This window comes from Rathayibacter sp. AY1A3 (assembly GCF_002930975.1).
Taxonomy (GTDB): Bacteria; Actinomycetota; Actinomycetes; order Actinomycetales; family Microbacteriaceae; genus Rathayibacter.
In genome coordinates this window covers 1-56191 of the sequence record NZ_PSTO01000004.1, presented here as the reverse complement: position 1 = coordinate 56191, position 56191 = coordinate 1, and the positions used below count along the sequence as shown (strand labels likewise).

Genomic DNA, 56191 nt, shown 5'->3' with positions numbered 1-56191 from the left:
CCTCTTCCGCGAGCGCCTCGCCTCGGGCGAGCTGCTGCAGCTGCCCGGCGCGTTCACTCCGCTCTCCGCGCGCCTCATCGAGGCGAAGGGCTTCGACGGGATCTACGTCTCGGGCGCCGTGCTCTCGGCCGAGCTGGGGCTGCCGGACATCGGGCTCACCACGCTCAGCGAGGTGGCCGGCCGCTCGCAGCAGATCGCGCGCCTGACCGACCTGCCCGTCCTCGTCGACGCGGACACCGGCTTCGGCGAGCCGCTGAACGTCGCTCGCACGGTGCAGATGCTCGAGGACGCCGGAGTCGCGGGGCTGCACATCGAGGACCAGGTGAACCCCAAGCGCTGCGGGCACCTCGACGGCAAGGCGGTCGTCGACGAGGCGACCTCGGTGCGGAGGATCGCGGCGGCCGTCGACGCGCGCCGCGACTCCGACCTGGTGATCATGGCCCGCACCGACATCCGCGCCCTCGACGGCCTTCCGGCCGCGATCGACCGCGCCAAGCGCCTCGTCGACGCCGGAGCCGACGCGGTGTTCCCCGAGGCGATGCGCGACCTGTCCGAGTTCGAGGCCGTGCGCGCCGTGATCGACGTGCCGATCCTCGCCAACATGACCGAGTTCGGCAAGAGCGAGCTGTTCACCGCGCAGCAGCTCGCCGACGTCGGCGTGAACGTCGTGATCCACCCGGTCTCGCTGCTCCGGATCGCGATGGGCGCCGCGATGCGGGCACTCGACGCCCTCAAGGCGGAGGGCTCGCTCCGCTCGGAGGTCGCGGGCATGCAGACGCGCGCCGAGCTCTACGAGCTCCTCGACTACGCCTCGTACAGCCGCTTCGACGAGGGCGTCTTCGACTTCTCGCTCGCCGACCACTACGGCGCCTGAGCGCGCCGACCCGCACGAACCGGCGGCGCTCCCCGGCGCCGCCGCCCGCCTCTCGCGAAGGAGCGAAGGATGAGCACGACCGATCAGGACATCCGCAAGGGACTCGTGGGGGTCGTCGTCGACACGACGGCCGTCTCGAAGGTCGACCCGGCGTCGAACTCGCTGCTCTACCGCGGCTACCCCGTGCAGGAGCTCGCGGCGGGGACCTCGTTCGAGGACGTGGCCTGGCTGCTCTGGCACGGCGAGCTCCCCACTGCGGAGGAGGCGGCCGGGCTGGCCGCCGTGGAGCGGGCCCACCGCGCCCTGGCCCCCGAGGTGCGCACCGTGATCGACCTGCTGCCGCTGTCGGCGCACCCGATGGACGTGGTGCGGACGGCGGTGAGCGTCCTGGGCGCGCTCGAGGAGGATCCGGACGCCGACGCTCCCGAGGCCGTGCTGGAGCGCTCCGTGCGGCTCTGGGCGGCACTGCCGGCGATCGTCGCCTACGCTCAGCGCCGCCTGCGCGGCCTCGAGCCGATCGATCCGCGCGACGACCTCGACTACTCCGAGAACTTCCTCTGGACGACCTTCGGCGAGGTGCCGGAGCCGGTCGTCGTCGACGCGTTCCGCGTCTCGCTGGTGCTCTACGCCGAGCACTCCTTCAACGCCTCGACCTTCACGGCCCGCGTCGTGACGTCGACGCTGTCGGACGTCCACTCCGCCGTGACCGCCGCCGTGGGAGCGCTCAAGGGACCGCTCCACGGCGGGGCGAACGAGGCCGTGCTGCACGTGCTCGACGAGGTCGGCACCGGACCGGAGGCGGACCGGCGGTCCCGCGAGTGGCTCGCCGAGGCTCTCGGACAGCGCCGGAAGGTCATGGGGTTCGGCCACCGGGTCTACAAGTCGGGCGACTCGCGGGTGCCGACCATGGACGCCGCTCTCCGGCGGCTCGCCGAGCATGAGGGGGCCGGCGAGATGATGGAGCTGTACGACGCTCTGGCCGCGGCGATGGCCGAGCGGACGGGCATCCTGCCGAACCTCGACTACCCGTCCGGCCCCGCCTACCGGCTGATGGGCTTCGACACCGGGATCTTCACTCCGCTGTTCGTCGCCGCGAGGGTGGTGGGCTGGACGGCCCACGTGATCGAGCAGCGGGGCTCGAACGCGCTCATCCGGCCGCTGTCCGCCTATGACGGGCCGGAGCGCCGCTCGGTCCCGCAGCGCTAGGCGCCGGGAGCGGGGAGAGCCGCCCGGTCCCGCAGCGCCGAGCGCCGGGGGACCGGGCGGCTCACTGTCAGCCCCGGGTGTCGCGCTCCTGGGCGCGGAGCGCACGCTCCACGCCGGCCAGGTTCTCGATCACGAGTCGGCGCAGCGCCGGGACCTCCGGGTTCGCGTCGAGCCAGGCGCGGGTGGCGTCGACGATCTCCTGCGAGGGCGTGGCGGCCGGGTAGAAGCCGACGACCAGGTACTCGGCGATCTTGTAGCTCTTCGACTCCCAGAGGGAGCGGAGGGCGTCGAAGTAGACCGGGACCATCGCGTCGAGCAGGCGCGGGTCGGCGGCGCGCTGGAAGCCCAGGCCCGTCGAGCGGACGATCGTGTTCGGTGCCGAGTCGTCGGCCGTGACGGAGTCCCACGCCGCGCGCTTCGCCTCCGCGGTCGGCAGTGCGGCACGGGCGTGCGCGGCCGACTGCTGGCCGGTCGCCGTGTTGTCCGAGGCGAGCGCCGCGTCGATGTCGTCCGCACCGGCCCGCCCGCCGGCGACGAGAGCGATCAGCAGCTCCCAGCCGAGGTCGGTGTCGATGTCGAGGCCGCCGAGGGCGGTGGAGCCGTCGAGCAGCGCCTGCACGGCCTCGAGGTGCGCCGGGGTGGACGCGATCGCGGCGAAGAACTTCACGAACTGGAACTGCGCGTCGCTGCCCGGCTCGGCGCTCTGCGCGAGCGTCCACAGCTGATCGCCCGCCTCCTCGAGGACCTCGGCCCGGTACTCCGGAGCGACGTACTGGGTGGCGGTGGCGACGAGCTGGTTGAGCACCGTCCGCAGGGTCGTGGACTCGGTCTCGGTCGCGACGTTGCCCAGGACGAGGCGGACGAAGTCGCGCGGCGCCGACTCGGCGTCGCGGGTCGAGTCCCAGACCGAGCCCCAGACCAGCGAGCGGGCCAGGGGGCTGTCGATGCTCGCGAGGTGCTCGACGGCCACGGCGAGCGAGGCGTCGTCGAGGCGGACCTTCGCGTAGGCGAGGTCGTCGTCGTTGAGCAGCACGAGCGCCGGCCGGGTGCGGCCGATCAGCTCGGGCACCTCGGTGCGCTCCCCGTCGACGTCCAGCTCGAGGCGGTCGACGCGGACGAGGCGCTCGCCCTCGAAGTCGTACAGGCCGATCGCCAGGCGGTGCGGGCGGATCGTCGGGTACTCCTCGACCGCGGTCTGCAGGATCGCGAAGGACGCGATCGCTCCGCTCTCGTCGACCGCGATCTCGGGGCGGAGCGTGTTCACGCCGGCCGTCTCGAGCCACTGCGCCGACCACTCGGTGAGGTCGCGCCCGCTGGTGGCCTCGAGCTCGACCAGCAGGTCGCGCAGCTCCGTGTTCGAGAAGGCGTGCTTCACGAAGTACTCGTGGACGCCGGCGAGGAACTCCTTCTCGCCGACCCACGCGACGAGCTGCTTGAGCACCGAGGCGCCCTTGGCGTAGGTGATGCCGTCGAAGTTGACCTGGACGTCCTCGAGGTCGTTGATGGTCGCGACGATCGGGTGGGTCGAGGGCAGCTGGTCCTGGCGGTAGGCCCAGCTCTTCTCCATCGCGGCGAAGGTGGTCCACGCCTCGGTCCACTCCGTCGCCTCCGCGGTGGCGAGGGTGGAGGCGTACTCGGCGAACGACTCGTTGAGCCAGAGGTCGTTCCACCACTTCATCGTGACCAGGTCGCCGAACCACATGTGGGCGAGCTCGTGGAGGATCGTGACGACCCGGCGCTCCTTGATCGCGTCCGTCACCTTCGAGCGGAACACGTAGGTCTCGGTGAAGGTCACCGCTCCCGCGTTCTCCATCGCGCCCGCGTTGAACTCGGGGACGAACAGCTGGTCGTACTTCGCGAACGGGTACGGGACGCCGAACTTCTCCTCGTAGAAGGCGAAGCCCTGCTTCGTCTTCTCGAACACGTAGTCGGCGTCGAGGAAGGGCGCGAGCGAGGCCCGGGCGAAGACCCCCAGCGGGATGGTGCGGCCGTCGGAGGAGACGAGCGAGTCGGTCTCGACCACGTAGGGTCCGGCGACGAGGGCCGTGATGTAGGAGGAGATGCGCGGGGTGGGCTCGAAGCTCCAGGTCGCGATCCCCTCGCCCGCCGGGACCGGCTCGGGAGTGGGCTGGTTCGACACGACCTGCCACTGCGCGGGCGCGGTGACGGTGAAGCGGAACTCGGCCTTGAGGTCCGGCTGCTCGAACACCGCGAAGACGCGGCGGGAGTCGGGCACCTCGAACTGCGAGTACAGGTACACCTCGCCGTCGACGGGGTCGACGAAGCGGTGCAGGCCCTCGCCCGTGTTGGTGTAGAGCGCGTCGGCGACGACCGTGAGCTCGTTGTCCGCGGCCAGGGCGTCGAGGCGGATCCGGACGCCGTCGGCGACGTCGGCGGGGTCGAGCTCCGCGCCGTTGAGGGTGACGGAGTGGACCGTGCCCGTGACGGCGTCGATGAAGCTCGAGGCGCCCTCGGTGGCGGAGAAGCGCACCGTGGTCGTGCTGAGGAAGGTCTCGGCTCCCCGGGTCAGGTCGAGGGCGATGTCGTAGTCGTGGACCTGGATCAGCGAGGCGCGCTCCTGCGCCTCGCTCCGGGTGAGGTTGTCTCCTGGCACGGGGGTGCTCCATCCGTTCGTCTCGGGCGCTGCCGCGGGCGCCGGGGTGCGGGCGCCGCCGATCCACCCTAGAGCTGCCGGGACCCGCCGTGGAGCCCCGTGGCGCCGATCCTGCGGAGCCGCCGGGGAGCGCGGACGCGGCCGCCGCGAGCGGCGTAGCGTGTCCCCATGACCTCTGTGGACTTCTGGTTCGACCCCTCCTGCCCGTGGGCCTGGATGACCTCGCGATTCGTGGACGAGGTGACCCCCGCGCGCGACCTCGACGTGCAGTGGCACATCATGAGCCTCGCCGTCCTCAATGAGGACAAGGACGTGGACGACTCGTACCGCGCCTTCCTCCCGCGCGCGCTGCGCTACACGCGCCTGGTCGCCGCCGTCGCCGAGCGCGAGGGCCGCGAGCACGTGAAGCCGCTCTACGACGCGCTCGGCACCCGGATCCACCCGGGCGGGCGCACCGACGTCGACGCGGTGATCGCCGAGTCGCTGGCCGAGCTCGGCCTGCCCGCGGAGCTCGCCGCCCACGCCGACTCGGACGAGCACGACGAGCCGATGCGCGCCTCCCACTTCGACGGGATCGAGCGGGTCGGCCAGGACGTCGGCACCCCGGTCATCGCGATCGGGGACGTCGCCTTCTTCGGCCCCGTCATCTCGCCGATCCCGAGGGGCGAGCAGGCGCTGACCCTCTGGGACGGCATCGTCGCCGCCGCCTCCTTCGACGGCTTCTTCGAGCTCAAGCGCTCGCGGACCCGCGACCCGCAGTTCGACTGAGCCGACCCGCGGTACTCTGGCTCCCGGCCCGGGCACCGCGGGCCCCAGACGGCTCTTCCGGAGGAGTTCTCTCGTGCGCATCCACATCGCCACGGACCACGCAGGGCTGGACTTCAGCCGTCACCTGATCGAGCACCTCGGCGCCGCCGGTCACGACGTGATCGACCACGGCCCCACGTCCTACGACCCGCTGGACGACTACCCGTCCTTCTGCATCAACGCCGCCGCCGCGGTCGTCCGCGATCAGGAGGCGGGGGTCGAGGCCCTCGGCGTCGTCTTCGGCGGCTCGGGCAACGGCGAGCAGATCGCGGCGAACAAGGTCGCGGGCGTGCGCGCGGCACTCGTGTGGAACCTGAGCACCGCCGTGCTGGCCCGCCAGCACAACGACGCGAACGTCATCTCGATCGGGGCCCGCCAGCACTCCGTCGAGGAGGCCACCGGCTTCATCGACGCGTTCGTCGCCGAGCCCTTCACCTTCGAGGAGCGGCACGTGCGCCGCATCGCGCAGCTCGCCGAGTACGAGGCCACCGGTGACATCGCCGGCCGGGTCGTCGACTCCGCCGCGAAGGAGCGCTGAGTGCCCGAGGGGCACTCCGTCCACCGGATCGCCCTGCAGTTCGAGCGCGACGTCGTCGGGCACCGCGTCGCGACCAGCAGCCCCCAGGGCCGCTTCACCGAGGGAGCCGCGCTCCTCGACGGGCGCGAAGTCCTCGAGTCCACGGCCGTCGGCAAGCACCTGCTGCTGCGCTTCGAGGGCGACCTGACGCTGCACGTCCACCTCGGCCTCTACGGTGCGTGGGACTTCCTCGGGCACGTCTCGCCGCTGTTCCCGGACGGCAAGGCCGGCAGCAGCATCGGCGCTCCCCGGCGCCGCCGCGCCGTGCGCCTCTCCGAGACGGAGCACGAGACCGACTCCGACCTCGACGAGTTCCCGCCGCCGCCCGTGGGCGCGGTGCGCGTGCGCATCATGACGGAGGAGACGGTCGCCGACCTGCGCGGCCCCACCGCCTGCGAGGTGATGGACCCCGCCCAGGTGGAGGCCCTCCTCGCCCGCCTCGGTCCGGATCCGGCCGTCGACGACTCCGACGAGGCGCGCGACCGCTTCGTGAACCGGCTCCGCAGGACGGCGACGCCGGTCGGGCTGGTGCTGATGGACCAGTCCGTGGTCAGCGGCATCGGCAACATCTACCGCGCGGAGCTGCTCTACCGCGCCGGCCTCGACCCGCACACTCCCGGCAAGCAGGTGCCGCTGGAGCTCGCACAGGAGCTGTGGCGGGACTGGGCGGACCTGCTCGAGGACGGCATCCGGACCGGGATGATGATCACGCGCCGCGGCCTGACGAAGACCGAGCGCTCGAAAGCCGTCCGCAGCCGCGCCGAGCGCAACTACGTCTACAAGCGCGAGGGTCTGCCCTGCCGCGTCTGCGGCACGAACGTGCTGCTCGAGGAGATCGGCGCGCGCAAGCTCTACTGGTGCCCGGTGTGCCAGTCGTGAGCGCCGGTGGAGAGACGCCGGCCCGGTCCCGCGCCCGCCGAGCCGTCCGCCCCGCGCTCCGCGAGGCCGCCCGATGACCGGCGGTGTCCTGCTCCGGGGCGCCCGCCTCCTCGGCTCGTCCCGACCCGGTGCCGTGCTCCTGCGCGACGGCCGCGTGGAATCGGTCGGACCGGACGCCGCCGCCGCCCCGGGCGACGAGGTGCGCGACCTCGACGGGCGCTGGGTGCTCCCCGGCCTCTGGGACGAGCACGTCCACTTCTCCCAGTGGGCGATGACGGCCCCGCGCCTGGACGTCTCGTCAGCCGACTCGGCCCGCGGAACGGCGGACGCGGTCCGACGTCGCCTGGCGGAGGAGCCCGGTACCGGCACGCTGATCGGCTTCGGCTTCCGCGACGGCCTCTGGCCGGAGCCGCCGACGACCGCGCTCCTGGACGAGGTCTCTCCGGAGCGGCCCGTCGTGCTGATCAGCGGCGACCTGCACTGCGCCTGGCTGAACTCCGCCGCGTACCGGCGCTACGCCGTCGCTCCCGAGCCCGAGCTGCTGCGCGAGGACGCCTGCTTCGAGCTCGTCACCGCACTCGGAGCCCTCGGCGACGACGAGCTCGACGCGCTCGCCGACGCGGCGGCCCGGCGGGCTGCGGCCCGCGGGGTGGTCGGCGTCGTCGACCTCGAGATGCGCTGGAACGCGGGGGACTGGCCCCGTCGCGTCGACGGCGGAACCCGCTCCCTCCGCGTCGACACCGGCGTCTACCGCGACCACCTCGACCGCGCCCTCGCGGAGGGACTGCGCACGGGCGACGAGCTCGACGGCGGTGACGGCCTGCTGCGGATGGGCCCGCTCAAGGTCCTGATCGACGGCTCCCTCAACACGAGGACCGCCTACTGCGCCCACCCCTACGCCGACCACGACGGCTACGGCGTCCTCACCGTGGAGCCCGCCGAGCTGGACGAGCTGCTCGCCCGCGCGGCCGCCGGGGGCATCCGCTCCACCGTGCACGCGATCGGAGACGCCGCGGCGACGCTGGCTCTGGACGCGCTCGGCCGGGTCGGCGGGGGCCGGATCGAGCACGCTCAGCTGCTCGCGGAGGCCGACCTTCCGCGGTTCGCCGCGCTCGGCGTGGAGGCCGGAGTGCAGCCCGCGCACGCGCTCGACGACCGCGAGGTGGCGGAGCGGTACTGGCCGGGACGCACCGGCCGGGCGTTCCCGCTGCGCTCGCTGCTCGACTCCGGGGCCCGCGTGGTGCTCGGCTCGGACGCTCCGGTCGCTCCGCTCGACCCGTGGGTCGCGATCTCGGCCGCGGTCGCGCGGGCGCTGCCGGGCGACGAGCCCTGGCATCCGGAGCAGCGGGTGAGCGTCGAGGAGGCGATCGTCGCCTCGACCCGGGTGCGCCGGCTCACGCCCGCGGCCGGCGATCCCGCCGATCTGGTGGTGGTCGACCGCGATCCGCTCGCCGCCGATGCAGGAGCCCTCCGATCCATGCCGGTCGCCGCGACCCTCCTGGCGGGCCGATTCACGCACGGCGGCTGACCCGCGCCCGTCGCGACTCCGGCTGCTCCGGATCGCGCGGACGGGCCGGGGAACGACGACGGCCCGCGGGATCCGAGGATCCGCGGGCCGGTCGAGGCGTGGTGCTCAGCTCTCGCTGACGTGGGCGAAGAGGAACCAGCGGTCCTTCTCGAGGCCGCGGCCGATCTCGATCGCGACGTCCTGGCTGCTCGCGTCGATCTCGGCGAGCTCGGCGATCGCCGTGTTGACGGTCGCGATGGCGACGTCCATCTGGCGGATGATCTCGACGATCGCGTTCTCGGAGCGCTGGAAGCCGGGGGTGAGGGGTTCGGACTGCGTCGCCGAGGCGACGGTCTGGATGCGGGCGTCGACCGGGAGGCCGAGGGCGACGACGCGCTCCGCGGCGAGGTCGGCCCACTCGATGGCGCGGCCGACGATCGCGTCGAGCAGCTCGTGGACGCCGATGAAGTTGGCGCCGCGGACGTGCCAGTGCGCCTGCTTGCCGTTGACGGCGAGCGCGGTCATCTCGACGACGACGGGGCTGAGGAACTGGGCGACTCCGGATGCGACATCCGGGTTCGACGAGGTGAGCGACGTGACGGACGTGGTGGACATCGTCTGGTCCTTTCGAGAGGGGGTGACTGATCGTCAACAGTACGCAGATCCCTCGGCGCCGCAAGGAAGCGCAGGCTCGGCTCAGTCCGGTGAAGGACAGGCTCACCTCTGTCGCGGAGGGGCATCACGGGGGCTTCCCCCCGGGTGCCCGGAGCCGTGCCGCCGGTACGCTCGACCGGGTCGCGGCGGCGGCGGGAGCGGACAGGAGGCGCGGATGAGCGGAGCATCGACGGCCCTCGGCGAGGCCTCGCGCGCCTACCTCCGGCTCTGGCGCGGACTGCCCCGGGAGGTGGTCGCGCTGGTGGCCGCGATCCCGGTCGCGCTCCTCGGCGCCTTCTGCGCCGGCGTCGCGCTGGCCGTCGCGCTCGGGCTCGTCGGAGTCCTGATCGGCCTGGTGTTCCTGCCCGCCGCCCTCTACACGGCGCGCTTCTTCTCGCGGGCCGCCGTCGGCCTCGACGTGCTGGCCGGACGGCCCGCCGTCCCCCGGCCGCAGTGGCGGCGACCGCCCTCCGCCGTCACTCCCTCGACCTTCGCCCTCTACGGTCCGGTGATCGACGGGCACTACTGGCTCGCTCTCCTGCACACGCTCGTCGTGGCTCCGGTGCTCGCGCTGCTGTCCGGACTGCTCCTCGCGCTGTGGACCTGGGCGGGCCCGGGCACGGTGGCCGCCGCGCTCACGGGGGCCCCCGGTCCGGCCCGCCTGCTGGCCGAGAGCGGAGCAGCTCTGCTGGGCGCCCCGCAGCCTCCGGCGGGACTGGTCGCCGCGGCGACGGTCGCCACGACCGTCCTCTTCGTCTCGACCCTGCCGTTCGCCACCCGCGGCCTCTCCCTCCTGCACTGGCTGGTCGACCGTCTCCTGCTCGGCCCGTGGGAGTCGGAGGCGCTCCAGCGCGAGGTCGCCGAGCTGAGCGCCTCCCGCGGCGCAGCCGTCGCCGCCGAGGACCGCGCGCTGCGCCGGCTCGAGCGCGACATCCACGACGGCCCGCAGCAGCGCCTGATCCGGGTCCAGATGGACCTGGCCTCGGCCCGCAACCGACTCGCCGCCGACCCGGAGTCCGCCGCCCGCCTGGTCGACGAGGCTCGCGAGCACGTGCGCGCCGCGCTCGACGAGCTGCGCGCCCTCTCCCGCGGAGTGGCGCCGCCGATCCTGCAGGACCGGGGCTTCGAGGCGGCGGTGCACTCGCTCGCCGAGCTCAGCCCGGTGCCGGTCGAGGTCCTCACCGAGCACCCCGTGGCGGACGTCCCGCCCGAGGTCGAGCGCAGCGTCTACTTCGTCGTCGCCGAGCTGCTCGCCAACGCCTCCAAGCACTCCCGTGCCCGATCGGTGCGGGTGCACCTCGACACCCGCGACTCCGGCACTCCGGGGGAGCGCTGGCTCGACGCCTGGGTGGTGGACGACGGAGTCGGCGGGGCGTCGCCGGTCGCCGGTCACGGTCTCGAGGGGGTCGGCGGGCGCGTCCGGGGCCTGCGCGGGATCCTGAGCGTGGAGTCGCCGGTCGGCGGGCCGACCACGGTCGGGGTGCACGTCCCCTACCGCCCGGCCGCCCTATCCTGAGGGCGTGCCCGTGATCCGCGTCGCCATCGCCGAGGACTCGGTCCTCCTGCGCGAGGGCCTGGTCCGCCTCTTCGAGGACGCGGGGTTCGCCTCCGTCGGCGCCTTCGGGGACGCGGACGCCCTGCTCGCCGATCTGGCGCGGGACCCGGCCGGGGTCGACGTCGCCGTGCTCGACGTCCGGATGCCGCCGACCTTCCGCGACGAGGGCGTCCGCGCGGCGCTGGAGATCCGCCGGCGCTACCCGCAGGTGTCGGTTCTGCTGCTCAGCCAGTACGTCGAGGTCACCTACGCGCAGGAGCTGCTCGGCTCCGGCGACGGCGGACTCGGCTACCTCTTGAAGGACCGGGTCGCCTCCGTGGAGGAGCTGCGCGACGCCGTCGAGCGCGTCGCAGCGGGCGGAACCGTCCTCGACCCGCAGGTCGTCGCCTCGCTCCTGCAGCGCAACCGCGACCCGCTCGCCTCGCTGACCCCGCGGGAGCGGGAGGTGCTGGAGCAGATGGCCCAGGGGCGCACGAACGCGGGCATCGCCTCCGCTCTCTTCGTCGGCGTGGGCGCCGTGGAGAAGAACGTGACCGCGATCTTCCAGAAGCTCGGGCTCGAGGACTCGGGCTCCGACCACCGGCGGGTGCTGGCGGTCCTCGCCTTCCTGCGCGCCGGGCGCTGACCACCGGAGAAGAGGAGAACCCGATGCCGTCGAGTCCTGCGGAGGGCGCCCGCGTCCTCGCCCTGACCGGGGGACGCGCCCCGGAGATCGCCGACACCGCGTGGGTCGCTCCGGGCGCCACCGTGATCGGCTCCGTGCGCCTGGGGGAGCGGGCGAGCGTCTGGTACGGCGCCGTCCTGCGCGCCGAGCACGCGCGGATCGAGCTCGGCGCCGGCAGCAACCTCCAGGACGGCGTCGTCGTCCACGTCGACGCCGACTACGACGCGGTCATCGGCGCCGGAGTCTCGGTCGGGCACAACGCCGTGCTGCACGGCTGCACCCTCGAGGACGACGTGCTGGTCGGCATGAGCGCGACCGTCCTGAACGGGGCCGTCATCGGCACCGGCTCGCTGGTCGCCGCAGGCGCCGTCGTCCTCGAGGGGACGGTCGTCCCACCGGGCTCGCTGGTGGCGGGCGTCCCCGGGAGGGTCCGGCGGGAGCTGACGGAGGAGGAGCGCGAGGGCATCCGCCGGAACGCCGCCTCGTACCTCGCCCTGACGGAGGAGCACCGCGGCGCGGTCGGCTGAGCACGCCCGGAACGCCTCGGAACGACGAAGAGCCCCGGACGTCCGGGGCTCTTCGAGAGGAGAGGGGCTGACGAGAATCGAACTCGCATCATCTGTTTGGAAGACAGAGGCTTTACCACTAAGCTACAGCCCCGAATCGCTGGTCTGACGTCCGCGAACCGGTGCGACCGGGTCTCTCGACCGGGCACCAGGACAGCGTAGTACATCGCGCGTGCACCGTGGACACCCCGGTCGTCCTCCGCCGCGCGGTTCCGGTCGCCGCTGCCGCGGTGCAGTACACTTGCGAAGGCCATTTCGGCGTGTCGCGCAAGCGCACGTGCGGGGACGGCTCGACGAGAGTCTCACGCACGGTGCCCAGGCCCGCGCATCCGGGGCGTAGCTCAGCTTGGCTAGAGCGCCCGCTTTGGGAGCGGGAGGTCGCAGGTTCGAATCCTGTCGCCCCGACCACGAGTACTCATCGTGACGACATCGACCCGTGACGACCGTCATCCGGCGCCGACACCAACCAGCACAGGAGATCCCCTCACGTGAAGACCACGGTAGAACAGCTGAGCCCGACCCGCGTGAAGCTCGCGATTTCGGTCACCCCGGACGAGCTCGGCCCCAGCATCACGCACGCCTACGGCCACATCGCCGAGCAGATCAACGTCCCCGGCTTCCGCAAGGGCAAGGTCCCGCCCGCCATCGTCGACCAGCGCGTCGGCAAGGCCGCGGTGCTCGAGCACGCGGTCAACGAGGGCCTCGACGGCTTCTACCGCGAGGCCGTCCGCGAGACCGAGGTCCGCCCCCTGGGCCGCCCGCAGGCCGACATCGTCGCCTGGCCGAGCGACAAGGACTTCACCGGCGACCTCGAGCTCGCCATCGAGGTCGACGTGCGCCCTGAGATCACCGTCCCGGACTACGACGGCATCGAGCTCACCGTCGAGGCGGCCGAGGTCACCGACGCCGACGTCGACGCCGAGCTGGACAAGCTCCGCAGCCGCTTCGGCACCCTGGTCACCGTGGACCGCCCGGCGAAGACCGGCGACTTCGCGCAGATCGACCTGGTCGCCTCCATCGACGGCGTCGAGGTCGACACCGCCAACGCCATCTCCTACGAGCTGGGCTCGGGCGAGCTGATCGAGGGCATCGACGAGGCGCTCGACTCGCTCACCGCGGGCGAGAGCACCACGTTCACCGCTCCGCTGCTCGGCGGCGACCACGCCGGCGAGCAGGCCGAGATCGCCGTCGCGCTCACCGCCGTCAAGGAGCGCGAGCTCCCCGAGGCCGACGACGACTTCGCGCAGATCGCCAGCGAGTTCGACACCATCGCCGAGCTGCGCGAGTCGCTCAAGGAGCAGGCCGCTCAGCAGAAGACCTTCGGCCAGGGCGGCGAGGCCCGCGAGAAGCTCGTCGAGGCGCTGCTCGCCCTCGTCGAGGTCCCCGTGCCCGCCGGTCTCGTCGAGGACGAGGTGCACCGCCACCTCGAGGGCGAGAACCGCCTCGAGGACGACGAGCACCGCGCCGAGGTCAAGGAGGCCAGCGAGAAGACCTTCAAGACGCAGATCCTCCTCGACCACGTCGTCGAGCAGGAGAAGGTCCAGGTCAGCCAGGACGAGCTCACGCAGTACCTCATCCAGGGTGCGGCGCAGTACGGCATGGAGCCGAACGAGTTCATCAAGATCCTGTCCGAGAACAACCAGATCGGCCAGATGGTCGGCGAGGTCGCCCGCAACAAGGCGCTCGCGATCGTCCTCGGCAAGGCGAAGGTCACCGACACCGAGGGCAACGCCGTCGACCTGACCGCGTTCACCGCGGTCCCCGGTGACGACGAGGCCGTCGAGGCCTCCGACGAGGCCGTCGCCTCGGACGAGACCGAGGTCGCGGAGGAGGCTCAGGCCGCCGCCGACGCCGAGGTCCCCGCCGAGCCCGTCGCCGAGGAGCCCGCCGCCGAGGAGGAGCCCGCCCCGGCCCCCAAGAAGAAGCGCGCGCCGGCCAAGAAGAAGGCCGCCGCTCCCGCCGAGGAGACCCCGGCCGCGGAGTAGTCCCCGCGAGCACGTCAGGAGCCGCCCCCCGATCCGTCGGAGGGCGGCTCCTCTCGTTGCGGGGCTCCGGTCCGCCCCGGGCGAACACGGGCGACTCCCGCTCCGCCCCGGGCGAACACGGCCGGATCGGCCTGGCGGCGTCCGATAGATTCGCCTCCGAAGCGACAACTGAAACGGAGCAATACATGGCCGACATGGTTATGCCCAACAGTGTTTTCGACCGCCTGCTCAAGGACCGGATCATCTGGCTCGGTTCCGAGGTGCGCGACGAGAACGCGAACGAGATCGCCGCGAAGCTCCTGCTCCTGGCAGCCGAGGACTCCGAGCGGGACATCTACCTCTACATCAACTCGCCCGGCGGCTCCATCACCGCGGGCATGGCGATCTACGACACGATGCAGTTCGTCCCGAACGACATCGTGACCGTGGGCATCGGGATGGCGGCCTCCATGGGCCAGCTGCTCCTCACCGCCGGAACCCAGGGCAAGCGCTACATCACCCCGAACGCGCGGGTGCTCCTCCACCAGCCGCACGGCGGCTTCGGCGGCACGGCCTCCGACATCCAGACCCAGGCGCAGCTCATCCTCGACATGAAGAAGCGCCTCGCCGAGATCACCGCCAAGGCGACCGGCAAGACCGTCGAGCAGGTCAACGAGGACGGCGACCGCGACCGCTGGTTCAGCGCCGAGGAGGCCCTCGCCTACGGCTTCGTCGACCACATCCGCTCGTCGGCGACCGACGTGGCCGGCGGTGGCGGAACCGCCATCGACGAGTAGTCCAGCGAACGCGCCGAGAGATCAGGAACAGACAATGACCACACCCACCTTCGGCGGAACGGCGTTCGGCTCCGGAGCCGCACCGTCCTCGCGCTACATCCTCCCCACGTTCGAGGAGCGCACGGCCTACGGCTACAAGCGCCAGGACCCGTACGCCAAGCTCTTCGAGGACCGCATCATCTTCCTCGGCGTCCAGGTCGACGACGCCTCCGCGGACGACATCATGGCCCAGCTCCTCGTGCTCGAGAGCCAGGACCCGGACCGCGACATCGTCATGTACATCAACTCGCCCGGTGGATCCTTCACCGCGATGACGGCGATCTACGACACGATGCAGTACATCCGCCCGCACATCCAGACGGTCGTGCTCGGCCAGGCCGCCTCGGCCGCCGCCGTGCTCACCGCCGCGGGAACGCCCGGCAAGCGCCTCGCGCTGCCGAACGCGCGCATCCTCATCCACCAGCCCGCCGTGCAGCAGGGCGGGGGCCAGGCCTCGGACATCGAGATCCAGGCCGCCGAGATCATGCGCATGCGCGAGTGGCTCGAGGAGACGCTGTCGCACCACTCGAACCGCTCGATCGAGCAGGTCAAGAAGGACATCGACCGCGACAAGATCCTCGGCGCGAGCGACGCGCTCGAGTACGGGCTGATCGACCAGGTGCTCACCAGCCGCAAGAGCCTCCCGGCTCTCACGGCGTAGGGCGTCCAGGAGGGGCCGGGTGGCGGAGCGATCCGCCGCCCGGCCCCTCTCTGCGTCCTCCGTCGCCGTAGCAAAGCGCCACACGAGGCGCAAGGCACGGCGAATCCGGCCCGCCTGCCGAGCCCTCGCGGCTCAGCGGCTAGGCTCGGATCAGTGTCAGGGGGCTCGTCCCGCTCGCACCGGCCGGAGCTCCGGGCTCCGTTGCACGACCGACCGACGCACGACAGACGCACGACAAGGAAGTGGGGCATCCCCGTGGCACGTATTGGCGAAAGCGCCGACCTGCTGAAGTGCTCCTTCTGCGGCAAGAGCCAGAAGCAGGTCCAGCAGCTCATCGCGGGACCGGGCGTCTACATCTGCGACGAGTGCGTCGAGCTCTGCAACGAGATCATCGAGGAGCGCCTCTCCGAGTCGAGCGAGGAGACGAGCCACGAGTTCGACCTCCCGAAGCCGAAGGAGATCTTCGGCTTCCTCGAGGAGTACGTGATCGGGCAGGAGCAGGCCAAGAAGGCCCTCGCCGTCGCCGTGTACAACCACTACAAGCGCGTGCGGGCCCGCAACACCATCACCGCCGCCGACGCGATCCACGACGAGGTCGAGATCGCCAAGAGCAACATCCTGCTCATCGGCCCCACGGGCTGCGGGAAGACCTACCTCGCCCAGACCCTCGCGAAGCGCCTCAACGTGCCCTTCGCCGTCGCGGACGCCACGGCCCTCACCGAGGCGGGCTACGTCGGCGAGGACGTCGAGAACATCCTCCTCAAGCTCATCCAGGCCGCCGACTACGACGTCAAGCGTGCCGAGACCGGCATCATCTACATCGACGAGGTCGACAAGATCGCGCGGAAGGCCGAGAACCCCTCGATCACGCGCGACGTCTCGGGCGAGGGAGTGCAGCAGGCACTGCTCAAGATCCTCGAGGGCACCGTCGCCTCCGTGCCCCCGCAGGGCGGGCGGAAGCACCCGCACCAGGAGTTCATCCAGATCGACACGACGAACGTCCTCTTCATCGTCGCCGGCGCCTTCGCCGGGCTCGAGGACATCATCTCGTCGCGGGCGGGCAAGCGAGGCATCGGCTTCGGCGCCCCGCTGCACAACAAGGAAGACGAGATCAACATCTTCAGCGAGGTCCTCCCGGAGGACCTGCACAAGTTCGGGCTGATCCCCGAGTTCATCGGGCGCCTCCCCGTCGTCACGACGGTCACGCAGCTCGACCAGGTCGCGCTCATGCAGATCCTCACCGAGCCGCGCAACGCGCTCGTGAAGCAGTACCAGCGGATGTTCGAGATCGACGGCGTCGAGCTCGAGTTCGACCGGGGCGCTCTCGAGGCCATCGCGGACCTGGCGGTCCTCCGCCAGACCGGGGCCCGCGGACTGCGCGCGATCCTCGAGGAGGTGCTCGGCCCGATCATGTTCGAGGTGCCCTCCTCGGACGAGGTGGCGCGCGTCGTCGTCACCCGCGCCGCGGTGCTCGACAACGCGGCCCCGACGATCGTGCCCCACGCTCCCCGTCGCCAGGAGAAGAGCGCCTAGTCGCTCCCCGCCCCGCTCTGCCAGTTCACCGCGATTGGCCCGGCGGATCGTCGGGCGAGGCGCTCCTGCTTCCCTAACCTGGCGGAGCGCGCCGACGGCGCGTCCGGTCGCCTCGGTGCCGGTCGATCCTCCGGGAGGCTCCGCCATCGTCCAGCCGCTGCTCGCCGGGATCGTCGCCGCCCTGACCGGCTTCTCGAGCTCGTTCGCGATCGTGCTCGCCGGGGTGGTCGCGGTGGGCGCCACCGACGTGCAGGCAGCCTCGGGCCTCCTCGCCGTCTGCGTGCTGCAGGGAGTCCTGTGCATCGCGCTGAGCATCCGCTACCGCGTGCCGATGACCTTCGCCTGGAGCACGCCGGGCGCCGCCCTGCTGGCCGCGACCGCGACGCTCCCCGGCGGCTTCGACCGCGCGGTCGGAGCGTTCCTGGTCGCCTCCGCTCTGCTGGTGGTCACCGGGCTGTGGCCGGCGCTCGGGAGGCTCGTCGCGCGCATCCCGCGGCCGCTCGCGAACGCCATGCTCGCGGGCATCCTGTTCCCGCTCGTCCTGGCGCCGGTGCGCGCGGCGGTCGAGATCCCCGCGCTCGCGCTGCCGGTGATCCTGCTCTGGCTGCTGCTCCTGCGGCTCCTGCCCCGCTGGGCGGTGCCGGCCGCGATCGCCCTGGCGATCGTGCTGCTGATCGTGACGGACGGCGCGGCACTCGCCGGTGCGCCGCTGCTCCCCGTGCCGCAGTTCGTCGCTCCGGTGTTCGAGATCGGAGCGATGGTCGGGATCGGCCTGCCGCTCTACGTGGTCACCATGGCCGGGCAGAACATCCCGGGCATCGCGGTGCTGACGAGCTTCGGCTTCGCGGCCCACTCGCGTCCCGGGATCGTCTCGACCGGTGCTCTCTCCGGGGTCTCGGCGATCTTCGGCGGCGTGCCGATCAACTACGCCGCGCTCAGCGCCGCGCTGACCGCGGGTCCCGAGGCCTCGCCGCGGCCGGAGCAGCGCTGGGTCGCCTCGGTCTCGGCGGGCGCCTCCTACCTCGTGCTCGGCGTGTTCGCCGGAGCGGCCGCCGCGCTGGTGTCCTCCGCGAGCCCGCTGCTGATCGAGGCGGTCGCCGGTCTGGCGCTGCTGGGGGTGTTCGTGTCGGCGGTGCAGGCCGCTGTGGAGGACGCGCGGCTGCGGCTGCCGGCGGCGGCGACGCTCCTGGTCACCGCCTCCGGCACGACCATCGCGGGGATCGGATCGGCGTTCTGGGGCCTGGTCGTGGGACTCGTCCTCCTCGCCTGGCTCGTCCCCCGGCGCCGCTAGAGGAGGCCGCGGCGCGCGAGCAGCGGCTCGGTCCGCGCATCCCGCCCGCGGAACGCGCGGTACGCGTCGAGCGGATCGCGGGAGCCGCCGAGCTCGAGCACCCCGCGGCGGAAGCGCTCGCCCGCCGAGCGGTCGAGGCCGCCGTTCTCCTCGAACCACTCGACCGTGTCCGCGTCGAGGATCTCGCTCCAGATGTAGGAGTAGTAGCCCGCGGAGTAGCCGCCGGAGAAGACGTGCGCGAAGTACGTGCTGCGGTAGCGGGGCGGCACGGCGGGAAGGAGGAGGCCCGCGCCGTCGAGCACGTCGCGCTCGAAGGCGGCCGCGTCGCGCGGCTCGACCGGGGCCGGCAGGGAGTGCCAGGCGAGGTCGAGCAGGGCGGACGCCAGGTACTCGCTCGTCGCGAAGCCCTCGCCCCACAGCGCGGACGCCTCTAGGCGCTCGACGGTCCCCGCGGGCAGGGCCTCTCCGGTCTCGACGTGGCGGGCGTACTCGGCGAGGAGCCCGGGGCGGCGCACCCACGTCTCGTTCACCTGGCTCGGGAACTCGACGAAGTCCCGGAACACCGCGGTTCCGGCGAAGCGCGGGTACCGCGTGCTCGCGAACAGGCCGTGCAGGGCGTGCCCGAACTCGTGGAACAGCGTCTCCACCTCGTCGAGGCTGAGAAGGGCGGGCTCGCCCGGGCCCGGAGCCGACAGGTTCAGGTTGTTCACGACGACGGCGGAGTCACCGAGCAGCGACGTGCGGCTGGAGAGGGAGTTCATCCACGCCCCGCCGCGTTTCGAGTCGCGGGTGAAGGAATCGAGCAGGAACAGGCCCAGCGGCGTCCCGTCCTCCTCGTGCACCTCGAACACGCGGACGTGCTCGCTGTAGCCGGCCAGGTCGCTCCGCTCCGAGAAGCGGACGCCGTAGAGACCGGTGGCGGCGACGAACACGCCGTGCCGGAGCACCCGCTCGAGCTCGAAGAAGGGACGCAGTGCGCTGGAGTCGACGGAGTAGCTCTCCGACCGCACGCGCTCCTCGTAGTAGGCGCGATCCCACGCCTCGATAGTGAAGCGCGGCGCTCCGGCGGCGTCCTGCTCGGCGTCGGCGGAGGCCTGCATCCGCTCGAGTTCGATCCCCGCGTTCCGGGCGGCGGGAGCGGCGAGCTCGCGCAGCAGCGACAGGACGCGCTCCGCCGAGCCCGCGGTCTGGCCCGAGATCACGAACTCGGCATGCGAGGCCGCGCCCAGCAGAGCTGCGCGCTCGGCCCGCAGCGCGACGATCTGCTGCAGGGTCCCGGTGGTGTCGTGCGGCCCGCCCTCCGCACCGCGGCCGACAGAGGCGCGCAGGACGCGCTCGCGGACGCCGCGGTCGCGCAGACGCGCGAGCCAGGGGTGGCCGGAGTAGAGGGGCAGGGTGATCAGCCAGCCGTCGACGCCGCGGTCGGCGGCGGCGCGCGCGGCGGCCGAGACGTCGGACTCGTCGAGCCCGTCGAGGCCGACGATGTCGTCGAGGAGGACCGCCCGGTCGTTCGACTCGGCGAGCAGGTCCTTCTCGAAGCGCGTGGTCAGGGTCGAGAGCTGCTCGTTCAGCTCGCCGAGCCGTGCCTTCCCCGCATCGTCGAGGAGCGCACCGGAGCGCTCGAACCCGGTGATCCTCCGCTCGAGGAGGTAGGCCGTCTCGGCGTCGAGGTCGAGCTCCGTCGACTGCTCGGCGAGAGCGCGGAGACGGGCGAACAGGCGCGGGTCGAGGCTGATCGCATCGCTATGGGCCGAGAGCAGCGGAGCGAGCTCGGCCTCCAGAGCGTCGGTGAGCGGAGTGCGGTCGGAGGCGGCGACGGTGAAGAAGACGGCGCTCACCCGGCGCAGCTCGCGGCCCGCCCGCTCGAGGGCGACGAGGGTGTTCTCGACGGTCGGCGGCTCGGAGGCGCCGGCGATCGCGTCGATCTCGGCGCGGTGCCGGCGGAGGGCCTCGAGGAACGCCGGGCGGTAGGCCTCGGGGTCGACGGCGGCGAAGTCGGGGAGCCCGTGGGGGAGTCCGCTCGGCTCGAGCAGGACGGCGACGGGATCGGGAGCGCTCATCCTGCGAGCCTAGAGCGCGAGCGGGGGGAGAGGGCTCCGACTCAGGATCGCAGGACGCGCGCGCTCACCGGGCTCGACGACCGCGCCGCGAAGGGGCGTCAGCCCCAGTCGTCGTCGTCCTCGCCCTCCACGCGGCCCTGCGGCTGCGTGATGTAGGCGGCGTCCTCGTCAGGACGGTAGGTGATCGTCGTGCCGTCGTCGAGTTCGAGGACGGGCCTGCCCTCGAGCCAGGTGAGCGTCCAGCGCCAGTCGGCGGTCGCCGTGCCGGCCGCGGCGAGCTCGCCCTCGACGTCGCCGACGGCGGTGACGACGATCTCGGGGAGGGTCTGCGGCGGCACCTGGCCGACCGACCAGCGGGTTCCGAGCTGCATGGGAGGGGTCCTCTCGACGGTGGGGAGGGAGGCGGGACCATTCCCGCCTCCCGGGAGCGGCGCTACGCCTCGGTCTCGAGCTCGATGCCGACCGCGAGGGCGTCGCCCTCGGCGAAGTCGAGCGTCGCGATCCTGCCGACGGCCGCGAGGTCTCCCGCGGCGAGTCGAAGAGACGCGACGAGCTCGGCGGGCGCCGTCACCAGGGCGGAGCGGGCCGGCGTCTTCTGCGAGGCCTTCGCATCGGTCTTCGCGCGCCGGATGGCCGTGAGGACCGAGCTCGCCGCGGCCAGGACGGCGGGGTCGCCGCCCAGTCCCTCGACGGCCGGCCAGGGGCGCAGGTGCACCGAGTCGTCGTGCGACCACGACCAGGTCTCCTCCGTCGCGAACGGCAGGAACGGCGCGAACAGGCGCTGGAGGACGTCGAGCGCCCGGTGCAGGGCGGCCGCGGCGGACGCGCCGTCCTCGCTGTACGCGCGCTCCTTCACCAGCTCCAGGTAGTCGTCGCAGAACGTCCAGAAGAACGCCTCCGTCGTCTCGAGGGCGCGGGCGTGGTCGTAGTTCTCGAGCGCCGTCGTCGCGTCGGCGACCACGGTGTCGAGGGTGGCCAGCATGCTGAGGTCGAGAGGGTCGGTGACCTCGGCGCCCTCGGCGAGAGGGAACCCGTGGATGAACTTCGCCGCGTTGAGGATCTTGATCGCCAGTCGGCGGCCGATCTTGATCTGCGTCGGGTTCTGCGGGTCGAAGGCCGCGTCGGTGCCCAGGCGCGAGGAGGCGGCCCAGTAGCGGACCGCGTCCGAGCCGTGCTGCTCGAGCATCGCGGCGGGAGTGACCACGTTGCCCTTCGACTTCGACATCTTCTTGCGGTCGGGGTCGACGATGAAGCCGGAGACGGTCGCCGTGCTCCACGGGGCGCGGCCGTCCTCGAGCTGCGAGCGCAGGAGGGTCGAGAAGAGCCAGGTGCGGATGATGTCCTGGCCCTGCGGGCGCAGGTCGTAGGGAGCGACCAGCTGCCAGAGCTCGTCGTCCCGCTCCCAGCCGCCCGCGAGCTGCGGGGTCAGCGAGGAGGTCGCCCAGGTGTCCATCACGTCGAGCTCGCCCTGGAAGCCGCCCGCCGCTCCGCGCTGGTCCTCCGTGTAACCGGGGGCCGAGTCGCTGGAGGGATCCACCGGCAGCGCCGCCTCGTCCGGCACGATCGGGGAGTCGAAGACGGGGTTGCCGTCGCCGTCGAGCGGGTACCACACCGGGATCGGCACGCCGAAGAAGCGCTGGCGCGAGATCAGCCAGTCGCCGGAGAGGCCGTTCACCCAGTTCTCGTAGCGGACGCGCATGAACTCCGGCACGAAGCGCACGTCGCGGCCGAGCTCCAGCAGGCGCTCCTTGAGCACCGCGTCGCGAGCGCCGTTGCCGATGTACCACTGGCGGGTCGACACGATCTCGAGCGGCTTGTCGCCCTTCTCGAAGAACTTGACCTGGTGCGTGATGGGGCGCGGGTCGCCGACCATCTCGCCGGACTCCTTCAGCAGCGCCACGACGGCCTGCTTGGCGGAGAAGACGGTCTTGCCGGCGAGCTGCTCGTAGGCGGCGCGGCCCGCGTCGCTCGTGATCGCGGCGGGAGCCTCCGAGATCAGGCGGCCGTCGAAGCCGATGATCGCGCGGTTGGGCAGGTCGAGCTCGCGCCACCAGACCACGTCCGTGATGTCGCCGAAGGTGCAGATCATCGCGATGCCCGAGCCCTTGTCCTTCTGCGCGAGGTGGTGCGCGAGCACCGGGACCTCGACGTCGAAGAGCGGCGTGCGCACGGTGGTGCCGAACAGCGGCTGGTAGCGCTCGTCGTCGGGGTGCGCGACGAGGGCGACGCAGGCCGGCAGCAGCTCGGGACGGGTCGTTTCGATGAAGACGTCCTCGCCGCCCTCGCGGTGGAAGCCGAGGCGGTGGTAGGCGCCGGGCTGGTCCTTGTCCTCGAGCTCCGCCTGGGCGACGGCGGTCCGGAAGGTGATGTCCCAGAGCGTCGGGGCCTGCGCCTGGTAGGCCTCGCCGCGGGCGAGGTTGCGGAGGAAGGCGCGCTGCGAGGCGGCCTGCGACTCGTCGCCGATGGTCCGGTAGCTCTGCGACCAGTCGACGGACAGGCCGAGGGCGCGCCAGACGTCCTCGAACTGCTTCTCGTCCTCGACGGTGAGGCGCTCGCACAGCTCGACGAAGTTGCGGCGCGAGATCGGCTTCTGGTCGGCGGCCTTGCTGCTCTTGTTGTCGCCGCCCTCGAACGGAGGCGTGAAGCCGGGCTCGTAGGGGAGCGTCGGGTCGCAGCGCACACCGTAGTAGTTCTGCACGCGGCGCTCGGTGGGCAGGCCGTTGTCGTCCCAGCCCATCGGGTAGAAGACGCTCTTGCCGCGCATCCGCTGGAACCGCGCGACGACGTCGGTGTGCGTGTAGGAGAAGACGTGCCCGATGTGCAGCGACCCGGACGCGGTGGGCGGCGGGGTGTCGATCGAGTAGACGTCGGCGCGGGTGAGGCCGGTGCGGTCGAACCGGTAGGTCCCGTCGGTCTGCCAGCGGAGGCCCCACGTGCCCTCCAGGCCCTCGAGGGCGGGCTTCGCGGGGAGGCGGTCGGCGAGGGTCATGATGCTCCGGTTCGCTATGGGCGGCACCGTGTCGGTGGTGATGGTGCCTGGATGGGGGCTCCGGGGCGAGTCGCCCGCCGGCCGCGACGATTCTACCGGAGCGGCGGGAGCCGGGTCAGTCGACCACGGGGGCGAAGCCGGCGCGGACGGGCGCGAGCGCCTCGTCGAGGTAGGGCACGAGCTCGCCGCGGGTGGGGCCCGCCGCGGCCCAGGCCTGCACGGCCGCCACCGCGGCTCCGACGCTCGCGTAGGCGATGGCGCGCGAGAGGTGCGAGGGCAGCGGGCGCGCGCTCCGCTCCTCCACGAAGCGGGCGATCACGGCCGCCTGCCGGGCGAGGCGGCCGAGCGCCGACGCCTGCAGCTCGTGGACGCTGCCGATCATGTCGGACTGGGTGAGCACCCACGGCACCGTCGCAGGTCCGAAGCCGGAGCCGATCGCGAGCAGCGCGTCGCCGAGCGCGTCCATCACCGGCGCCTCTGCCGCCGTCTCGGCCAGCGCCTCCGGGAGCTCTGCCAGCCGGTCGTCGACCAGGACCCAGAAGACGTCGCTCTTGGACTCGAAGTAGTTGAAGAAGGTGTTGCGCGAGACGCCCGCGCGCTGGGCGATCTGCTCGATCGTCGTGCCCGCGTAGCTCTGCTCGACGAAGAGGTCCAGAGCGGCGTCCTCGAGCATGGAGCGCGACGACGCACGGGGCCGTCCGCGCTGCACTCCTCGCACCATGACCCGCTCCTGCTCCGCTTCCCCCGACGCGCTAGGATAGCGCCGGACGACTTCGACCCGGCCATCACCGGTGAGTCTCCGGAAGAACGGCGCCGGCTCCGGCCTGCGCCCAGTAGACCCGGACGGGTGCGGCCCGTGACAGCCGATCGAGTGGGAACGCGTCAGCGGGCACTCCTCCGGGAGCGACCGGCCGACCGGTCCAAGCGAGGTGGTACCGCGACCCGGCCCGGGGTCTGAGATCCGGGCGGGCCGTCCTCGTGCAGACCAGCAGCACTGCCAGGAGACCGCACGTGACCTACCCCCTGACCCCGCCCACCCCGCACGGAGCCGAGCCCGCCGAGGGCTCCGCGTTCGGCCGGGGCGTGTCCCCGTCGCCGCGCTTCCCCGAGATCGAGGAGCGCGTGCTCGCGTACTGGAAGGCGGACGACACCTTCCAGGAGTCGATCCGGCAGCGCGAGGGAGCGCCGGAGTGGGTCTTCTACGACGGCCCGCCGTTCGCCAACGGCCTGCCGCACTACGGGCACCTCCTCACCGGCTACGCCAAGGACGTCTTCCCCCGCTTCGAGACCATGCGCGGACGGCAGGTGCACCGCCGCTTCGGCTGGGACACCCACGGCCTGCCCGCCGAGCTCGAGGCGGAGCGGCAGCTCGGCATCACCGACAAGTCCCAGATCGAGGAGATGGGCGTCGCGGCCTTCAACGCCGCCGCGAAGGAGTCGGTGCTGCGCTACACCGGGGAGTGGCAGGACTACGTCACCCGCCAGGCGCGCTGGGTCGACTTCGACGACGACTACAAGACGCTCGACCCCACCTTCATGGAGTCGGTGATCTGGGCGTTCAAGCAGCTCTACGACAAGGGCCTCGCCTACGAGGGCCACCGCGTGCTGCCGTACTGCTGGCGCGACCAGACGCCGCTCTCGAACCACGAGCTGCGGATGGACGACGACGTCTACAAGATGCGCCAGGACCAGACGGTCACCGTCACCTTCCCGCTGGTCGGCGAGACGGCTGAGGCGCTCCAGCTGACGGCGGTCCGCGCTCTCGCGTGGACGACGACGCCGTGGACGCTGCCGACGAACCTCGCGCTCGCCGTCGGGCCCGACATCGAGTACGCGGTCGTCCCCGCCGGCCCGAACGGCGCGGCCGACGGCAGGGGCGAGCCCGAGGAGCGCGAGCTCTCGGCCGAGTACCTGCTCGCCATCGACCAGGTCGGCGCCTACGCGAAGGACCTCGGCTATCCGGACGCGGAGTCGGCCCTGGCCGCCGTCTCGCGCACCCACCGCGGCTCCGAGCTCGAGGGGATCAGCTACGACCGCCTCTGGGACCACTACGCGGACACCGAGGCCTGGGGCACGCAGAACGCGTGGCGCATCCTCGTCGCCGACTACGTGACCACCAGCGAGGGCACCGGCATCGTGCACCAGGCGCCCGCCTACGGCGAGGACGACCAGAAGGTCTGCGAGGCGGCGGGCATCCCCGTCATCATCTCGGTCGACGACGGCGGCCGCTTCCTGCCGCAGATCAGCGAGGTCGCCGGCCTCCAGGTCTTCGACGCGAACAAGCCCCTCACGCAGCTCCTGCGCGCGGGCCACCGGCTGCTCCGCCAGGCGAGCTACGAGCACTCGTACCCGCACTGCTGGCGCTGCCGCAATCCGCTGATCTACAAGGCGGTCTCGAGCTGGTTCGTCCGCGTCACCGCGATCCGCGACCGCATGGAGGAGCTCAACCAGGAGATCACCTGGGTCCCCGAGAACGTCAAGGACGGCCAATTCGGCAAGTGGCTCTCGGGCGCGCGCGACTGGTCCATCAGCCGCAACCGCTACTTCGGCTCGCCGATCCCGGTGTGGAAGAGCGACGACCCGGAGTACCCGCGGATCGACGTCTACGGCTCGCTGGACGAGCTGGAGCGCGACTTCGGCGTGCGCCCGGACGACCTGCACCGGCCGTTCATCGACGAGCTGACCCGCCCGAACCCCGACGACCCGACCGGGCGCTCGACGATGCGCCGGATCAGCGACGTCCTCGACGTCTGGTTCGACTCCGGATCGATGCCCTTCGCCCAGGTGCACTACCCGTTCGAGAACGCCGACTGGTTCGACACCCACAACCCGGCGGACTTCATCGTCGAGTACATCGGGCAGACGCGCGGCTGGTTCTACACGCTGCACGTGCTCTCCACCGCGCTCTTCGACCGCCCGGCGTTCCGCAACGTGGTCAGCCACGGCATCGTGCTGGGCAACGACGGGCAGAAGATGTCCAAGTCGCTGCGCAACTACCCGGACGTGGCCGAGGTCTTCGACCGCGACGGCTCCGACGCCATGCGCTGGTTCCTGATGTCGAGCCCGGTCCTCCGGGGCGGCAACCTCGTCGTGACGGAGGAGGGCATCCGCGAGGGCGTCCGCCAGGTGCTGCTGCCGCTGTGGAGCACCTGGTACTTCTTCTCCCTCTACGCCAACGCCTCGGCGGGCGGCGGCTACGAGGCGACCAGGCGCACCGGCTCCGAGGACGTCCTCGACCGCTACCTGCTGGCCAAGACCCGCGATCTGGTCCAGACCGTGACCGGCCGGCTCGAGGCGCTGGACTCCACGCTCGCGGCCGCCGCGCTCCGCGACTTCAGCGACGTGCTCACGAACTGGTACGTGCGCCGCTCCCGCGACCGCTTCTGGCAGGGCGTCGACGAGGACGGCCGCGGATCGGAGGCGTTCGACACGCTCTACACGGTCCTCGAGACCGTGTGCCGCGTCGCCGCCCCGCTCCTGCCTCTCGTCACGGAGCAGATCTGGCAGGGCCTGACCGGCGGCCGCAGCGTCCACCTCACCGACTGGCCGGAGGCGGACGAGTTCCCCGCCGACCCGGCGCTCGTGCACGCGATGGACGCGGTCCGCGGCATCTCGTCCAGCGCGCTCTCCCTCCGCAAGCAGGCCGGGCTCCGCGTCCGCCTGCCGCTCGCGCGCCTGACCGTGGTGGTCGCGGACGCCGCCGAGCTCGCGCCGTTCGAGGCGATCCTCCGCGACGAGCTGAACGTGAAGGAGGTGTCGCTGGTGCCGCTGGTCGACTCCAGCGCCGCCGACTACGGCGTCACCTCCCGTCTCGCGGTCAACGCGCGCGCCGCCGGGCCCCGGCTCGGCAAGGGCGTGCAGACCGTGATCAGGGCCGCCAAGGCCGGCGACTGGAGCGAGACGGACGGTGTCGTCACCGCCGGCGGCGTCGAGCTGGTCGAGGGCGAGTACGAGCTCACGCTCGAGGTCGGCGGCTCGGCCGGCGACGACCGCGCCATCGCCCTGCTCCCGCGCGGGGGCTTCGTGCTCCTCGACACGGCGACCACCCCCGAGCTCGAAGCGGAGGGGCTCGCCCGCGACCTCATCCGCGCGGTGCAGGACGCCCGCAAGGAGGCCGGGTTCGAGGTCAGCGACCGGATCGTCCTGGAGGTCGTGCTCGACGAGCCGAGCCTGCAGGCGCTCGAGCCGCACGCGCTCTGGATCGCGGAGGAGACCCTCGCGACCGGATGCGCGTTCACTCCGCTCACCACGGCTCTCGAGGGCGGCGAGGGCGCGATCGCCTTCGGCCCCGCGGGCACCGCCATCATCCGCGTCGAGAAGGTCGAGGCCGCCGATGTCTGATCCGTTCGAGCCGGACGACGCCGACCGCGCGGCCGCCGACGCCGTCTACGCCGCGCTGCTGGAGCGCCTGGGCGAGGCGAGCGTCCGCCCGCGCCTCGCTCCGACCCGGCGCGCCGTCGAGATCCTCGGCGACCCGCAGCGCGCCTACCCGGTGATCCAGATCGCCGGAACCAACGGCAAGACCTCGACCAGCCGGATGATCGAGAGCCTGCTGCGCGCCCACGGGCTGCGGGTGGGCCTGTTCACCAGTCCGCACCTCGAGCGCTTCAACGAGCGCATCGTCATCGACGGAGAGCCGATCTCGGACCGGAGCCTCGCCGACAACTGGCAGGACGTCGAGCCGTACCTGCGGATGACCGACGCCGAGCTGGCCGAGCAGGGCGAGGCGCCGCTGTCCTTCTTCGAGGCGATCACCGTCCTGGCCTACGCGGCCTTCGCCGACGCGCCGGTCGATGTGGCCGTCGTCGAGGTGGGGATGGGCGGCGAGTGGGACTCGACGAACGTCGCCGACGCGCAGGTCGCCGTCTTCACGCCGATCGCCCTCGACCACACCGACCGCCTCGGCTCGACGATCGAGGAGATCGCGCGCACCAAGTCGGGCATCGTCAAGCCGCTCGCCTCGGTGGTCTCCGCGAGGCAGGTCCCGGAGGCGGAGGCGGTGCTGCGGCACGCGGCCGAGGCCACCGAGTCGACGATCGTCGTCGAGGGGGCGGAGTTCGACGTCGAGTCGACGACCGTCGCCGTCGGCGGCCAGGTCGTCACCGTCCGGGGACTCGTCACCACGTACGAGCAGCTGCTGCTGCCGTTCTTCGGCGACCACCAGGCCGAGAACGCCGCCGTGGCCGTCGCCGCGGTCGAGACGTTCCTGGGAGGCGGGACGCAGGAGCTCACCGGCGACGTCCTCGACGAGGGCTTCGCCGCCGCGACCTCCCCGGGCCGCCTGCAGCTCGTCGGACTCGCTCCGCGCACCGTCGTCGACGCGGCGCACAACCCGCACGGTGCCGCCTCCCTCGCCGCCGCTCTCGGCCGCTACTTCGACTTCGACCGCGTGACGGCCGTCCTCGGCGTGCTGGCCGAGAAGGACGCCGAGGGGATCCTCCGGGAGCTCCGCCCCGTGGTGGACGAGCTGATCGTGACCACGGCGCCGAGCGATCGGGCGATGCCCGCCGAGGAGCTCGCCGCGCTCGCCCGCACCGTGTTCCCGGAGGAGGCGGTCCGCGTCGCCGACGACCCGCTGGGTGCTCTCACGGCCGGTCGCGTCCTCGCGGCGCGCACCGACAAGGGCGCCCTGCTCGTCACGGGCTCGATCACCCTCGTCGGCCGCACGATCACCGCGGCCCGCGACGAGAACTGGCTGGGCGCGTGAGGGCCGGGCGCCCGCGGCGCTCGCGGACCGTCCGGGAGAGCCTCGGCTCGATCGTGCTCGGCTTCGAGGCGGTCATCGTCTTCCTCGCCACCCTGGTGGCCTTCGGGCTGAAGGCGGCCGACCCCGTGATCGTGCTGGTCGGGGGAGCGGTGGTCTGCCTCGCGCTCGTCGCCACTCTGGGCCTGCTGAACCGGCCGGTCGGCTTCCGCATCGGCTGGGTGCTCCAGTTCGTTATCGTGGCCTCGGGCCTGCTGGTCCCGATCATGTACGTGATCGGCGCCGCCTTCGTGGCGCTGTGGACGTACTGCATGGTGACCGGCACCCGCCTCGACGCTCAGACGCGCCGGGCGGCGGAGCCCACCGACCCCACCGAAGGAGACCGCTGAACCATGGCCACTCAGGAGACCCTCGTCCTCGTCAAGCCCGACGGCGTCGCCCGCAACCTCACCGGCGAGATCCTCCGCCGCATCGAGGCGAAGGGCTACTCCCTCGTCGACGTGAAGCTCGTCGAGGCCGACCGCGAGCTGCTCGCCGCCCACTACGCCGAGCACGAGGGCAAGCCCTTCTACGAGCCGCTCGTCGAGTTCATGGAGAGCGGCCCGATCGTCGCCCTGCGCATCGCGGGCGACCGTGTGATCGAGGGCTTCCGCGCCCTCGCCGGCACCACCGACCCGACCACGGCCGCTCCCGGCACCATCCGCGGCGACCTCGGCCGCGACTGGGGCCTCAAGGTCCAGCAGAACCTCGTGCACGGGTCCGACTCCGAGGAGTCGGCCGCGCGCGAGCTCGGCCTCTGGTTCGCCTGAGCCGCTCGGCCGCCTGCCTCTGACGACGTCCGTCAGAGGTAGGCGAGCACGTTCAGCCTCACCTGCGCGATCACCGCGATCAGCAGGTAGCAGAGCAGCGTGATGAACGGGACCCAGCCGTAGGCGGCACCGGCGAAGCGGCGCACCCCGGCGGGGACGGGGAACTCGCCCTCACGGAGGTTGCGGAGCGTCACCAGCCAGAAGCCCGGGATGACGACGGCCCAGGTGAGCATGCACCAGGGGCAGAGCGTTCCGAGCGCGAAGACGCTCGTCGCGATGAGCCAGCCCACGAACACCAGGGCCAGCAGGAAGCCGACGTTGAAGGCCGCCCAGAACCACCGGTCGAACCGGGCGCCCGCGAGCAGGCCCAGCCCCACCACGATCGGCGCGATCCAGGCCGCCAGGCCGATGAGAGGGTTCGGGAAGCCGAAGACCGCGCCCTGCACCGAGTTCAGATTCGCACTGCACTGCACGAGCAGGCTGAAGTCGCAGCCGAGGCCCGCATCCGGGTTCTCGAGAGCGGCGAACTTGTCGTTCGTGAGGGCGAAGGCGGCGGTCCAGCCGATCACGCCGAGGACGATCAGCAGGACGGCGAAGAGGACGGGGCGCTGCTGGGTGGGGGCGTCGCGCACCCCGGGATCGCTGGACACCGGGGGATTATGGCACGCGCCGGATCGGCGCCTCTGGGAATGCGTGCGATAATCGGAGCCGTCGGTCCGGGGGACCCCGCATCGACGCGAAGAAGGTTTACCGGGCGAGCACCGGGCCACAGGAGATCGACAGCGTTCCGCGAATGGACGCGCCGGATCTCCGCTCCGCCGGGAGTCGACCGCAGGTCGCACCGCGGAGGAGCGCGTGTCGGATAGTCAGTTCCGAGAGTGCAGCTGCAACCGGAGTCCCGCGCCACGAGCGCGACGGGACCGGGGGAGCGGAAGGATTCGCGGCGGGCCGAGGCCCCTCGCACGAGAGAAGCATCCGGGAAGACGACGCGGCGGACGACCCGGCCGAGGAGTGCACCAGGAATGGTGGAAGACAACAGTACGAGCGGATCCGATCCGGACCGCGACGAGCCCCGCAGCGGGGCCAGGAAGATCAGCCGCCTCTTCGGTGGCCGCCGGGCGAGCCGGCGGACCGAGTCGAGCGCGCCAGCGACAGGGGAGACGATCATCGACAGCAACGAGACCGACCAGACCGGAGCCGAGGGCATCGAGCTGCCCGAGACCGGGAGCGCCGCGGAGGCGGCCGAGCCGTCGACGTCGACGGGCGCGGTGTTCTTCAACGCCCTGCCGCAGACCCCGGGCGCCGACCAGGAGGAGCCGCGACGGCCCGCACTGCCGAGCCCGTCGCTGCTGTTCCAGGCGCCGGTCCTGCCCGACTACGTCGAGCTGGCTCCGCTGCCTCCCCGCGGTGCGCCGCTGGGCGTCCAGGAGGAGCGCGAGAGCCCGGCCGAGGAGCAGGGCTCCGTCCGCCGCCGCTCGCGCCGCCGCAGCGGCGAGAGCGAGAGGTCCGGCTCCGACGACCCCGAGAACACCGTCGTCCGGGTCCGCCAGCCGCGCGAGCAGCGCGAGGCCCGCGAGCCCGAGCTCATCACCGAGCCGCAGCGCATCAAGGGCTCGACCCGCCTCGAGGCCAAGAAGCAGCGCCGCCGCGACGGCCGCGACGCCGGCCGGCGCCGCACGGTCGTCACCGAGTCGGAGTTCCTCGCCCGCCGGGAGGCCGTCGACCGCGTCATGGTCGTCCGCTCCAAGGAGGACAGCATCCGCATCGGCGTGCTCGAGGACGGCGTCCTCGCCGAGCACTACGTCGCCCGCTCGCAGGAGGCGTCGCTCATCGGCAACGTCTACCTCGGCCGCGTGCAGAACGTCCTCCCGAGCATGGAGGCCGCCTTCGTCGACATCGGACGCGGGCGCAACGCAGTGCTCTACTCCGGCGAGGTCGACTGGGACGCCGCGAACAACGCCGGCGGCCCCCGCCGGATCGAGCTCGCGCTCAAGCCCGGCGACCGGGTCCTCGTCCAGGTCACGAAGGACCCCGTCGGCCACAAGGGCGCCCGTCTCACGAGCCAGATCTCGCTCCCCGGCCGCTACCTCGTCTACGTGCCCAACGGCTCGATGAACGGCATCTCGCGGAAGCTCCCGGACACCGAGCGCGCCCGCCTGAAGAAGATCCTCAAGGAGGTGCTGCCCGAGAACGTGGGCGTCATCGTCCGGACCGCGGCCGAGGGCGCCACGGAGGAGCAGCTGACCGTCGACGTCGAGCGCCTGACCGCGCAGTGGACGGCTCTCAGCGCGAAGGCCGCGACCGGGCAGGCTCCCGCTCTCCTGCACAGCGAGCCGGACCTGCTGATCAAGATCGTCCGCGACGTCTTCAACGAGGACTTCGAGAAGATGGTCATCGCCGGCGACGACGCCCGCGAGACCATCGAGCTCTACCTCAGCCAGGTCGCACCCGATCTGCTCGAGCGCGTCGAGGTCTACACGGGTGAGAAGGACGCGTTCGACGAGTTCCGCATCACGGAGCAGATCGAGAAGGCGCTGGAGCGCAAGGTCTGGCTGCCCAGCGGCGGCTCGCTCGTGATCGACCGCACCGAGGCGATGACGGTGGTCGACGTCAACACCGGCAAGTTCGTCGGCTCGGGCGGGAACCTCGAGGAGACGGTCACGAAGAACAACCTGGAGGCGGCCGAGGAGATCGTCCGCCAGCTGCGCCTGCGCGACATCGGCGGCATCATCGTCGTCGACTTCATCGACATGGTGCTCGAGTCCAACCGCGACCTCGTGCTCCGCCGCCTGGTCGAGTGCCTGAGCCGCGACCGGACGAAGCACCAGGTCGCCGAGGTCACCTCGCTCGGCCTCGTGCAGATGACCCGCAAGAAGCTGGGCCTGGGCCTGCTCGAGACCTTCAGCGAGAACTGCGAGATCTGCGCCGGACGCGGCGTCATCGTCCACCACGACCCCGTGCTCAAGCACCGGTCGACCGCCGCTCCGCAGCAGGAGCAGCGCCGCCGGGGCAAGGGCGGCGAGCAGCAGCCCGCCGCCTCCGGGCGCTCGAACGGCGGGCAGAACGGGCAGGGCGCGCCGGCGACCAAGCCGGTCAGCACCCACGCCATCACGGACGACGCGAAGAACGCGCTCGCGCAGATCGCCGCCAGCACCATCCACCCCCAGGCCGTGCGCCAGGCGGCGGAGGAGGCGGCCGCGCTGGTCGAGGACGCCGCCGAGACCGTCGAGGCCATGGCGCCGGAGGAGTCCGCCACGGCACCCGAGGAGCAGCCGTCCGAGCCGAGCCGTCGCGGCGAGCGTCCCGCCCGGGGCGAGCGCCGTCGTCGCAGCCGCGACCGCGAGCCGCGCCAGGAGGCCGCCGAGACGGCGGCCGTCGAGTCGGCTCCCGTCGAGACCCCGGTCGAGAAGGAGATCGAGCCGGCCGCTGCCGCGCCGATCCTCGACATCCCGATCGCGCCGGTCGCGCCTCCGCGCCGCGTCCGCAGCGAGGTCGCCGAGCACCTCCTCGACTCCGTGCTCGACGCTCTGCCGGCCCCGAAGCAGCCCGGCCAGGGCCGTGCGAAGAGCCGCCGCGTCACGACGGCCGCGCTCACCGGAGTCGCGGTCATCCCCGAGCAGACCCCGCGCCGCGCCGACCAGTAGCGCGACCCGGTGTCAGGAGGGCCCGGTGCCCGGCGAGAGCCGGCGCCGGGCCCTCTCGGCGTCCCGGTCGCGCCCGCGGACGCGGAGCCCGCTCCGCCTCAGCCGCTCGACCAGCTCCCGCGCGCCGACGGGGACCGCGCCCGCGGCGACGAGCTCGTCGATCCGCTCCTCGGGCACGTCGTAGTGGTCCAGGTCGAAGCCGCGCTCGGGCACGCCGAGGCGGCGCGCGAAGTCGTGGAGCTCCTCGAGCGAGACGTCGCTCACGAGGTGCGCCCACAGTCGGCCGTGCGCCGGCCAGCGCGCGGCGTCGACGAGGATGGCCATTCCCCGATCGTAGGCGGCGCGCCGTCCGTCCTCGCGCCTCCTCCTCGACTATCGTGACGGGGTCGCCGGTCGGGCGGACACGGCTTCGCAGTCGTGTGCGTTTGACCGTGGAGCGCGGATCCCGTACTCTTGACCGTTGGTGTGGCGCGATCCATGTGCTCACGCAGATTTCCGTTGTCGCTCCGCCCCTCACGGGGCGCGGGCCGCGGTGCCGGTTCCCTCGTGTCGTGAGGAGACGGGTACGAACCGGAAGACCGGGGCTCAGCCCCGTCCCTACAAGCCCCGGACGAGGCCTCCGCTCCGTCCAGACGAGAAACAGGTACGAGAAGTGGTTTACGCAGTTGTGCGCGCCGGCGGTCGGCAGGAGAAGGTCGAGGTCGGCACCATCGTGACGATGGACCGTGTCAAGGCCGACGAGAACGGCACCGTGCAGCTTCCTGCCGTGCTGCTCGTCGACGGTGAGTCGATCACCTCGGACGCGGCGACCCTCGCGGGCGTCACCGTCACCGCCGAGGTGCTCGAGGACCTCCGTGGTCCGAAGATCATCATCCAGAAGTTCAAGAACAAGACCGGTTACAAGAAGCGCCAGGGGCACCGTCAGGACCTCACGCGCGTCAAGGTCACTGGCATCAAGTAGTCCTGCAAAGGAATTGAGCTGACCTGCGGAGCGAGCCATCGCCCTGCAGGGCAACAGCACGGGGCTGCGGCCCCCCGGTCTCGAGGAGATGAGAAATGGCACACAAGAAGGGCGCGAGCTCCACTCGCAACGGTCGCGACTCGAACGCGCAGCGTCTCGGCGTCAAGCGCTTCGGCGGCCAGGTCGTGAACGCGGGCGAGATCATCGTCCGCCAGCGCGGCACCCACTTCCACCCCGGCGCGAACGTCGGACGCGGTGGCGACGACACCCTGTTCGCCCTCTCGGCGGGCGCTGTCGAGTTCGGCAGCAAGGGCGGCCGCAAGGTCGTCAACATCGTGGCGGCCGCCCAGTAGGGTCGACCTCCTCGGCCGCACAGGCACAGGACGCAAGGGGCGGGCTTCGGCTCGCCCCTTGCGCGTTTACCGGGGCACAGCCCCCCGGCGCCGGCATCCCGGCGCCGCACGCACTCACGGACGGATTCACACCATGGTCACCTTCGTCGACAACGTCACGCTGCATCTGCGTGCCGGCCACGGCGGCAACGGCTGCGTCTCCGTCCGTCGCGAGAAGTTCAAGCCGCTCGCCGGCCCCGACGGCGGCAACGGCGGGCACGGGGGCGACATCGTCCTCGTCGCCGACCCGCAGACGACGACGCTGCTCGCCTACCACCGCCACCCGCACCGCAGCTCCGAGAACGGCGGTCCCGGCATGGGCGACCACCGCGCGGGCGGGAACGGCGAGCTCATGGAGCTCCCCGTCCCGGTCGGCACGGTCGTCAAGTCGCCGGACGGCGACCAGCTGATCGACATGGACGAGCCCGGCCTCCGGTTCGTCATCGCTCCGGGCGGGCAGGGCGGCCTCGGCAACGCCTCGCTCGCCACCACGAAGCGCAAGGCGCCCGGCTTCGCGCTGCTCGGCACGCCGGGCTGGGAGGGCGACGTCGTCCTCGAGCTGAAGACCGTCGCGGACGTCGCGCTCGTCGGGTTCCCCTCGGCGGGCAAGTCGAGCCTCGTCGCGGCGATCTCAGCGGCCAAGCCGAAGATCGCGGACTACCCGTTCACGACCCTCGCGCCCAACCTCGGCGTCGTGCAGGCGGGGGAGTCGCGGTTCACCGTCGCCGACGTGCCCGGTCTCATCGAGGGTGCGAGCGAGGGCAAGGGCCTGGGCCTGGAGTTCCTCCGCCACGTCGAGCGCTGCACCGCGCTCGTCCACGTGCTCGACTGCGCCACGCTCGAGCCCGGCCGCGACCCGCTGACCGACCTCGACATCATCCTCGGGGAGCTGGCGGCGTACCCCGTCGGCGACGGACAGGTGCCGCTGATCGAGCGCCCGCAGCTGATCGCGCTCAACAAGGTCGACGTGCCCGAGGCCCAGGAGCTGGCCGACTTCGTCCGGGCCGACCTCGAGGGCCGCGGCTACCGCGTCTTCGAGATCTCGACGGTCAGCCACTCGGGACTCCGCCAGCTGACGTTCGCCCTCGCCGAGATCGTCGAGAAGCACCGCCTCGAGCTCGCCGCTGTGCCGCGGGTGGAGCGCATCACCATCCGCCCCCGCGCCGTGGACGAGAAGGACTTCGAGATCCGCGTCGAGGGCGGCTCGTACGGCAACGTCTACCGGGTCCTGGGCACCAAGCCCGTGCGCTGGGTGGCGCAGACCGACTTCACGAACGACGAGGCCGTCGGCTTCCTCGCCGACCGCCTGGCCAAGCTCGGAGTCGAGAACGGCCTCTTCTCGGCCGGAGCGGTCGCCGGCTCCACCGTCGTCATCGGCCCCGGCGACGGCGTCGTCTTCGACTGGGAGCCGACCCTCACCTCGACGGCCGAGCTCATCACCGCGCCCCGCGGAACGGACCTCCGCCTCGAGGACAACCGGCGCAAGACGCGCAACGAGCGTCGCGAGGACTACTTCGAGCGGATGGACGCCAAGGCCGAGGCCCGCGCGGAGCTCGAGCGCGAGCGCCAGGGCGGCGTCTGGCGCGTCGCCGACGAGGGCGACGGCACGGAGGCCGTCGAGGAGAGCTGACTCCCGCCGCCGGGGTCGTCTGCCTCTACACTGGCCGGATGCCGCAGACGACCCCCGACAGCAGTGCGCTGACCGAGCGGTTCGCCGCCTCCCGCGTCGCGTCGCGCTCCCTCCGCAGTGCGACCACCGACCTCAAGAACCGGGCTCTGCTCGCCATCGCCGACGCGGTGCGCTCGAGCGCCGAGCGCGTCGTCCCGGCGAACGAGCTCGACCTCCAGCGGGGTCGCGAGAGCGGGATGAGCGCGGGCCTGCAGGACCGCCTCCGCCTCGATGCGGCGCGCCTGGGGTCCCTCGCCGACGCCGTCGTCGCGGTCGTCGGGCTCACCGATCCGGTCGGGCAGACGGTGCGGGGATCGAACCTGCCCAACGGCGCCTCCCTCACCCAGGTGCGGGTCCCGTTCGGCGTGGTCGGAGCGATCTACGAGGCGCGCCCGAACGTCACCATCGACATCGCAGCGCTCGCCCTCAAGAGCGGGAACGCCGTGATCCTGCGCGGAGGCACGGCCGCGGAGAACACGAACCGCGTCCTGGTGGAGCTGCTGCAGGAGGCCGTCGCCGCCGTGGGCCTGCCCGCCGAGCTGGTGCAGACGGTCGACGACCACGGCCGCGAGGGCGCGAAGGCCCTCATGCGAGCGCGCGGCTACGTCGACGTCCTGGTGCCGCGGGGGAGCGCGGGCCTCATCGAGTCAGTCGTGACGGAGTCGACGGTCCCCGTGATCGAGACGGGCGCCGGAGTCGTCCACGTCTTCCTCGACGCCAGTGCCGACGAGCAGTGGGCCGTGGACATCGTCCACAACGCCAAGGTGCAGCGCCCGAGCACCTGCAACGCCCTCGAGACCCTCCTCGTCCACCGCGACGCCGCCGAGCGCCTCCTCCCGCCCGTCCTCGGCCGGCTCGCGGAAGCGGGAGTGACCGTGCACGGCGACGAGCGCGTCGCGGCGCTCTGGCCCGACGCGGTGCCCGCCACCGACGAGGACTGGTCCGCGGAGTACTACTCGCTCGACGTCGCCGTCGCGATCGTCGACGACCTCGACGCCGCGATGGCCCACATCGACCGGTACTCCACCCACCACACCGAGTCGATCGTGACGAACGACCTCCGGAGCGCCGAGCGCTTCCTCGCCGAGGTCGACTCCGCGGTCGTGATGGTCAACGCCTCCACCCGCTTCACCGACGGCGGGGAGTTCGGGTTCGGCGCCGAGGTCGGCATCTCGACGCAGAAGCTGCACGCTCGGGGCCCCATGGGTCTTCCCGAGCTGACCAGCACGAAGTGGCTGCTGCGCGGCGCGGGACAGGTCCGCGCCTAGCGCCCGGACCGGCGATCCGGCGTCGAGCGGCGTCCGGGTAGACTCGTCGGAGCCCCGCCGGGGCGACCACGACCTCCAAGGAGCACTGCATGTCCCTCGCGACGACCGTCCTCGCCGAAGCAGCGGCCCACACGGAGCTGCCGTTCCCCCCGATCGTCTTCGGCCTGATCGCCGCCGTCGCCTTCACGGCCCTCGGCTTCGTCACCTGGAGCTACCGCGACGTGGCGAACCGCCACTCGCACAAGACCGGCGCCGGCTCCCACGACCAGCACGGTCACGGACACTAGGCGGGGAGCCCAGCGATCGTGACGTCCGCCGCGAGCGGAGGCCCGCGGCGTCCGCGCATCGGCGTGATGGGCGGCACCTTCGACCCGATCCACCACGGTCACCTGGTCGCCGCCTCCGAGGTGGCCCAGTCGTTCGACCTGGACGAGGTCGTCTTCGTGCCCACCGGCCAGCCGTGGCACAAGAAGACGGTGACCTCCGCAGAGCACCGGTACCTGATGACGGTGATCGCGACGGCGTCGAACCCGCGCTTCACCGTCAGCCGCGTCGACGTGGACCGGATCGGCACGACCTACACGATCGACACCCTGCGCGACATCCACGCCGCGCACCCCGACGCCGAGCTGTTCTTCATCACCGGCGCGGACGCGGTCGCTCAGATCCTGAGCTGGAAGGACTACGACGAGCTGTGGGAGCTGGCCCACTTCGTCGCCGTCAGCCGGCCGGGGCACGTCCTCAACGTTTCGGGATTGCCGGCCCAGGACGTATCCTTGTTGGAGATTCCGGCACTGGCGATCTCCTCGACCGACTGTCGGAGCCGCGTCAACCGGGGTCATCCGGTCTGGTACCTGGTTCCCGACGGTGTCGTCCAGTACATCTCGAAGCACCACCTGTATCGGAGCACGTCATGACAGTTCAGCCCGAGGAGAAGCCGCTCACCCGGCGCGAGATCCGCGAGCGCGAGAGGCGCGAGGCCGGTGCGGCCACGACCGCCGCCGTCCCGACGACGTCCCGCCGAGCTGCCACCGCGACCGCCACCACCGCCGGCGACATGCCGGTGCTGACCCCCACCCAGGCCCTGCGGATCACCCCGGTCGAGCCGAGCCCCGCGAGCGAGCCCGACCTGCGGACCTCCTCGATGGAGATCGTCGCCACCGAGAACGCCACGGGCCGCCAGCTGACCCGTCGGGAGCTGCGCGCACTGCTGGCGCAGCAGCAGGCGGAGAAGGTCGCCGCCGCCCCGGAGGCGGAGCCGCCCGCCGACGAGGAGCGGTCGGACGACGAGCGCTCCGACGACGTCGAGGGCGCCCTCGAGCGTGCCTCGGCGCTCCCGCCGACCGGGGCGGTCCCCGTGATCGAGGCGGCCGACGAGTCCCGCGACGCGGAGCCGGTGCCCGAGGGTGCAGCGGAGCAGGAGCCGGAGGGCGACGAGGACGTCGTCACCGAGGACGCACCCGAGGCGTCCGAGCAGGAAGCGGACGAGTCCGCCACCGACGCGACCGCGGACGCCGACGAGGCCGACGCGGCCGAGGTGCACGAGGCCGAGATCGAGAGCTCCTCCTCCGACGACGAGACGCCGTCCGCGGACGCCTCCGACGAGCGGGACGCGGACGACGAGCAGCCGACGGCCGGCGAGCAGCCCGAGCAGCCGCACCTGAACACGGCGCTCTTCGCGTCGGTGGGCGGATCCCTCGACATCGCCGACGAGAAGGCCACCGAGATCACCGGGAGCTTCGAGCCGCCGATCGAGCACCTCGCCATCACCGAGGAGCTCGACAGCAAGTCGAAGGAGGAGGTGGACGCCTCGTTCGACTCCCTCATCGCGAGCGGAGTCGCCGCCACCGGTGCCGTCACCACCACCAACGCGCTGATCCTGCCGACCACGGGTCCCGGCGCGACCGTCGGCACGGACACGGGGGAGATCCTCGTCACCGGCTCGTTCGACCTCCCGCGCAGCCTCGGCTCCACGGGCCAGCACCCGAACCTCTACGACTCGCCCGATGTGGACCGCTACGTCGACCGCATCGACCGCGAGCAGCCCGCCGGCGAGTCCGAGCCGGTCCGGGCGTCCAGCGCCGTCTCCACCCACGCCGCCGGCACTTCGATGATCGCGCCGCAGAAGCGCGCCGGCGTGAGCGTCCCGGTGGTCCTCGCGATCACCGCGGCCGTCCTGCTGGTCGGCGCGATCGCGCTGTTCATCGGCGGCTTCGTGCTCAACATCTTCTGATCTCCACCACCGACACTGAAGGCTTCATGACTGCGACCGATTCCGCCCGCGCCCTGCTCCAGCTCGCGGCCACCGCCGCCGACTCCAAGGGCGGTGAGGACCTCGTCGCCCTCGACGTCTCGGGGCCGCTGCCGCTGGTCGACATCTTCCTCCTCGCCACCGGCCGCTCCGAGCGCAACGTGGTCGCGATCGCGAACGAGGTGGAGGACCGCTTGAACGACTCCGGCGCCAAGCTGCTGCGCCGCGAGGGCCGTGCGGAGGGCCGCTGGATCCTCCTCGACTTCGGCGACCTCGTCGTGCACGTCTTCCACGAGGAGGACCGCATGTACTACTCGCTCGAGCGCCTCTGGAAGGACTGCCCGACGGTGCCGTTCACCCTCGAGCAGCCTGTTGCCGTCGACTCGTCGACGTCCTCGAACTGACGAACACGCCCGGCGACAGCGCTCGATTTCACTTCACGCGAATCGTGTTGTAGTTTATTCGAGTTGCTTCCGCCGGGCGTAGACAGCGCAGGACAGCACGAAGCAAGACAGAACAGAACATGGGTCCGTGGCGCAGCTGGTAGCGCACCTGCATGGCATGCAGGGGGTCAGGGGTTCGAATCCCCTCGGATCCACCGAACAGGTCCGCACTCCTCCGGGAGTGCGGACCTTCGTCTTTCACGGCGCTACAGGGTCCGGCGCCGTCCTGTCCGTCGTCGTCCTGTCCGGCTCAGGCCGGTCAGTCCAGCCAGGACCGTGCCCGTCCGGCCACCGGGTCCCCCTGCTGGTCACGCACGGGGCGGCCCGACCGGCTCCACATGGCCGCCGCATCCGGCGAGGAATCCGGAGAGCTCGCCCCAGGCGTCCTCCCCGATCGTGGTGCCCGGGCGCCGTGCGAGATCGGCCAGAGCGTCCGTCAGCTCGTCGACTCCCGTCACGATCCTCGTCTGTGCCGCTCCCGTGCCCTGCCATCCGGGCGCGTACGTCCTGACGTCGGGGTGGCTGTAGAGCACGGCCGTCTCGAACCACGGCGTGGGCAGACCGTTCAGGGCCAGGTGCTCGTTGAGCCTCGCGGCCTGGATCCGGACCTGCCGGGCGGGGACGTGCTGCTCGACATGCGTGCGCACCGTCCACCGCGACACCGTCCCCGGTGCGATCTGAACCGCGAAGGCCTCGGGCAGGGCGTCCTCGTCGAGGAGGACGCCGTAGGAGGGGTGGACGGTACCGGGTCGCACGCCGTCGAAGACGACCCCCTGCCAGTACTTGGCCTCGATGATGAGCGCGCCGTGCCGGGTGAGCAGCAGATGGTCGATCTGCGCGAGGAAGCGGCGCGTCGTGCGCGCCTCGACCGGTACGAAGACGACGTTCGTGGCGAGGACGCCGGACAGCCCCGCCGAGGCGCACGCCTCCCGGATCAGGGTGTGCGAGACGGCCTCGCTGCTCCAGGTCCTGGCGAGCGCGTCACGGGTCTGCTCGACCTCCTCCTGCGCCGTCTCGAGCTCGGTCCGACTGAGGTCGCGCTCGGCGTCGCGCGCGCGCGTCAGTGCCTTGAGCGCCGCCTCGTGGCTCCGCTCGCGCTCGGCGATCGTGCGCTGGTGCTCCTCCGAGGCCTCCTCCGCGGCCTGCTCCGCCGCCGCTCTCGCCGCAGTGCGCCGTCGGCGGCCGGCGACGACCGTGATGAGAAGGGCCAGGAGCAGGGCGGCCGCGACGGCCCAGGGCAGGTACTCGTTCATGGCCCCCAGGCAAGCACGGACCACCGACCGTGCGCCGCGACGGCTCCCGATCGCGCCGCTCGGCAGACTGGCCTCAGTGCGCTCGCTCGTGCCCTGTCCGGACGTCTTCGTCGGCGTCCGCCTGAGCGCGCAGGCGGAGACGCCGACCCTGCGCCGGCCGATCGCGCAGGCGGAGCCCTACCGCCGCCTGGCGGACGCGATGCGCGACCAGCACGAGGTCCGGCTGACCGGCGTCGAGGGCACGCTGCTGGGCCTCGTCAGCCCGCAGCCGTTCCAGGGGATCAGCGTCGCCGGCCTGCACACGCACGTCGTCGACACCACCGGAGGGATCGGCGGCCACGTGCTCGCCGCCTCCGGAGTCGCGGGCCTGCTCGAGATCGAGCAGTACGGCGGCATCACCCTCCTCCTGCTGGAGTCGGACGACCACCCGCGAGCCGACCTCGACGCGGCGGCCGACGCAGACGCCGCGATCCGCGCCGTGGAGACCGACCACCCGCGCTGAGCGGCCCTACCCTGGACGCATGCCCTCACTGCGCGACGTCCATGCCGTCATCGACCGTCTCTGGCCGGAGGCGGCCGCCGAGAGCTGGGACGCGCCCGGCCTGGTCACCGGCGACCCCGACGCCGCGGTGGAGCGGATCCTGCTCACGGTCGACGTGGTCTCCGACACCGTCGCGGAGGCCGTCGACGGCGGATACCAGCTCCTGGTCGCGCACCACCCGCTTCTGCTGCGCGGCGTCACCTCGATCGCCGAGGACGGCTACAAGGGCCGCCTGCTCGCGGACCTCATCCGGGGCGGCTGCGCACTGATCTCGGCCCACACGAACGCCGACATCGTCGCGGACGGCGTCTCGGACGTGATCGCGACCCGCCTCGGCCTGACCGGCACGACGCCGCTCGTCCCGGGCGCCGACCCGTCGATCGGGCTCGGCCGAGTGGGCGACCTGCCCGAGGAGGTGACGCTCGGACGCCTGGCCGGAGCCGTGGCCGAGCTCCTGCCGGCCACCGCAGGGGGAGTGCGGGCCGCGGGCGCCTACGAGACGCCCGTGCGCCGCGTGTCGCTCTGCGGGGGAGCGGGGGACTCGCTCCTGGACGCCCCCGCCGTCCGCACGAGCGACGTCTTCATCACCGCCGACCTCCGGCACCACCCGGCGTCCGAGGCGCGCGAGAAGGCCCTGCACGGCACCGGCCCCGCCCTCATCGACGTCTCGCACTGGGCGAGCGAGTGGCTGTGGCTCGACGTCGCCGCGACCGCGCTGCGGGAGGCCCTGCCCACGGTCACCGTCGAGGTGAGCGAGACCCGCACCGACCCGTGGGATTTCGCGATCGTGCACTGACCCGCCGCGGGCACGGGAGAATGGACGCGGCGCGCCCGTACTGCGCGCCGGGAACGAGGACCGCCACGTGAAAGCCAGCCCCGCACACCAGCGCGAACTCCTGACTCTGGCGAGTCTGGACACGAGGGGCGCGCAGCTGCGCCACGCCCTCGCGACGCTCCCGCAGATCGCGCGGATCCAGGCGATGCAGGCCCGCGACAACGAGACCCGCCGCTCCCTCGCCGAGCGCACAGGGCGCCTCGAGGACGTGCGCACCGAGCTCGGGCGCATCGAGTCCGACGTCGGCGTGGTCGAGAAGCGGCTCACCCGCGATCGCGACCGCCTGCAGACCGCATCCGCGGCCAAGGACATCGCCGCGCTCGAGAGCGAGATCACCTCCCTCGTGAAGCGGCGGGGAGACCTCGAGGACATCGAGCTGACCCTGATGGAGCGGATCGAGGGCATCGAGTCCGAGGTCGCCGCGGCTCAGGCCGAGCGCGACGAGGTCGTCGCCTCGCTCGGGACCCTCGCCGAGGAGCGCGACGCGCAGGCCGAGAAGCTCCGCGACAAGCAGGAGGCGCTCGCCCGGGACCGGGCGGACCTGGTGACGACCCTTCCGGAGGACCTGGTCGAGCTGTACGAGAAGCAGCGCGCCCGCTACGGAGTCGGCGCGGCCCTCCTCCGCGGGAAGGTGTCGGAGGGGAGCGGCGTGGCCCTCACCGAGTCGGACCTCTCCTGGATCCGCGCCTCCGCTCCCGACGAGGTCGTCCTCTGCCCCGACAGCGGCTGCATCCTGGTGCGCGGCGAGGAGTCCACCCTCGCCTGAGCCGTACACTGGACGGGCGAACGGGCCGGCAAGACGGTCGCGTCACCGCGGCGAGAGCCGTGGTGCCGAGGAACGTCCGGGCTCCGCAGAGCAGGGCGGTGGGCAACACCCACCCGGGGCGACCCGCGAGACAGTGCCACAGAGAACAGACCGCCGTCGGCTCCGGCCGGCGGTAAGGGTGAAACGGTGGTGTAAGAGACCACCAGGGGCCGGAGTGATCCGGTCCGCTCGGTAAACCTCGCCCGGAGCAAGGTCAGACAGAGGACGATGCGGCTGCTCGTCGGGTCCTCGGGTAGACCGCTGGAGGGTCACGGCGACGTGGCTCCGAGAGAGATGGCCGTCCAGCGCCCGCCGAGAGGCGCGGCGTGAACAGAACCCGGCGTATCAGCCGACCCCTTCGCCACGAGATGCCCCGCCCCGGCGGGGCATCTCGCGTCTCCGCCGGTCGCCGAGCTCGCGCTCCCGCCCGCAGGCAGCGCGACGGCCTGCCGTGGCGGTTCCCGGGTCTCGATACATCCTTGCGCCGCCACTCGACAGGACTGGCGCGGTCCATCTCTCGCGCTGCCTCCTGCGGACGAAGTGGTGCAGCACGACGTCCGGCAGGCGCCGATCCCGGAGGACGGTCCTGAGACGCCGCTGCGGATCGCCGCCGAGGACCAGGTGCCCCCGCCCACGTCCTGGCTCACCGCGACCGCTGGACCCTGAAAGCCTGATCACGTCCGTCCGCCATGGCGCCACGCACCAGGCGAACCGGCGAAACGCGTGCCAGCGTTTCGCCGTAGCCGTCCGCACCCCGCTCCCCGGAACGCGTCACCTCCCGAGGCCGACCGCGCCTCGGCGGGCGGGGACCGGCGAGGAAAAAGACTCAGCCCCGCCCTGCGAGCGCGGCCGCGCCGAGGATGCCGGCGTTGTTGCGGAGCGCCGCCGGGATGATCGGGGTGCGCAGGTCGAGCAGCGGGAGGAACTCGTCGTGGTGCTTGGAGATGCCGCCGCCGACGATGAAGAGATCGGGCCAGAGCAGCGCCTCGAGGTGGGAGTAGTAGCGCTGCAGGCGCTTCGCCCAGTGCTTGTAGTCGAGGTCGTCGCGCTCCTTGGCGGCGAACGAGGCCTTCTTCTCGTAGTCGCCGCCGTGGATCTCGAGGTGGCCGAGCTCAGCGTTGGGGATGAGGATCCCGTCGTGGATCTGCGCCGTCCCGATGCCGGTGCCGAGGGTGGTCATGATGACCAGGCCCTCCTTGTCCTTCGCCGCTCCGAAGCGCGACTCGGCGTAGCCCGCCGCATCGGCGTCGTTGACGAAGAAGATGTTCCGGCCGATCGCGTCCTCGAACAGCTTCTCGGCCTCGAGGCCGATCCACTCGTCCGACACGTTCGCCGCCGACATCGTCCGTCCGTGGACGACGACGGCGGGGAAGCAGATGCCGACCGGGGTGTCCGAGGGCACGTCCGGGATCTTCTCGAGGATCTGCTGGACGGTGGCGACGATGTCCTTCGGCGTGCCGCCCGGGGGAGTGGCGAGCTTCATCCGGTCGCTGAGCAGAGTGCCCGCGGCCAGGTCCACCGAGGCCCCCTTGATGCCCGTTCCCCCGATGTCGATTCCGATGGCGGTCGCCGCAGCAGTCATAGCGGCCATGCTAGCGAAGGGCGGGGGTGCGGACCGACGCGGGCTGCGGCGTAGGATCGCGGCATGGCTGACGGCGACGCGAACTCCTGGTGGTACAACCTCAAGGCCGGCACGGTGGAGCAGGGATTCGTGTCCCCCTCCGTCGACCGGGTGGGACCCTTCTCCTCTCGCGAGGAGGCGGAGCACGCCCTCGAGCGGCTGCACGAGAACAGCCGCAAGTGGGCCGAGGAGGACGCCGCCGAGGACCGCTGACCGCGGTTACTCGTAGCTGTGCTCGGCGCCGGGGTAGGCGCCGGACTCCACGTCGTCCCGGAACGCGGTGACCGCTCCGGTGAGCACGCCGCGCAGATCCGCGTACTGCTTCACGAAGCGGGGGATGCGGCCGGTGGTGAATCCGGCGAAGTCCGTCCACACGAGCAGCTGTCCGTCGACGTGCGGTCCCGCTCCGACTCCGATCGTGGGGATGCGCAGCTCCTCCGTCACCTGACGTGCCGCGTCGGCGGGCACCATCTCGAGGACGACGGCGAACGCACCGGCCTCCTGGACGGCGCGCGCGTCGGCGAGCAGCTGCTCGATGCCCTCGCCGCGCCCCTGGACCATGTGGCCGCCGAGCCCGTGCTCGCTCTGCGGCGTGAAGCCGATGTGCGCCATCACGGGGATGCCCGCCTCGACGATGCGCCGGATCTGCTCGGCGGAGCGGACTCCGCCCTCGAGCTTCACCGCGTGCGCGTGCGTCTCCTTCATGAAGCGGAACGCCGTGTGCAGCGCGTCGTCGGCACCCGACTCGTAGGAGCCGAAGGGCATGTCGGCGACGACGAAGGCGCGCTCGACGGCTCCGGCGACGGCACGTGCCAGCGGGATGAGCTCGTCGACGGTGACGGGCAGAGTGGTGTCGTACCCGAGCACCGTGTTGCCGGCGGAGTCGCCCACGAGGAGGAAGTCGATCCCGGCGTCGTCGAAGATCTTCGCCGTCAGCTGGTCGTAGCTGGTCAGCCCGGTGATGCGGACACCGGAGTCCTTCGCGTTCTGGAAGTGGCGGGTTCGAACGCGTTTCACGGGCTGCGCTGACATGGGCGCCAGTCTACGGCGCGCCTCGGGCGCCCCGCGGGCCCCGGTCGGAGGCAGTAGCCTGAGGGTCGAAACAGGAGGGGTCTGGATGGACAAGCAACGGGACTTCGTTCTTCGCACCATTGAAGAGCGAGGGATCAAATTCGTTCGCCTCTGGTTCACCGACGTCGTCGGCACGCTGAAGTCGGTCGCGATCGCGCCGGCCGAGGTGGAGGGCGCGTTCGCGGAGGGGCTCGGCTTCGACGGCTCCGCCATCGAGGGCCTCACCCGCTCCTTCGAGGCCGACGTCCTCGCGCATCCGGACCCGTCGACCTTCCAGATCCTCCCGTGGCGCGGAGAGATCGACCCGACGGCGCGGATGTTCTGCGACATCACCACGCCGGACGGCCAGCCCGCCGTCGCCGACCCGCGCAACGTGCTCAAGCGCACGCTGGCGAAGGCGGCCGAGCGCGGGTTCACCTTCTACACGCACCCCGAGATCGAGTTCTACCTCCTCAAGTCGTCGTCCTTCGGCGCCGAGGGTCCGGAGCCGGTCGACTCCGCCGGGTACTTCGACAACGTCCCCGGAGGCACGGCGCACGACTTCCGCCGCCGCTCCGTGCGCATGCTGGAGGATCTGGGCATCTCTGTCGAGTTCAGCCACCACGAGGCGGGCCCCGGCCAGAACGAGATCGACCTCCGCTACGCGGACGCGCTCACGACGGCCGACAACATCATGACCTTCCGCACCGTGATCAAGGAGGTGGCGATCGAGCAGGGCGTCTATGCGACCTTCATGCCGAAGCCGCTCTCCGGGCACCCCGGCTCGGGCATGCACACCCACCTCTCGCTCTTCGAGGGCGACGTGAACGTGTTCTACGAGCAGGGCGCCCAGTACCAGCTGTCGAAGCTCGGCCGCCAGTTCATCGCGGGCCTGCTCAAGCACGCCCCCGAGATCACCGCCGTGACGAACCAGTTCGTCAACTCCTACAAGCGGCTCTGGGGCGGCGACGAGGCGCCCAGCTACGTCTCGTGGGGCCACAACAACCGGTCCGCCCTCGTGCGCGTCCCGCTCTACAAGCCCAACAAGGGGCAGTCCTCGCGCATCGAGTACCGGGCGCTGGACTCCGCGGCGAACCCCTACCTGGCGTACTCGCTGCTCCTGGCAGCCGGGCTGAAGGGCATCGAGGAGGGCTACGAGCTCCCGGCCGAGGCCGAGGACAACGTGTGGGCCCTCTCGGACGCGGAGCGCCGGGCGCTCGGCTACGGCGCCTTGCCCGCCAGCCTCGACCGCGCCATCTCGCTGATGGAGGAGTCCGAGCTCGTGGCCGAGACGCTGGGCGAGCAGGTGTTCAACTTCGTGCTGCTCAACAAGCGGAAGGACTGGGCCGAGTACCGCGCCCAGGTCACGCCGTACGAGCTGCGCAGCAACCTCGAGATGCTCTGACGCCTCGGCCATGCCCCGCGAACGCTCCCTCCGCGATGTCGCACGCCTCGGCTTCGCCGCGCTCGGCGAGACCGGAGCGCGGCTGGCCGAGGCGGAGGAGCTGGCCGGGCGGCAGCTCGAGTCGGTGCTGCCCTCCTTCGCCCGGGTGGCGGATCCGGACGAGGCGCTGCTCGCTCTGATCGACCTGCTGCGACGGCACCGCGACAGCATGGACGCGGTCCTCGCCGACGACGAGGCCCTGACCCGGCTGCTTCTGGTGGTGGGGGCCTCCTCCGGCCTCGCCGACTTCCTCCAGCGCCGGCCCGACGAGCTGGCCAGCGTGCTCGAGCCGGTGCGCACGCTCCCCGGGCGCGCCGAGATGAAGGCCGAGCTGCTCGAGTCGGTCGGCGCCGTCGACGGCTTCTCGTCGCTCCGGGAGGAAGCGGGCTGGACGGCGCTGCGCGTGCGGTACCGCCGCCTCCTCACCAGGATCGTCGTCCACGACCTGAGCCAGGCCGACCCCGTCGCGGCGATCGACCGGGTGACGAGGGCGCTGGCCGACCTCGCCGGAGCCGCGCTGGAGGCGTCCCTCGCCGTGGCGCGGACCGAGCTGGTCGAGGGCACGGGCCCGGGTCGCTTCGGCCGCGACGAGGTCGCCGCCACCCGCTTCGCCGTCATCGGCATGGGCAAGGCGGGAGCGTCCGAGCTCAACTACGTCAGCGACGTCGACGTGATCTTCGTCGCCGAGGGCGACCCGGAGAAGGAGCTGACGAACGCCCGTGCGATCGACGTCGCCACCCGGCTCGCCGTGCTCCTCATGCGCGGAACCTCTGCGCTGGCGATGGAGCCGGAGCTCTGGGAGGTCGACCCGAACCTGCGCCCGGAGGGCAAGCAGGGCGCGCTCGTGCGCACCCTCGAGTCGCACATCACCTACTACGACCGGTGGGCGAAGAGCTGGGAGTTCCAGGCGCTGCTCAAGGCGCGTCCGCTCGCCGGCGACCAGGAGCTGGGGCGGGCGTACGTCGACGCGGTCGCGCCCAAGGTCTGGTCGAGCGCCTCCCGCGAGAACTTCGTCGAGTCGGTGCAGCGGATGCGGGAGCGGGTCACCGAGAACATCCCGCAGAACGACGTCCATTACCAGATCAAGCTCGGGCCTGGCGGCCTGCGCGACATCGAGTTCACGGTGCAGCTGCTCCAGCTCGTCCACGGGCAGACCGACGACGAGATCCGCATGCCCGGGACTCTGCTCGCCCTGGGCGCCCTCGCCGACCGCGGGTACATCGGCCGCTCCGCCGCGGAGGAGTTCGCGCAGGACTACCGAGCACTCCGGCTGCTCGAGCACCGCCTCCAGCTGCGGCGCCTGCGACGCACGCACCTGATGCCGCGGGACGAGCACGAGCTGCGGACCCTCGCCCGCTCCAGCGGGCTCGCCCGCACGGCGGAGGAGCTGCTGAGCGTCTGGAACGGGATCAAGCACCGCGTCCGGGGCCTGCACGAGCGCCTGTTCTACCGTCCGCTGCTCTCCGCGGTCGCCGCGCTCTCCGACGGCGGCGCCGAGCTGTCCACCGGCCAGGCGGAGGCGCGCCTCGCCGCCATCGGCTTCGCGGACGCCCGCGGGGCGCTCGGCCACATCGCCGCGATGACCTCGGGCGTCTCGCGCCGCGCGAGCATCCAGCGCCACCTCGTGCCGGTGATGCTGCAGTGGTTCGCCGACGGACCGGACCCGGACTACGGCCTGCTCGCGTTCCGGCGCCTCAGCGACGCACTGGGCGGGACGCCCTGGTTCCTCCGGATGCTGCGCGACTCGTCCGGAGCCGCCAAGCGGCTCACCACGGTGCTCTCCGGATCGCGCTTCGTCGGCGAGCTGCTCGACCGCATCCCGGAGTCGGCGGCCTGGCTCGAGGACGACGACGCCCTCCGCCCCCGCAGCGCCGCCCAGCTCGCCGAGGAGGTGCGCGCCGTGCTCGCCCGGCACGAGACGCCCGACGCGGTCGCCTCGGTCCTCCGCTCGATGCGCCGGCGCGAGGTGCTGCGGACCGCCATGGGTGGCGTGCTCGGCCTCAGCTCGATCGAGGAGATCGCGACCAGCCTCACCGACATCATCAGCGCACTGCTGGGCGGCGTGCTCTCCGCCATCCGGCGCGGCAGTGCGACCCGGCCCGGCGCCGACGCGGAGTTCGCGATCATCGGCATGGGCCGGTACGGAGGGGCGGAGCTGGGCTTCGGCTCCGACGCCGACGTGATGTACGTCCAGCGACCCGGCACCGCCGAGCCGCACCAGGCCCAGCTCTACTCGCAGTTCGTCGTCGCCGAGCTGGTCCGGCTCACGGAGGACTCCCGCCTGCCGCTCGACCTCGACGCCGACCTGCGGCCCGAGGGCAAGAACGGGCCCCTCGTGCGTTCCCTCGACTCCTACCGCGCCTACTACGCCCGCTGGTCGCTGACCTGGGAGGCGCAGGCGCTGCTCCGGGCGCGGGGAGTGGCGGGGGATCAGGCGCTCATCGAGGACTTCGAGGAGCTGGCTGACGGGGTCCGCTACCCGGGAGCGGTCTCCGACCGCGACATCCGCGAGGTGAAGCGGATCAAGGCACGGGTCGAGAGCGAGCGTCTGCCGCAGGGCGCCGACCCCCGCCGTCACCTCAAGCTCGGCCGCGGATCGCTGAGCGACGTCGAGTGGCTGGTGCAGCTCCTCCAGCTGCAGCACGCGCGGCGGACCCCGGCGCTGCGGACCACCTCGACCCTCACCGCCCTCGCGGTCGCGGAGGAGGAGGGCATGGTCGGCCCGCAGGACGCGGAGCGGCTGCGTGCCGCGTGGATCCTCGCGTCCCGTGTCCGCTCGGGCACCACGCTCTGGGGCAACCGCACCAGCGACGTCCTCCCGACCGACCGCCGGCAGCTCGAGGGCGTCGCGCGCCTGCTCGAGTACCCGGCCGGGTCCGCGACGGCGCTCGAGGACGACTACCTCGGCGTGACCCGCCGCTGCCGCGCGGTCTTCGAGCGCCTGTTCTACGGGCCGGCCGCGGGAGACGCTCCCTCCTACCGCTGACGCCCGCACGCCGGGGACGGCGAAGGGCCGCCCCTCCGAGGAGGAACGGCCCTTCGGCAGTGCTGCGGGATCAGACCCCGTAGTACAGCTCGAACTCGAACGGGTGAGGACGCTGCGCGAGGGGCTTGATCTCCTTCTCGCGCTTGTACTCGATCCAGGTGTCGATGAGCTCCTGAGTGAACACGCCGCCCTGGAGGAGGAAGTCGTGGTCGGCCTCGAGGGCGTCGAGAGCCTCGCCCAGGGTCGCGGGGACCTGCGGGATGAGCTTCGCCTCCTCGGGGGGCAGCTCGTAGAGGTCCTTGTCGACCGGCTCGTGCGGCTCGATGCGGTTCTTGATGCCGTCGAGGCCCGCCATCAGCTGCGCGGCGAACGCGAGGTACGGGTTGCCGGAGGCGTCGGGCGCACGGAACTCGATGCGCTTGGCCTTCGGGTTCGTGCCGGTGATCGGGATGCGGATGGACGCGGAGCGGTTGCCGGCCGAGTAGACCAGGTTGACCGGCGCCTCGAAGCCCGGGATCAGGCGGTGGTACGAGTTGACCGTCGGGTTCGTGAACGCGAGGACGGCGGGGGCGTGCTTGAGCAGGCCGCCGATGTACCAGCGCGCGAGGTCCGAGAGACCGCCGTAGCCGTTCTCGTCGTAGAAGAGCGGCGTGCCGTCGTTCCACAGCGACTGGTGGGTGTGCATGCCCGAGCCGTTGTCGCCGAAGAGCGGCTTCGGCATGAACGTGGCGGTCTTGCCCCACTGCTCGGCCGTGTTCTTGACGATGTACTTGAACTTCAGGATGTCGTCCGCCGCGTGGACCATCGTGTCGAAGCGGTAGTTGATCTCGGCCTGGCCGCCGGTGCCCACCTCGTGGTGCGAGCGCTCGAGGATGAGGCCGGCGTCGATCAGCTTGAGGCAGATGTCGTCGCGCAGGTCGGCCTGCTTGTCGACGGGGCTCACCGGGAAGTAGCCGCCCTTGTAGGGCGTCTTGTTGCCGAGGTTGCCGCCCTCCTCGACGCGTCCCGAGTTCCAGGCGCCCTCGACCGAGTCGACGGAGTGGAACGCGGAGTTCTGCGTGATCTCGTAGCGGACGTCGTCGAAGATGTAGAACTCCGCCTCGGGGGCGAAGAACGCGGTGTCGGCGATGCCGGTCGACGCGAGGTACTTCTCGGCCTTCTTCGCGACCTGACGCGGGTCCTTGGAGTAGATCTCGCCGTTGCGCGGGTTGTAGATGTCGAAGACGAGGATCAGCGTGCGCTCGACGCGGAACGGGTCCACGTAGGCGGTGGTCACGTCAGGGATCAGCTGCATGTCCGATTCGTGGATGTTCGCGAATCCGCGGATCGAGGACCCGTCGAAGAGCTGACCGACGGAGAAGAACTCCTCATCGACAGTCGAGGCGGGGATGTTGAAGTGCTGCTGGACACCGGGGAGATCGGTGAACCGGATGTCGAGGAACTTGACGTCCGTGTCCTTGATGAACGAGAGCACCTCGGAAGAATCTTTAAACATGCAAAGGTCTCCAATGGCGTAACGGGGTGCTGCAGAGCGCAGCCGTTCCAGGGTAGTGACGGGGGGTTTCCCCACCGTGTCCCTGTTGTTTCCGACATGTTACGGGGCCCGTCCGGGGTCGGGCTCCACGTCGTCTGCCGGACCACCCGCTCCTCGGTCCGCTCCGAGACGCCGCGGATAGGATCGGAGGATGCCAGCCGCCGACCGCAGGACCTTCGCCGACGCCGCCCCGAGCTCGTACCCGGGGGAGCGTCTCGGCCTCCCCCGAGAGGGCCGCCTCTCGGTCGGACGGTCCGGCCGCCGCATCGCCGCCCTGGCCGTCGACTTCGCCGTCGCCGCTCTGCTGTCGCTCGCGTTCTTCGACTACGACCGCTGGGCGAGCCTGCTGCTGTTCGTCCTGCTGCAGGTCGTCTTCATCCCCACCATCGGCGGCAGCATCGGGCACCGCCTGCTCGGGATGCGCGTCATCCGTCTCGGCGGGGGCTGGGTCGGCGTGTGGCGCCCGATCGTGCGCTCTGTGCTGCTGGCCGTGCTGGTGCCGGCGCTCGTCTGGGACTCGGACCAGCGCGGCTTCCACGACAAGGTGGCCGGGACGGTTCTCGTCCGCTACTGACTCGCGCCGCAGACGAAGCAGGCCGGCCGGGAGAGATCCCGACCGGCCTGTCGCGTCGTGCGTCAGCGCGATCGCTGAGGGCGCACCTTGAAGGGGTCGACGCCCTTCGGGATGGGCAGCGACGTGTTGAGCGAGGAGAGCCGGTTCTTCACCGCGAGGACCTCGGCCTTGGTGAGGACCTTCTTCGTCTTCGAGAGGCGGCTCGGCACCTTGTGCAGCGGAGTCGCATCGGCGTCGGAGCCGACGTGCACGAAGGTGACGGGCACGTTCGGCAGGATCCGCGACACCTTGCGCCGCTCGTCCTCGAGCATGCGCTTGGTCCGGGAGGCGGGGCCCTCCGCGATCAGCACGACGCCTCCGCGGCCGACCGCGCGGTAGACGGCGTCCTGGGTCTTGCCGTTGACGGCGACGGGCATCTCCCCGCCGGTCCAGGTGCCGCGCAGTCCGCTGCGCAGGACGGCGCCGACCGCGCCGGGCTGCCCGGCGATCTGCCCGTAGGCGGCGCGCTCGGCGCGACGCGAGAGCACGGCGAGTCCGGCGACCAGGCCGGCCATCACGCCCACGATGATCCACAGCGCGATCACGAAGCCGTTGCCGTTGCCGAGGAGGATGCCGAGGAGCACGCCGAGCAGGATCGGGAGCAGGAGCGCGAGGAGGATGATCCAGACGGCGCTGCTGTCGTAGCGGCGGGTCATCTGGAACACCTGCCACATCTGCTTGAGACGTCCGGGTTCCTTGACCGCCTTCGTCGACGGTTCCGTGCTGCGTGCCATGACGTCAAGGATACCGAGCGGGAGCGCGGCGGCGGACCCCGGACGCGGATCCGGCTCCTCCACAGAGGGCACGTGCGCCGATCCGTCCACCGATCGGGATCGGTGGGCGTCCTCCGCCTCGACGTGCGGTCAGGCTCGCCTCATGACGAGCAGCGGGACGGTCCAGGGCCGGAGGATCGGCGGAGTGCGGACGGGGAGGCGGCGGACGCCTGCGCCGGACGCCGCACCGCCGGCCGAGCGGACGATGCGGCCGCGGGAGGCCGAGGCGCTGCAGGCGTCGCCGGTGGCTCGGCTCGCCGAGCACCGCCACCGCGAGAGCATCGTCCGGGTGGAGTCGTCTCCGAGGAGGTGCATCGTGTCGACCGCCCCTCCCGTCGTCGCCACGCTCGAGAGGTTCCTGCGGGTCGAGCGGGGGATCGGACTCGGCGCCGCGGTCACCCTCCTCGCCCCCGTGGTGGGCGCGGTCCGCTCGGCCGCGCTCGAGGGAGCATGGCTGGCTCCGACGACGGACGACATCGGCCTGACGGAGGAGGGTCGGCCCCTGCTGCTGCTGACGACGCCCGCCGTCGACACCCCGCGTGCGGCGCGCGACGCGCTGCAGCGGGTCCTGGAGCGCCTCGGGATGCTCTGCCCGGAGCTGCCGGTCGCCGCCCTCGCGCGGCACCGCGACCTGCTGGCGCTGGAGGGCAACCTCTACGGACTCGCTGATCCGCAGGGGATAGGCGAGGCGGTGCGGGCGCTGCCGACGTCCGGCGCGGGTGCACGGGGTCGGGAGGCGGTGCCTGCTCCGGCTGCCCGGCACCGGCGGGTCCATCCGCTCGACGGCTGGCAGGACCGCCTCCGGGCGTTCGTCGTCCGGCGTCGGGGACCGCTCTCCGTCGGGACGGCGATCGTGCTGGGAGCGGTGCTCGCCGGATCGCTCGCGGGCGGGCCCGGTCGGCAGGTGCAGGATGCGGAGGCGTCGACCGCAGCCGCGCCCGTTCCGGCTCGGTCGACTCCGCCGGCGGTGGCGACCGCGGCACCGCCCGCTCCGGTCGCGGCGGCCGCGCTCGACGCCGAGCAGGCGGCGGAGGTGCTGATCGACGCGGTGCGCGCGTGCGGGGACAGGGAGTGCGCCCGCGGGCTGGTCACGGCGGACTCGCCGCTCGGCGACGAAGCGGACGGCCCCGCCTCCGCTGTCCCGGCGACGGGGGAGGCGTCGGCCGTCCTCGTCGACGTGAACGGGGCATCGGCGGTCGTGCACCTCCGGACGGCCCCAGGGACGACAGCGGCCTCCGTCCTGATCATCAGGACGGAGGCCGGCTGGCTCATCCGCGACGTCTACACCGGAGCGGCCTCGTGAGAGGCGCGCTCAGGGGGAGCGTGTCAGATGCCGAGGTCGTTCTCGAACGAGCCCTCCTCGAGGCGCTCCTTGATCGCGACCAGGAAGCGCGCCGCGTCGGCTCCGTCGACCGTGCGGTGGTCGTACGAGAGCGCGAGGAAGACGGTCGAGCGGATCGCGATGGCGTCAGCACCGTCCACCTGCACGACGGCCGGCTTCTTGGTGACGATGCCGGTGCCGAGGATCGCGGTCTGCGGCAGGAACACGACGGGAGTGTCGAACAGGGCCCCGCGCGAACCGGTGTTGGTCAGCGTGAAGGTGCCGCCGGCGAGCTCGTCGGGCTTCAGCTTGTTGTTGCGGGTGCGCTCGGCCAGGTCTCCGATGGTGGAGGCGATCTGCGCGAGGTTCAGCTCGGACGCGTTCTTGAGGACCGGGGTCAGCAGGCCGCGCTCGGTGTCGACGGCGATGCTGATGTTCTCGTGGTCCGGGTAGACGATCGACTCGCCGTCGAGGGTCGAGTTGATCACCGGGTAGGCCTTGAGCGCCTCGGCCGCCGCGAGGGCGAAGAACGGGAGGAAGGACAGCTTGGCGCCGGTCTTCTCCTGGAAGCTCTTCTTGACCGAGTCGCGGAAGCGGGCGACCGCCGTGACGTCGACCTCGATGACCGAGGTGAGCTGGGCGCTCGTCTGCATCGACTCGACGGCGCGCTGCGCGAGGACCTTGCGCAGGCGCGACATCGGCTGCGTGGTGCCGCGGAGGGGCGAGGTCTCGAGCGGGGTGCGCGCGAACTTGGCGGCTGCGGCGGCGGGCGCCGAGACCGGGGCGGCCGGAGCCGACTTGGCGGCCTCGACCGCGTCGAGGACGTCCTGCTTGCGGATGCGGCCGCCGACTCCGGTTCCCGTGAGGGTGGAGAGGTCGATGCCGTTCTCGCCGGCGAGCTTGCGCACGAGCGGGGTGACGTAGCCGGGGTTGGAGTCGGTGGGCTCCGGCCGCCCCGGTCTCGGCGCCCGCCGCCGCAGCCGCCAAGTTCGCGCGCACCCCGCTCGAGACCTCGCCCCTCCGCGGCACCACGCAGC

At 71.9% G+C, this 56191-nt stretch carries 51 protein-coding genes, 3 tRNA genes and 1 other RNA gene (1 of these 55 cut by a window edge); 39 read left to right on the top strand and 16 right to left on the bottom strand.

Going from position 1 to position 56191, the window contains the following annotated elements:
* Together prpB and C5C10_RS02865 are read left to right on the top strand one after the other, a co-directional pair.
* On the top strand, positions 1-874 hold the 3' portion of the coding sequence (gene prpB / locus C5C10_RS02870; RefSeq protein WP_104292163.1) for a methylisocitrate lyase. It extends 38 nt beyond the left edge of the window; only the last 874 of its 912 coding nucleotides appear in the window; its start codon lies beyond the left edge, outside the window; it ends in the stop codon at positions 872-874.
* A 69-nt stretch (positions 875-943) separates the two neighbouring features.
* On the top strand, positions 944-2080 hold the full coding sequence (locus tag C5C10_RS02865) for a bifunctional 2-methylcitrate synthase/citrate synthase (protein WP_104232531.1): 1137 nt from the start codon (positions 944-946) through the stop codon (positions 2078-2080).
* 67 nt (positions 2081-2147) lie between these two features.
* Here C5C10_RS02865 and pepN read toward each other — a convergent pair whose 3' ends face one another.
* On the bottom strand, positions 2148-4694 hold the full coding sequence (pepN, locus tag C5C10_RS02860; RefSeq protein WP_104328458.1) for an aminopeptidase N: 2547 nt from the start codon (positions 4692-4694) through the stop codon (positions 2148-2150).
* A 168-nt stretch (positions 4695-4862) separates the two neighbouring features.
* Between pepN and C5C10_RS02855 the strand changes: the two genes are divergently transcribed.
* From C5C10_RS02855 to C5C10_RS02840, 4 genes are all read left to right on the top strand, one after another.
* The gene (locus C5C10_RS02855) at positions 4863-5462 is read left to right on the top strand and encodes a DsbA family protein (RefSeq protein ID WP_104232533.1); all 600 of its coding nucleotides are present in this window, start codon (positions 4863-4865) and stop codon (positions 5460-5462) included.
* A gap of 73 nt (positions 5463-5535) precedes the next feature.
* Positions 5536-6039 carry a ribose-5-phosphate isomerase gene (locus C5C10_RS02850; RefSeq protein ID WP_104223700.1) on the top strand — a complete coding sequence of 168 codons (504 nt, stop codon included), beginning with the start codon at positions 5536-5538 and terminating at the stop codon, positions 6037-6039.
* A complete protein-coding gene (locus tag C5C10_RS02845; RefSeq protein WP_104328457.1) occupies positions 6040-6957 on the top strand; it encodes an Fpg/Nei family DNA glycosylase in 918 nt (305 codons plus the stop codon).
* 73 nt (positions 6958-7030) lie between these two features.
* Entirely contained in the window at positions 7031-8485 is a 1455-nt protein-coding gene (locus tag C5C10_RS02840) for an amidohydrolase (RefSeq protein WP_104328456.1), read from the top strand.
* Positions 8486-8590: 105 nt separating this feature from the next.
* Here the strand turns inward: C5C10_RS02840 and C5C10_RS02835 are convergent, their stop codons facing one another.
* The gene (locus C5C10_RS02835; RefSeq protein ID WP_104226731.1) at positions 8591-9079 is read right to left on the bottom strand and encodes a Dps family protein; all 489 of its coding nucleotides are present in this window, start codon (positions 9077-9079) and stop codon (positions 8591-8593) included.
* Between the two features lie 214 nt (positions 9080-9293).
* On the opposite strand from C5C10_RS02835, the gene C5C10_RS02830 reads away from it, so the two are divergent.
* From C5C10_RS02830 to C5C10_RS02820, 3 genes are read left to right on the top strand one after another with little or no spacing between them, the layout of a single operon-like run.
* Positions 9294-10634 (top strand): histidine kinase, encoded by a 1341-nt coding sequence (locus tag C5C10_RS02830; RefSeq protein ID WP_219813227.1) that lies wholly within the window; start codon positions 9294-9296, stop codon positions 10632-10634.
* Between the two features lie 4 nt (positions 10635-10638).
* Complete coding sequence (locus C5C10_RS02825; RefSeq protein ID WP_104247297.1) at positions 10639-11298, top strand: response regulator transcription factor; 660 nt, start codon at positions 10639-10641, stop codon at positions 11296-11298.
* A 23-nt stretch (positions 11299-11321) separates the two neighbouring features.
* Entirely contained in the window at positions 11322-11864 is a 543-nt protein-coding gene (locus tag C5C10_RS02820; RefSeq protein ID WP_104292157.1) for a gamma carbonic anhydrase family protein, read from the top strand.
* A gap of 62 nt (positions 11865-11926) precedes the next feature.
* Here the strand turns inward: C5C10_RS02820 and C5C10_RS02815 are convergent.
* A tRNA-Gly gene (locus C5C10_RS02815) sits at positions 11927-11997 on the bottom strand.
* A 236-nt stretch (positions 11998-12233) separates the two neighbouring features.
* Here C5C10_RS02815 and C5C10_RS02810 point away from each other — a divergent pair.
* The 6 genes from C5C10_RS02810 to C5C10_RS02785 all read left to right on the top strand — a co-directional run bounded on the left by C5C10_RS02810 (position 12234) and on the right by C5C10_RS02785 (position 18188).
* Positions 12234-12311, top strand: a tRNA-Pro gene (locus tag C5C10_RS02810).
* 80 nt (positions 12312-12391) lie between these two features.
* Positions 12392-13888 carry a trigger factor gene (gene tig, locus C5C10_RS02805; RefSeq protein WP_104257383.1) on the top strand — a complete coding sequence of 499 codons (1497 nt, stop codon included), beginning with the start codon at positions 12392-12394 and terminating at the stop codon, positions 13886-13888.
* 185 nt (positions 13889-14073) lie between these two features.
* Complete coding sequence (locus C5C10_RS02800) at positions 14074-14664, top strand: ATP-dependent Clp protease proteolytic subunit (RefSeq protein WP_097165884.1); 591 nt, start codon at positions 14074-14076, stop codon at positions 14662-14664.
* Between the two features lie 34 nt (positions 14665-14698).
* Positions 14699-15364 carry an ATP-dependent Clp protease proteolytic subunit gene (locus C5C10_RS02795; protein WP_068253282.1) on the top strand — a complete coding sequence of 222 codons (666 nt, stop codon included), beginning with the start codon at positions 14699-14701 and terminating at the stop codon, positions 15362-15364.
* 255 nt (positions 15365-15619) lie between these two features.
* Positions 15620-16897 carry an ATP-dependent Clp protease ATP-binding subunit ClpX gene (gene clpX, locus C5C10_RS02790; protein WP_104223693.1) on the top strand — a complete coding sequence of 426 codons (1278 nt, stop codon included), beginning with the start codon at positions 15620-15622 and terminating at the stop codon, positions 16895-16897.
* A 115-nt stretch (positions 16898-17012) separates the two neighbouring features.
* On the top strand, positions 17013-18188 hold the full coding sequence (locus C5C10_RS02785) for a benzoate/H(+) symporter BenE family transporter (RefSeq protein WP_104328455.1): 1176 nt from the start codon (positions 17013-17015) through the stop codon (positions 18186-18188).
* Here the strand turns inward: C5C10_RS02785 and C5C10_RS02780 are convergent.
* The 4 genes from C5C10_RS02780 to C5C10_RS02765 form a co-directional block, all read right to left on the bottom strand.
* Entirely contained in the window at positions 18185-20248 is a 2064-nt protein-coding gene (locus C5C10_RS02780; protein WP_104328454.1) for a M3 family metallopeptidase, read from the bottom strand. The genes C5C10_RS02785 and C5C10_RS02780 overlap by 4 nt on opposite strands.
* A gap of 98 nt (positions 20249-20346) precedes the next feature.
* Complete coding sequence (locus C5C10_RS02775) at positions 20347-20619, bottom strand: hypothetical protein (protein WP_104328453.1); 273 nt, start codon at positions 20617-20619, stop codon at positions 20347-20349.
* Between the two features lie 62 nt (positions 20620-20681).
* Positions 20682-23237, bottom strand: a complete 2556-nt coding sequence (gene valS / locus C5C10_RS02770) for a valine--tRNA ligase (RefSeq protein WP_104328452.1) — start codon at positions 23235-23237, stop codon at positions 20682-20684.
* 115 nt (positions 23238-23352) lie between these two features.
* Positions 23353-23958 (bottom strand): TetR/AcrR family transcriptional regulator, encoded by a 606-nt coding sequence (locus C5C10_RS02765; RefSeq protein WP_104254919.1) that lies wholly within the window; start codon positions 23956-23958, stop codon positions 23353-23355.
* A gap of 290 nt (positions 23959-24248) precedes the next feature.
* On the opposite strand from C5C10_RS02765, the gene ileS reads away from it, so the two are divergent.
* From ileS to ndk, 4 genes are read left to right on the top strand one after another with little or no spacing between them, the layout of a single operon-like run.
* Positions 24249-27578, top strand: coding sequence for an isoleucine--tRNA ligase (ileS, locus tag C5C10_RS02760; protein ID WP_374953335.1), 3330 nt, complete (start codon positions 24249-24251; stop codon positions 27576-27578).
* Positions 27571-28944, top strand: coding sequence for a folylpolyglutamate synthase/dihydrofolate synthase family protein (locus tag C5C10_RS02755; protein ID WP_104223687.1), 1374 nt, complete (start codon positions 27571-27573; stop codon positions 28942-28944). Before ileS ends, C5C10_RS02755 begins: the two co-directional genes overlap by 8 nt.
* Positions 28941-29330, top strand: coding sequence for a DUF4233 domain-containing protein (locus tag C5C10_RS02750; RefSeq protein ID WP_258060376.1), 390 nt, complete (start codon positions 28941-28943; stop codon positions 29328-29330). Before C5C10_RS02755 ends, C5C10_RS02750 begins: the two co-directional genes overlap by 4 nt.
* 3 nt (positions 29331-29333) lie before the next feature.
* Positions 29334-29750, top strand: a complete 417-nt coding sequence (gene ndk, locus C5C10_RS02745; protein ID WP_104223686.1) for a nucleoside-diphosphate kinase — start codon at positions 29334-29336, stop codon at positions 29748-29750.
* A gap of 32 nt (positions 29751-29782) precedes the next feature.
* On the opposite strand, the gene C5C10_RS02740 is transcribed toward ndk, so the two are convergent.
* Entirely contained in the window at positions 29783-30400 is a 618-nt protein-coding gene (locus tag C5C10_RS02740; protein ID WP_258060375.1) for a vitamin K epoxide reductase family protein, read from the bottom strand.
* 372 nt (positions 30401-30772) lie between these two features.
* On the opposite strand from C5C10_RS02740, the gene C5C10_RS02735 reads away from it, so the two are divergent.
* Complete coding sequence (locus C5C10_RS02735) at positions 30773-33394, top strand: Rne/Rng family ribonuclease (RefSeq protein ID WP_104328450.1); 2622 nt, start codon at positions 30773-30775, stop codon at positions 33392-33394.
* A 12-nt stretch (positions 33395-33406) separates the two neighbouring features.
* Here the strand turns inward: C5C10_RS02735 and C5C10_RS02730 are convergent, their stop codons facing one another.
* Positions 33407-33718, bottom strand: coding sequence for a DUF4031 domain-containing protein (locus tag C5C10_RS02730; protein WP_104226718.1), 312 nt, complete (start codon positions 33716-33718; stop codon positions 33407-33409).
* A 328-nt stretch (positions 33719-34046) separates the two neighbouring features.
* On the opposite strand from C5C10_RS02730, the gene rplU reads away from it, so the two are divergent.
* The 9 genes from rplU (at position 34047) to C5C10_RS02685 (ending at position 40533) form a co-directional block, all read left to right on the top strand.
* A complete protein-coding gene (gene rplU, locus C5C10_RS02725) occupies positions 34047-34355 on the top strand; it encodes a 50S ribosomal protein L21 (RefSeq protein ID WP_104223682.1) in 309 nt (102 codons plus the stop codon).
* A gap of 95 nt (positions 34356-34450) precedes the next feature.
* Positions 34451-34708, top strand: a complete 258-nt coding sequence (gene rpmA, locus C5C10_RS02720) for a 50S ribosomal protein L27 (protein WP_068209107.1) — start codon at positions 34451-34453, stop codon at positions 34706-34708.
* A 133-nt stretch (positions 34709-34841) separates the two neighbouring features.
* Entirely contained in the window at positions 34842-36377 is a 1536-nt protein-coding gene (obgE, locus tag C5C10_RS02715) for a GTPase ObgE (RefSeq protein ID WP_104295482.1), read from the top strand.
* Between the two features lie 38 nt (positions 36378-36415).
* Positions 36416-37684, top strand: a complete 1269-nt coding sequence (locus C5C10_RS02710) for a glutamate-5-semialdehyde dehydrogenase (RefSeq protein WP_104250570.1) — start codon at positions 36416-36418, stop codon at positions 37682-37684.
* Between the two features lie 89 nt (positions 37685-37773).
* Positions 37774-37971: a hypothetical protein gene (locus tag C5C10_RS02705; protein WP_104223679.1), complete on the top strand. Its 198-nt coding sequence runs from the start codon at positions 37774-37776 to the stop codon at positions 37969-37971.
* 18 nt (positions 37972-37989) lie between these two features.
* Positions 37990-38601, top strand: coding sequence for a nicotinate-nucleotide adenylyltransferase (nadD, locus tag C5C10_RS02700; protein WP_104223678.1), 612 nt, complete (start codon positions 37990-37992; stop codon positions 38599-38601).
* A complete protein-coding gene (locus tag C5C10_RS02695; protein WP_104328449.1) occupies positions 38598-39917 on the top strand; it encodes a hypothetical protein in 1320 nt (439 codons plus the stop codon). Before nadD ends, C5C10_RS02695 begins: the two co-directional genes overlap by 4 nt.
* A 26-nt stretch (positions 39918-39943) precedes the next feature.
* Positions 39944-40339, top strand: coding sequence for a ribosome silencing factor (rsfS, locus tag C5C10_RS02690; protein ID WP_104223676.1), 396 nt, complete (start codon positions 39944-39946; stop codon positions 40337-40339).
* Between the two features lie 121 nt (positions 40340-40460).
* Positions 40461-40533, top strand: a tRNA-Ala gene (locus C5C10_RS02685).
* A 153-nt stretch (positions 40534-40686) separates the two neighbouring features.
* Here C5C10_RS02685 and C5C10_RS02680 read toward each other — a convergent pair.
* Entirely contained in the window at positions 40687-41631 is a 945-nt protein-coding gene (locus C5C10_RS02680) for a nuclease-related domain-containing protein (RefSeq protein WP_146082089.1), read from the bottom strand.
* A 76-nt stretch (positions 41632-41707) separates the two neighbouring features.
* Between C5C10_RS02680 and C5C10_RS02675 the strand changes: the two genes are divergently transcribed.
* From C5C10_RS02675 to C5C10_RS18140, 5 genes are all read left to right on the top strand, one after another.
* On the top strand, positions 41708-42133 hold the full coding sequence (locus C5C10_RS02675) for an acetolactate decarboxylase (RefSeq protein WP_181073372.1): 426 nt from the start codon (positions 41708-41710) through the stop codon (positions 42131-42133).
* 19 nt (positions 42134-42152) lie between these two features.
* A complete protein-coding gene (locus C5C10_RS02670) occupies positions 42153-42968 on the top strand; it encodes a Nif3-like dinuclear metal center hexameric protein (protein ID WP_104257395.1) in 816 nt (271 codons plus the stop codon).
* A 67-nt stretch (positions 42969-43035) separates the two neighbouring features.
* Complete coding sequence (locus C5C10_RS02665) at positions 43036-43773, top strand: zinc ribbon domain-containing protein (protein ID WP_104239181.1); 738 nt, start codon at positions 43036-43038, stop codon at positions 43771-43773.
* Positions 43774-43794: 21 nt separating this feature from the next.
* An RNA gene (gene rnpB / locus C5C10_RS02660) (RNase P RNA component class A) lies at positions 43795-44173 on the top strand.
* 182 nt (positions 44174-44355) lie between these two features.
* Entirely contained in the window at positions 44356-44478 is a 123-nt protein-coding gene (locus tag C5C10_RS18140) for a hypothetical protein (RefSeq protein ID WP_258060374.1), read from the top strand.
* A gap of 160 nt (positions 44479-44638) precedes the next feature.
* On the opposite strand, the gene ppgK is transcribed toward C5C10_RS18140, so the two are convergent.
* Positions 44639-45394, bottom strand: coding sequence for a polyphosphate--glucose phosphotransferase (gene ppgK / locus C5C10_RS02655; protein WP_104328446.1), 756 nt, complete (start codon positions 45392-45394; stop codon positions 44639-44641).
* Between the two features lie 63 nt (positions 45395-45457).
* Between ppgK and C5C10_RS02650 the strand changes: the two genes are divergently transcribed.
* Positions 45458-45646: an SPOR domain-containing protein gene (locus C5C10_RS02650; protein WP_104223671.1), complete on the top strand. Its 189-nt coding sequence runs from the start codon at positions 45458-45460 to the stop codon at positions 45644-45646.
* A 6-nt stretch (positions 45647-45652) separates the two neighbouring features.
* Here the strand turns inward: C5C10_RS02650 and panB are convergent, their stop codons facing one another.
* Complete coding sequence (panB, locus tag C5C10_RS02645; RefSeq protein WP_104254909.1) at positions 45653-46465, bottom strand: 3-methyl-2-oxobutanoate hydroxymethyltransferase; 813 nt, start codon at positions 46463-46465, stop codon at positions 45653-45655.
* A gap of 85 nt (positions 46466-46550) precedes the next feature.
* On the opposite strand from panB, the gene C5C10_RS02640 reads away from it, so the two are divergent.
* Together C5C10_RS02640 and C5C10_RS02635 are read left to right on the top strand one after the other, a co-directional pair.
* On the top strand, positions 46551-47888 hold the full coding sequence (locus C5C10_RS02640; RefSeq protein WP_068253236.1) for a glutamine synthetase family protein: 1338 nt from the start codon (positions 46551-46553) through the stop codon (positions 47886-47888).
* A 10-nt stretch (positions 47889-47898) separates the two neighbouring features.
* On the top strand, positions 47899-50913 hold the full coding sequence (locus C5C10_RS02635; RefSeq protein ID WP_104328445.1) for a bifunctional [glutamine synthetase] adenylyltransferase/[glutamine synthetase]-adenylyl-L-tyrosine phosphorylase: 3015 nt from the start codon (positions 47899-47901) through the stop codon (positions 50911-50913).
* Between the two features lie 70 nt (positions 50914-50983).
* Here the strand turns inward: C5C10_RS02635 and glnA are convergent, their stop codons facing one another.
* Positions 50984-52408 carry a type I glutamate--ammonia ligase gene (glnA, locus tag C5C10_RS02630; protein WP_104223668.1) on the bottom strand — a complete coding sequence of 475 codons (1425 nt, stop codon included), beginning with the start codon at positions 52406-52408 and terminating at the stop codon, positions 50984-50986.
* A gap of 190 nt (positions 52409-52598) precedes the next feature.
* Here glnA and C5C10_RS02625 point away from each other — a divergent pair, with 190 nt between their 5' ends.
* Positions 52599-53021, top strand: a complete 423-nt coding sequence (locus C5C10_RS02625; protein WP_104223667.1) for an RDD family protein — start codon at positions 52599-52601, stop codon at positions 53019-53021.
* Between the two features lie 62 nt (positions 53022-53083).
* On the opposite strand, the gene C5C10_RS02620 is transcribed toward C5C10_RS02625, so the two are convergent.
* On the bottom strand, positions 53084-53794 hold the full coding sequence (locus C5C10_RS02620; RefSeq protein WP_104223728.1) for a DUF4191 domain-containing protein: 711 nt from the start codon (positions 53792-53794) through the stop codon (positions 53084-53086).
* A gap of 129 nt (positions 53795-53923) precedes the next feature.
* Positions 53924-54148 (bottom strand): hypothetical protein, encoded by a 225-nt coding sequence (locus C5C10_RS02615; RefSeq protein WP_104314887.1) that lies wholly within the window; start codon positions 54146-54148, stop codon positions 53924-53926.
* A 1-nt stretch (position 54149) separates the two neighbouring features.
* Here C5C10_RS02615 and C5C10_RS02610 point away from each other — a divergent pair, with 1 nt between their 5' ends.
* Entirely contained in the window at positions 54150-55136 is a 987-nt protein-coding gene (locus tag C5C10_RS02610; protein ID WP_104328444.1) for a hypothetical protein, read from the top strand.
* Positions 55137-55159: 23 nt separating this feature from the next.
* Here the strand turns inward: C5C10_RS02610 and sucB are convergent.
* Positions 55160-56191 (bottom strand): 2-oxoglutarate dehydrogenase, E2 component, dihydrolipoamide succinyltransferase (gene sucB, locus C5C10_RS02605; RefSeq protein ID WP_104328508.1); only part of this gene is annotated, 1032 nt, incomplete at its 5' end.

Coding starts and splice junctions, on each gene's coding strand:
- C5C10_RS02830 (WP_219813227.1), top strand. CDS start 9,294: ATGAGCGGAGCATCGACGGCCCTCGGCGAGGCCTCGCGCGCCTACCTC.
- ppgK (WP_104328446.1), bottom strand. CDS start 45,394: ATGACTGCTGCGGCGACCGCCATCGGAATCGACATCGGGGGAACGGGC.
- panB (WP_104254909.1), bottom strand. CDS start 46,465: ATGTCAGCGCAGCCCGTGAAACGCGTTCGAACCCGCCACTTCCAGAAC.
- rpmA (WP_068209107.1), top strand. CDS start 34,451: ATGGCACACAAGAAGGGCGCGAGCTCCACTCGCAACGGTCGCGACTCG.
- C5C10_RS02855 (WP_104232533.1), top strand. CDS start 4,863: ATGACCTCTGTGGACTTCTGGTTCGACCCCTCCTGCCCGTGGGCCTGG.
- C5C10_RS02640 (WP_068253236.1), top strand. CDS start 46,551: ATGGACAAGCAACGGGACTTCGTTCTTCGCACCATTGAAGAGCGAGGG.
- C5C10_RS02765 (WP_104254919.1), bottom strand. CDS start 23,958: ATGGTGCGAGGAGTGCAGCGCGGACGGCCCCGTGCGTCGTCGCGCTCC.
- C5C10_RS02820 (WP_104292157.1), top strand. CDS start 11,322: ATGCCGTCGAGTCCTGCGGAGGGCGCCCGCGTCCTCGCCCTGACCGGG.
- C5C10_RS02735 (WP_104328450.1), top strand. CDS start 30,773: ATGGTGGAAGACAACAGTACGAGCGGATCCGATCCGGACCGCGACGAG.
- C5C10_RS02650 (WP_104223671.1), top strand. CDS start 45,458: ATGGCTGACGGCGACGCGAACTCCTGGTGGTACAACCTCAAGGCCGGC.
- C5C10_RS02865 (WP_104232531.1), top strand. CDS start 944: ATGAGCACGACCGATCAGGACATCCGCAAGGGACTCGTGGGGGTCGTC.
- C5C10_RS02755 (WP_104223687.1), top strand. CDS start 27,571: ATGTCTGATCCGTTCGAGCCGGACGACGCCGACCGCGCGGCCGCCGAC.
- C5C10_RS02795 (WP_068253282.1), top strand. CDS start 14,699: ATGACCACACCCACCTTCGGCGGAACGGCGTTCGGCTCCGGAGCCGCA.
- C5C10_RS02800 (WP_097165884.1), top strand. CDS start 14,074: ATGGCCGACATGGTTATGCCCAACAGTGTTTTCGACCGCCTGCTCAAG.
- C5C10_RS02620 (WP_104223728.1), bottom strand. CDS start 53,794: ATGGCACGCAGCACGGAACCGTCGACGAAGGCGGTCAAGGAACCCGGA.
- C5C10_RS02840 (WP_104328456.1), top strand. CDS start 7,031: ATGACCGGCGGTGTCCTGCTCCGGGGCGCCCGCCTCCTCGGCTCGTCC.
- obgE (WP_104295482.1), top strand. CDS start 34,842: ATGGTCACCTTCGTCGACAACGTCACGCTGCATCTGCGTGCCGGCCAC.
- C5C10_RS02615 (WP_104314887.1), bottom strand. CDS start 54,148: ATGCACCTCCTCGGAGACGACTCCACCCGGACGATGCTCTCGCGGTGG.
- C5C10_RS02625 (WP_104223667.1), top strand. CDS start 52,599: ATGCCAGCCGCCGACCGCAGGACCTTCGCCGACGCCGCCCCGAGCTCG.
- C5C10_RS02670 (WP_104257395.1), top strand. CDS start 42,153: ATGCCCTCACTGCGCGACGTCCATGCCGTCATCGACCGTCTCTGGCCG.
- rsfS (WP_104223676.1), top strand. CDS start 39,944: ATGACTGCGACCGATTCCGCCCGCGCCCTGCTCCAGCTCGCGGCCACC.
- C5C10_RS02775 (WP_104328453.1), bottom strand. CDS start 20,619: ATGCAGCTCGGAACCCGCTGGTCGGTCGGCCAGGTGCCGCCGCAGACC.
- ndk (WP_104223686.1), top strand. CDS start 29,334: ATGGCCACTCAGGAGACCCTCGTCCTCGTCAAGCCCGACGGCGTCGCC.
- C5C10_RS02695 (WP_104328449.1), top strand. CDS start 38,598: ATGACAGTTCAGCCCGAGGAGAAGCCGCTCACCCGGCGCGAGATCCGC.
- valS (WP_104328452.1), bottom strand. CDS start 23,237: ATGACCCTCGCCGACCGCCTCCCCGCGAAGCCCGCCCTCGAGGGCCTG.
- C5C10_RS02635 (WP_104328445.1), top strand. CDS start 47,899: ATGCCCCGCGAACGCTCCCTCCGCGATGTCGCACGCCTCGGCTTCGCC.
- glnA (WP_104223668.1), bottom strand. CDS start 52,408: ATGTTTAAAGATTCTTCCGAGGTGCTCTCGTTCATCAAGGACACGGAC.
- C5C10_RS02780 (WP_104328454.1), bottom strand. CDS start 20,248: ATGAGCGCTCCCGATCCCGTCGCCGTCCTGCTCGAGCCGAGCGGACTC.
- C5C10_RS02705 (WP_104223679.1), top strand. CDS start 37,774: ATGTCCCTCGCGACGACCGTCCTCGCCGAAGCAGCGGCCCACACGGAG.
- C5C10_RS02835 (WP_104226731.1), bottom strand. CDS start 9,079: ATGTCCACCACGTCCGTCACGTCGCTCACCTCGTCGAACCCGGATGTC.
- C5C10_RS02680 (WP_146082089.1), bottom strand. CDS start 41,631: ATGAACGAGTACCTGCCCTGGGCCGTCGCGGCCGCCCTGCTCCTGGCC.
- C5C10_RS02730 (WP_104226718.1), bottom strand. CDS start 33,718: ATGGCCATCCTCGTCGACGCCGCGCGCTGGCCGGCGCACGGCCGACTG.
- C5C10_RS02710 (WP_104250570.1), top strand. CDS start 36,416: ATGCCGCAGACGACCCCCGACAGCAGTGCGCTGACCGAGCGGTTCGCC.